This window comes from Corynebacterium meridianum (assembly GCF_016342265.1).
Classification (GTDB): Bacteria; Actinomycetota; Actinomycetes; order Mycobacteriales; family Mycobacteriaceae; genus Corynebacterium; species Corynebacterium meridianum.
Map to the genome: position 1 here is coordinate 288,357 of NZ_JAEIOS010000009.1, position 57,671 is coordinate 346,027.

Sequence of the window (57,671 nt, forward strand, 5' to 3'; positions counted from 1 at the left end):
AGGGAGTCGGTGTTATCTTCAGCTTCATGGGAGCGTTCCTTGTATCCGCGGTATTTGGACTAATTGCGCAGGCAACCGTAAAGTCTGATTCCCCCAAGTGATCTCCAACAGACACAATTTGAGCTCAACACATACTCCATAGAAAAGTCGATAGATACCGAAAGGACTTTTATCGGCGGTTACCCTGCCGCCCGCACACCATCGGCGCATACTTCCCGGCCTTGTCGACCCGATCAGACACGCGGGCCGCATCCATGACCGGCCCCTGGGCGGAGCGCCCGGTGGAGAATTATTCCAGTTCACACCGTGATCATGCACTCAACGTCGCAGTGGAATGTGTCCCGTATGATCGACGGCTGCTTCGTTCCGTCTGGGGTGATCCGCTCGACTACCCGACGCTGCCCGTTGCGCACCACATAGCCCACACCTGTAGTCAGCGACCGGTCATCACGGCAGGTCCGAGGCGCATCCCCTACAAACGCCCGGTCACCTCGACGCGCTCGTCCACCACCTTCTGCACCGCACGATTCAGAGCTCCGGTTCGAGGCCACCAGGGATTTCTTATCCTCGGAGGTACCACGCCTCCAGTCGTGGAGGGCGTGGTTCATCACGATGGTAACCGAGCCTGTGGCCTGGGCGGTCTTCAAGGTGCGCACCATCTCCGGGGAATACCACGCCTGCCTCGTCCACGACCACGACAGTATCGGCGTTCGAGCCCAACATCTGCCACTACAGCCCCCGGTTCCGCATCAGTCGTGCGGTCCAGAACTCCGGCTACATCTGCGCCGATACGGCTCCCCCTCCCCTTCCATCACGTCAGCCGCTTTGCCCGTCAGAACCAGCCCGGGAACGGTTTTTCCGGGGTTCTCCCACACACTCCGAGTCGTCTCGAGCGAGGATGTTCCGCCGGCGCAGGCTGGGGCAACGACAACGCAGACCCTCGAAGTCGGAGGGGGCTGCTCGTCGAATACCGTGAGCGAAGCATCCGGCGGCGACATGCCCGGATTCCTCGCTCTCGCCATCATCCTGCTCACCTACTCCGAGTTGTTCACGGTATACAGCCGGTCGGATCCTCCCGATACCCGGAACCGATTCACCGACCGGAAAAGGCCCGACCCCCGATTCTCATCGTGGGTCCGGGCCTTTCGTGCGGAACGAACTCGTCTAGATGGTCGCCCCGAGTTCGATCCCGAGACCGGGCACCGAGTCGATGAGATCCCGGGTGTAGGCCTCCTTCGCGCCGGCGAAGATTTCGTCGGCGGTGCCGGACTCGACGATCTGTCCCTGCTTCATGACGACGATCTCGTCGGCGGTCTGCCGGACGACCGCGAGATCGTGGGTGATGAACAGGTAGCTCAGATCGAGTTCATCCTGGAGGTCCGCCATCAGCTGGAGGATCTGGTTCTGCACCAGGACGTCCAGTGCGGAGACGGCCTCGTCGAGGACGATCACCTCCGGATTCAGCGCGAGTGCCCGGGCGACGGCGATGCGCTGCCGTTGGCCACCGGAGAGTTCGTTGGTGTACCGGCGCATCGTGGACCGGGGCATGGCGACCATGTCGAGCAACTCCGCGACGCGGTTCTCGCGTTCCTTCCGGTTGCCGACCTTGTGTACCTTCAGTGGCTCCTCGATGCACCGGTAGATGGAGTACATCGGGTCCAGGGATCCGTACGGGTTCTGGAAAACGACCTGCAGCTTGCGGCGCATCTCGAACAGTTCCCGACGGTTCAGCGTCGACAGGTCGGTGCCCTTGTAGTAGACCTTCCCGGACGTCGGGTCCAGCAGGTTGAGAATCATGTTCGCGACGGTCGACTTGCCCGAACCGGATTCGCCGACGAGCGCGAGTGTCGTGCCCTTCCGGAGTCCGAAGGTGACGTCGTCGACGGCCTTGAACTTCTTCTTCGAGCCCTTCGCGCCGCGGATGTCGAAGACCTTGGTCAGGTTCTCGACCCGGATGACCTCTTCGTCGGGGATCTTCTCCGCCGAGTGGCTGAGCAGCTCCGCGGTCTCGATGCCCTGTTCCTGGGCCGAGCGGATCCGGGCGCTGGCCAGTGACGGGGCCGCCTTGACCAGGCGCTGCGTGTAGGGGTGCTGCGGGTGCCGCAGGATGTCGAGCGAGGGGCCCGACTCGACGATGCGTCCCCGGTGCATGACTACGAGATGCTCCGCGCGCTCCGCAGCGAGCCCGAGGTCGTGGGTGATGAACAACACGGCGTTGCCGAGGTCGCTCGCCAGGGTCCCGAGATGATCGAGGATCTGCTTCTGCACCGTGACGTCGAGCGCGGAGGTCGGCTCATCGGCGATGAGCAGGTTCGGCCGGGCGGCGAGACCCATACCGATCAGGGCACGCTGACGCATGCCGCCCGAGAACTCGTGCGGGTACTGCTTCGCGCGGCGCTCAGCGTCCGGTAGTCCGGCCTCCTCCAGGAGCTCGGCGACCCGCTTGTCGGCCTCGGCGCCGGTGGCGATGTTGTTGGCCTTCAGCGACTCCTTGATCTGGGTGCCGATCCGCCACACGGGGTTGAGGTTACTCATCGGGTCCTGCGGCACGAGTCCGATCTCGGATCCCCGGTAGGCCTCCATCTCCCTGGACGAGAGCTTCGAGATGTCCTTTCCCTTGTACAGGATCTCCCCGCCGGTGACCTTGCCGGTTCCCGGGAGCAGACCGATCACCGCCATCGCCGTGGTGGATTTACCGGAGCCGGACTCGCCGACGATGGCGACGGACTGGCCCGGGTAGATCGTGAGGTTGACGTTCCGGACCGCCTCGACTGTACCGGTGGACGAGGTGAACGAGACGCAGAGGTCCTTCAGCTCGAGCAGCGGTTCGTCGCCGTGACGGTGCCCCATGGGGCGGGTGCCGTCAGCGTCCGGGGTGGTCGGATTCACTGGATCGCTCATCGCTTCCTCGCCTTCGGGTCGAGGGCGTCACGTACGGCGTCGCCCATCATGATGAAGCTCAGCACGGTCAGTGCCAGAGCCATGGCCGGGTAGAAGAGCACCATCGGCTGCGTGCGCAGCGAGCTCTGGGCCTTCGAGATGTCCCCGCCCCAGCTGACGATCGTCGTCGGCAGGCCGATACCGAGGAACGACAGCGTGGCCTCGGCCACGATGAACATTCCCAGGGCGACGGTCGCGTAGACGATGATCGGCGCCGCCGCGTTGGGCAGCACATGGCTGGTCAGGATCTTCGTGGGGGACGCACCGACGGCGCGGGCCGCCGTGACGTACTCCTCGTTCTTGACGCTCATCACGGCACCGCGGGTGATGCGGGCGATGGAGGTCCAGCCGAACAGTCCGAGCACGATCACGACCGTGGCGATGGTGCGCTGCTCCTTGAACATCTGCATGACCACGATCGCGGCGAGCACGAGCGGGACTGCGAAGAACGTGTCGGTGAGACGGGAGAGAACGGCGTCGATCCAGCCCCCGACGTACCCGGCTACGGAGCCGATCAGGGTGCCGATGAACACGACGAGTGCAGTGGTGAGGATACCGACGGTCACGGAGGCGCGGGCGCCGTAGATCGTCCGGGCGAAGATGTCGCAGCCCTGGCGGTCGAAGCCGAAGGGGTGCCCCTCACGGGGTCCCCCCAGCGAGTTCGACAACTCGCACAGGGTCGGGTCCGTGGAGGTGAACAGTCCCGGGAAGGCGGCCAGGAGCACCGCGATGAAGATCAGTGTGGCGGAGACCCAGAACAGCGGGCGACGGCGCAGGTAGCGCCACGACTCCCCCCACACACTGGTCGGTGCGGACTCGTCGGCCACCGCGTCGACGGCACCGAGCCCGGTTTCGTCGGTCTCCGCGATGAAGTGGTTCTGGCCGCGACGGTTCGAGGGGAAGAGCGTTCCCGCGGCGTCCTCGACGGTGGGGCTGGGCAGTGGCTTGTCGATGTTGTCATGCATAGCGGATCCTCGGGTCGAGAATGGCGTAGAACAGGTCCACGAGAAGGTTCGCCACGATGTAGACGATGACCAGGACGGTGGTGAAACTGACCACCGTGGTCGGCTCGCCCTTCAGGATGGCGTTGAACATGGTGCCGCCGACACCGTTGATGCCGAAGATGCCCTCGGTGACGATCGCGCCGCCCATCAGGGCACCGAGATCCGCGCCGAGGAAGGTGGTCACCGGGATCATCGAGTTACGCATCACGTGGCGGACCATGACGGAGTTGTTTCTCAGGCCCTTGGCCCGTGCGGTGCGGACGTAGTCCGCGGTGAGGTTCTCGGACACGGACTGACGGGTCAACCGGAGGACGTAGGCGAGGGATACCGCGCCGAGCACCATGGCCGGCATGAGCAGGTTCTTGATCGTGTCGTGGGGTCCCACCGTCGAGGGCAGCAGACTGAACTTCACCCCGATCACGTACTGGAACACGAAACCGATCACGAAGCTCGGAACCGCGATGACGATGAGCGAGATCACCAGGACGGTCGAGTCGAAGATGCCGCCGCGGCGGATGCCCGCGATGAAACCGAAACCGACTCCGATGACGGTCTCGAAGATCAGCGCCATCAACGCCAGCTTGATGGTCACCGGGAATGCGTTGGCCATGACGGAACTGACTGGCTGACCGGAGAAGGTGGTGCCGAAGTCAAGGGAGGCGATGCCCTTGAGATAGAGCAGGTACTGGACGATGAAGGGCTTGTCGAGGTTGTATTCGGCCCTGATCCGCTCGGCGGCGGCCTCGGTGAGTCCACGGTCACCTCCGAGCGCCTGAACCGGATCACCGGGCATGAGGAATACGAGTGCATAGATGAGGAACGTCGCACCGAAGAAGACCGGGATCATCTGGAGCAGACGGCGCCCTACGTAACGCAGCATGGGGGTTCCTTCTGTCGGAGGGGAGGTAGGGGGCGAAAACTGGAAATGGAGGGACCGGAATATGGGGACAGGCCCCGGGCCACCGAAGCGGGGATCCGGGGCCTGTCGTGGACCGGTACACCGGGGAGTGTCGGACACCCCGGCCGCCGGACCATGAGATCCCTCACCGGACGGGTCGCCCCGACGGTGGAGCGTTGACGCCGGGATCACCCGGCGTCAGGGCCCTACTTCTTGGTGATCCCGTAGTAGATCGGCTGCGAGTTCCAGCCGAACTCGACGTTGTCGACCTCAGAGGACCAGCCGGCCGTGACGTTCGAGTACCACAGCGGGATGACGGGCAGATCCTGCAGCAGGATCTCCTGCGCCTCGTTGTAGAGCTTGGTGGCCTCGTCGACGTCGGATGCGCCGGCGGCCTGGCTCAGCTTGTCGTCGAAGGCCTTCGACGAGTAGTCGCCGTCGTTGGAACCGGCACCGGTGGCGTATACCGGGGCGAGGAAGTTACCCACGGACGGGTAGTCGGCCTGCCAACCGGTCCGGAAAGCGCCGGAGATGGTGCGGTTGGTCACGTCGTCACGCAGGGACTTGAAGTCCGGGTACGGGTTGCCGACGGCGTCGATGCCGAGCGTGTTCTTGATGGAGTTCGCCACCGCATCGACCCAGGCCTGGTGCCCGCCGTCGGCGTTGTAGGAGATGGTGAACTGTCCGGTCCACGGGGAGATGGCGTCGGCCTTGTCCCACAGTTCCTTGGCCTTCTCCGGGTTGTACTCGAGAACCTCGGCGCCCTTCAGGGAGTCGCTGTGGCCGTCGATGACCGGGGAGGAGAAGTCCGTGGCGGGGGTACGCGTGCCGTCGAAGATCTTGTCCGTGATCTCCTCGCGGTTGACGGACATGGAGATCGCCTCGCGTCGCAGCTGGCCTTCCTCGCCGTTGAAGTGCTCGAGCTTCTGCGGGATGGTGAAGGACTGGAAGACGGCGGAGGGCTGGTTCGCCCAGCGACCGTCGAGTTCGTCCTTGTAGTTGGCGAAGGCGGAGTCCGGGATAGCGTCCAGGACGTCGAGGTTGCCGTCCAGCAGTGCGACGTAGGCCGCGTCCTGCTTCGGGTAGAAGATGAACTCGATGCCGTCGTTCTGCACCTTCCGGCCACCGTCGTAGTCCTCGTTCGGGACCATGGTCAGGGAATCGTTGTGGGCCCACTTCGCGACCTTGTAGGGGCCGTTGCCGATCGGCTCCTGGCCGAAGGCGTCCATGTCGTCGAACGCCACGTCCGGCAGCGGGTAGAAGGCGGAGTAGCCGAGGCGCAGCGGGAAGTCGGCTTCCGGCTGCGCCAGGGTGACCGTGAATGTGTGCTCGTCGTTGATCTCCAGGCCTGTCAGCGGCTTGCCCTCCTCGTAGCCCTCGATGGGCTCGAAGAAGTAGCTTGACAGGGTCTCGTTCTCGACGGCGTAGTTCCAGGCGTCGACGAAGCTCTTAGACGTGACCGGGGAACCGTCGGAGAAGGTCTCCCCCTCCTTGATCTTGATGACGAACTTCTTGTTGCCGTCCTCCGGGGTGATGGATTCGGCGAGCTCGTTGTGGACCTTGCCCTCCGCGTCGTAGTACGCGAGGCCCGCGAAGATGCTCTCGACGATGCGCCCGCCACCGGTCTCGTTGGTGTTCTGCGGCACCAGCGGGTTCTGCGGCTCGGAGCCCCAGGCCGTGATGTAGTTGCTGCCACCCGAACCGCCGCTCGCGCCGCTCCCACCCTCGGAATCGGACGAACAGGCGGACACGGACACGGCGAGTGCGGCCGCGGTCATCGCGGCGATGGTTTTCTTAAGAGTCATGCGGGGGACCTCCAGTAGGGTGAACGGGAACCCGACAGTTGTGTTGTCTCGTTGTCAACTGCGTGTTTCACTGTGGGTCATCTTAACTGTGACCCACCTCAATTATCGAGAGACCGACCCGCCTGTGTCATATCGGCAATCCGCTACAGTCGCACCATCCCCCCTGAAACTCGCTGTACCTGCACCTTTGACGATCGAAGGTCCGCCCGAAAGGTCTGACACGTTACCGAATCGTTACTGGAACTCAGGTGAAATTCAGGTGATGTGAACCTGACAGAAAACCCAGAGATTCAGTTAGCCCGCGGTTAAACGGAGGGCCGGGAACACGACATCCCGGCTCAGCGGAGCCAGCGAAGACGCCGTCGAATCGACCGGAAAGAAACGCGCCTCCTCGATCTCGGCCCGCACCTCGGGCAGCCCGTGCACAGGGTGAGGATGGACGAATACGTCACAGTCGACGCTGCATCCGGCCTCATTCGCCGCCGGCGCGCTGAATCTTCCTAGGAACGACAGCGTCGACCCGTCCAGGTCGAGACCGAGTTCCTCGGAGATCTCCCGGACCGCCGCCTGTCTACCGGTCTCCCCCGCTTCAAGCTTCCCGCCCGGCATCATGAACGCGCCGGTTCCCCGCTTGCGCACGCTGAGGATGCCTCCGTCAGTGTTGCGGAGTACGACGGCTGCGATCCGGATGACTGTCATGACGCCTGATCCTATCCGCCGGTGACGACGAGATCGACGGCTGACAGGACGTTGGCGGGATCCGCGGCATGGCGTTCCTCCTGGTTCGCCCAGTGGTCCCACCATGCGACGAACCCCGGGTCCCGGGCCAGGGCACGCTCCCTGCGTTCAGTCGCCCTGAGCTCGACTCGGGCGGTGACGCTGCGGCCCCGCCTTCGCGCAGCCCGGAGATTCTCCGGGGTCAGCGTTCCCACTCCCTCGACGATGAGAACCTCGGACGGATCGAGTGGGACCCACCCACCGGACCGGTTGTTTTCCCAGTCCCACCGGGTGAATCCGGGATTCACCGGTGCGAGCACATCGCGGGCCACCATCCGACTCCCCTCAGCCAGTCCACCCCAACCGGGATAGAAATCGTCGAGGTGCACCACCCTGTGGCCCGTCCGCTCCGCGACCGCCCGGGCGAGCGTCGTCTTTCCGGAGCCCGACCGTCCGCCGATGAGTATCGTGCGGGCGCCCCGGGCGCAGGCGTCGGCGAGCACATCCACCGCGACATCGAAGGACACGGTCCTGTCCATCAGACCCCCAGGAAACGGAAGTCACCGGTGGCGACCGCGACGCCCAACGACAGCAGGGAGACCGCGAGACAGCCGCCCATCAGGACCCAGTCCCGCGGGTGCAGACGGGTGGGTCTCGCCCAGGTGCGGGTGATCTCCGCGCCGAAGGCCCGGGCCTCCATGGCGGTGGCCAGCTTGGCTCCGCGTCGCAGTGCAAGGACGAGGAGACCGAAGAGCATGGTCACACCACGGGCGATGCGACCGTCGTCGGCCAACCCCCGGGACCGTCGGGCCCTCCCCATCGCCTGCCAGTCGCGTCTGAACAGGGTTGCCAGACGGACTCCGGCGACCGTGCCGATGACGAACTTCGCCGGCAGGTGCCAGATCTGCGCGAGACTGTCCCCGAGATCCGTCGGGTCGGTCCTCCCGATCATCACGATGGCGGGCAGGCCGATGGCGAAGATGCGGACCATGATCGCCAGCGCGAGCTGAATCGAATTGTCCGTCACGTGGATCCAACCGTAGGAGAGGTACTCCGTGCCCTCCGGTCGGCCGTACAGCACCATCGAGATCCCCGACAGCGGTGCCGCCAGAAACAGCGGCCACGCACGAATCGGCAGCCTCCGGATCTCCGTCCCGGTGAACGGAAGTGCGATGAGGATGGCACCGAGGCAGCAGGCGGCGGACACGACGTCGATCGACAGCAGCAACGGCGTGGTCAGAAGGGCGAGTCCCGCGATCCGGGCCACCGGGTTGGTGCGCGCGAGGAGATCAGGCATGTTTCCCCACCTCTATCCTGTGGTCCCCGAGAGCCCCCGCGAACAGCCGGTCGTGGGTGATCGACGCCAGAGTCACCCCTGAATCGACGAGCCCGCGCAGCAGCAGCACCAGCTCGGTGAATGTCCGGCGGTCCTGCCCGAAGGTCGGTTCGTCGAGGATGAGGACCGACGGGGTGGTGACGAGCGCGGTGGCCACGCTCAACCGGCGTTTTTGCCCGCCGGAGAGGGAGAACGGATTGGCCTCCGCGAGATGGTCGAGGCGCAGGCGTACGAGGAGCTCATCCACCCGCTCCCTGTCGGCGGCGGTGACCGCGTCCGCGGGTGCGCGTCCGGTGAGTCGACGCCACAGTCCGAGACGACCGCGCCCGCCTGCGGTGACGGCCGGACCGATCAACAGTTCCGAGCGGACCGTCCGGGCGACGAACTGGTGTTCCGGATCCTGGAACACGAATCCGATGCGGGTCGCCAGATCGCGGGACGGCCAGGAGTGCGGCCCACCCGACAGTCCCGCGGCGACGCGCTCGCCGGCGTGGACGGTTCCTCCGAGGGGGTCGAGCAGGCCCGCCAGCGTGAGCGCGAGGGTGGACTTTCCGGCACCGTTCGGTCCGGTGACCACAGTGGACCGACCTTCCGGGAGGATCAGGTCGTGGGACTCCCCCACAGGCCGGCCCTCCTCCCACCCGACGGTGAGTTTCTCCGCGCTGAGCGCGGGAACGAGGTCGATGCCGTCCACGGGATCCGCGGAAGAAAGGTCCAGGGGTATTCCGGGGACCCAGACCCCGTTCTCCGCAAGGTGGGCACCCTCTGCGGCGATCACGTCGTCGAGTGGTCCGGCGGCGATCAGACCGCGGTCGGCGGTGCCGAGTACGAGTGCGCGGTCGACGACACCGGACCAGATCTCCACCCGGTGTTCGACAACGATGAGGGTGGCTCCCGTCTCCCGCACGACGCGGTCGACTGCGTCCCGGACCTCGGCGACGCCGTCGGGGTCGAGGTTCGCGGTGGGCTCGTCGAGCAGGATCAGGCGCGCGCCCATGGCGATGACGCCGGCGAGGGCGAGGCGTTGCTTCTGGCCGCCGGACAATTCCGCGGTCGGGTGATCCAGTGGGAGATCGAGTCCGACCATCTCCAGCGCACGGGCGACGCGACGCCAGATCTCCTCGCGCCCGATGCCCAGGTTCTCACAGCCGAAGGCGACATCGTCGCCCACCCGGGATGAGATGACCTGGGAATCCGGGTCCTGCAGAACCATCCCGACGACTCCGCGGGCCCGTTCGGGCGGACACCCGTCGACCAGGAGTGTTCCCTGACGGTCCCCCTCATCATCACCGCCGAGGACGCCTGCGATCGCGGCGAGGAGAGTGGATTTCCCGGATCCGGACTCCCCGAGCAACAGAATGCGCTGGCCCGGTTCGATGTCCAGGTCGAGATCGGAGATGGTGGGGTGCAGACGCCCGGCGTGCCGCCAACCGAAACCGGTCGCGCGGACCTCCGCTCCCCGGGGACCGGCACCGGTCGAGGGGTCCGGTGCCACGGTCTAGACCTGCCGCTGGCGTTCACGCCCGGCGGCGAAGCGGTCCAGCGCACCGGTAGCAGCCAGTGCACGGACGAGGAGCCAGGAACAGATGCCGGCGATGACCGCGCCGGAGACAAGGAGTGTGGCGAGGTAGGTGACCTGGAATTCGGTCGACTTTCCGAAGTTGCCGGAGAGGAATCCCTCGAGAACCCATGCGCCGGCGCCCGCTCCGGCACCGGCGAGCGCGGCGACGACCGGTCCGAAGCGGTGGTAGAGGAAGACCGCGAGGATGATCTCCGCGCCGAGGCCCTGCGCGATACCGGAGTAGAGGGTGCTTATCCCCCACTGGTTGCCGAGTCCCGCGGAGACGGAGGCGGCGATGACCTCACACAGAAGCGCGGCTCCCGGCTTGCGGATCACCAGGCCACCGAGGACACCCGCGAACAGCCAGGGGCCGACGGCGAGGCCACCGAACCCCGGGGTGACGGCGCTGATCGATTCGTAGAAGGCGCCGCCGGGGCCGTTGTAGACCCAGAACACGAGGCCTGCGGCGACCCCCAGGACTGCGAGTGCGATGATGTCGATCACCCGCCAACTCTTCTTTGACGGTGCGGTGACCGTGATCGGTGTGCGGGTTTCGGGCACAGAAGTGCTCATTGTTTTCCTCATCTCCCTAGCGCCGGCATTACCCGGATCAGGTTGTTACGGTCATCGGTGCGCCGCGGGCTCGAACATCTCGCGGTCAACCGACGTCTCAGCCCGATTCACGCTCGGACACCCGTGGGACCGGGCCAATGATACAGACCGCCCCGGGTGGACGCGAGGCGGCGATGCCGCCGCCATTTTCGCGACTATCCCGGCGACCACCCCCGAAAGAATGCATCGGGGTACCGGAACCCGGTTGACTGTTCCATCCGGGACCGGTGAACGGGCTTCCCCGCGCCCGAGATTCCCGCACCGGGGGTTTGCGGCTATCCTGAAGTGATGATGAATCACAGCAGTCACAGCAGAACCAGTGGCCCCATGGGCGATCTGCTGCACGGACGGATGGCCCGCGCTGGCAGACCCACCGCGGCATTACTGGCATGCTTCGCCGCCGTCTCCGCCCTGAGCACCGGCTGCGCCGACCACAACCATTCCGAAGTGACGCTCGCGGGCACCTCGGGCATCGGAAGCAGCCCCGCGGATGCCACCGGAACCACGCCATCGCAACCGTTACCGAAGGACCCCTCACGCACCTGTCCCGCAGAACAGCTCGACGCGACCGTCGACTCCACCAGCGCCGGTGCAGGCCACACCTTCTACTCGATCCGACTGACCAACACCGGTGACCCGTGCTCCCTGTCCGGTTACCCCGGGGTATCCCTCATCGACGCCGCAGGGAACCAGGTGGGAGCGGCAGCTGACAGGGAAATCGGGGCGAAGGGGACCCCCGTCCGGCTGGAAAACGGCTCATCGGCGGTCTTCTCCACGAGATTCAGCCAGCCGTACGCCTACGAGGCCGAGGTCTGCCAGCCCACCGAACGCGCCCAGCAGATCAAGATCTATCCACCGAACGACACCGGTTGGCTGACGATCCCGGTGAGCCAACCAACCTGCGGTTCCGAACGGGTCCCCACGATAACCGTGACCGGGGTCAGCGCGGGCTGATCACTCCACCTTCGCCCCGCATCCCGCATCGGACATGGCCTGCCGCACCGCCTCCACCGACGTCCGCAACAGCGCCTCCTCCTCATCGGTGAGCTGGGGAGCCACACGACGTACGACGCCTCCTCTACCGATCACACACGGCAGCGAGACGGAGACGTCGCGAAGTCCGTACTCGCCGTCCAGGGGATACGTCGCGGGGTACACGGCGCGCTCGTCGAGCAGCACAGCCCGCGCCATCACGATCGCGGACTGCGCCACTCCGGCGTTCGTCCAGCCCTTGGCGTTGAAGACGTCGTAGGCCGCCCTGACGACATCATGGGCGAGTTCATCCAGCTCATAGGGATCACCGCCGAACGCGTCACCGAGTCCGGAATTCGGCACACCAGCCACGGAGACCAGGCTCAATGCCGGGACAGCGGACAGGCCGTGTTCCCCGAGCATCAGTCCGTGCACGGAACTCGGGTCGATACCGTGGCGATCCGCGATGAGCCGCCGCATCCGTGCCGAATCCAGCATCGTTCCGGTACCGAAGACCCGCCCGAGGGGAAATCCGAACTCCGTCGCCGCTATGTGGGCCATCGTGTCGCAGGGGTTGGTGATCACGATGACGACCGGATCGAGCGTCACCGCGGCGATGTCGCCCATCACCTGGCGGATCACCGCGGCGTTCGTCTTCGCGAGCTCGGCGCGATCCGGCACCCTGTTCTCCTCCGAGGGGACGATCGACGGGCCCGCCGCGACGATGATGACGTCGGCGTCCGCGCAGTCGCCGTAGTCACCGGCGTGGACATCGACGTTGACCCTCGTATTGAGCGCGGTCGCGTGATGCTGGTCCAGGGCCTCACCGAGCGCCACCCCGTCGGCGGTGTCGATCAGCGCGATCTCGCCGTAGAGTCCGGATGCGACCGCATCCGCGAGGACATAGGAGCCGACGTGCCCCAGTCCGACGATGACGAGTTTGTTCACGTGTGTGTTCATGTATCCAACCCCTCGGGTGTCAGGTCGTCAGAAGGAGATCCGGTGGACAGGGTGGCACCACAGCGCATCTCCATTTGTGCACCTCCGACGGTACCGCCAAACTCTCCGCGAGGGTAGGTTCTTCAGACATGGCCAGTGGACTTCTCGACGCAGCGGTACTCCTCGGTATCGGGTTGCTCGGAATCGCCGTCGCCGCAGGTCTCGTCTTCCGCCGCATCCGGCTGCGACGGAGCTGGTACCGCACCGAGGGCACCATCATCGATGCGGTACCGCGGCCCGGCACGCCCGCCGATGACCCGTTCCGGTGTGCGGTGATCACCTTCACGGGCCCCGACGGCGGCCTCCACCAGTGGACCGACCCGCACCACACCTCCTTCGCCCGGGAACAGGTCGGCCAACGGGTCGACCTGTTCATCACGAAGCACGGCACCGGTGACGTCCGCCGGCCCCCGACGGTCGACCCCTTCTTCTTCGTCGTCACGTTTCTCGCTGTCGGAGGACTGGCGCTCATCATGGCGGGTGTCGTGCTCGGCACCGAGGCCACACTGCGATAGCCGGGAAATCCGCCACGTACCATTGCGTGCCATGAAGGCAACCATGATCCACGCACCCGGCGACATCCGGCTGGAGACCCGCCCCGACCCGGTCATCTCGGAACCGACCGACGCAATCGTCCGCACGGTCGCCACCTGTGTCTGCGGGTCAGACCTCTGGCCGTACCGGGGAGACAACGACATCCCGGAGCCGAACCCCATCGGCCACGAGTACGTCGGGATCGTCGAGGAGGTCGGCTCAGCGGTGTCCACGGTCTCCCCCGGCGACTTCGTCGTGGGCGGGTTCCTCTACTCGTGCAACGACTGCCCGACCTGCCACGCCGGGATGCACGCGAACTGTCCACGGGGCGGCGGATACGACGGCTGCCAGGCCGAGCTGATCCGGGTACCGCTGGCGGACGGCACCCTCGTGGCGACACCGGGTGCTCCGGACCGCGACCTGATCCCCTCGCTGCTGACACTGTCCGACGTGATGTGCACCGGGTGGCACGCCGCGATCTCCGCGGGTGTCGGTGGCGGGGATTCGGTGGTGGTCGTCGGCGACGGCGCCGTGGGACTGTGCGGCGTCATCGCCGCGAAACAGCTCGGGGCGGAACGCATCATCGCGATGTCCCGGCACGCCGACCGGCAGGATCTCGCCCACCGCTTCGGCGCGACCGACATCATCGCCGAACGCGGTGACGAGGGCGTGGCGGCGGTCAGGGCCCTCACCGACGGCATCGGCTCCGACCGCGCCCTCGAGTGCGTCGGCTCCGAGGACGCACGCCGCCAGGCCGTCGACTCCGTACGGCCCGGCGGAATGGTCGGCCTGGTCGGGCTGCCGCACGGAGGGCTCGAGGCGGAGCGGCTCTTCTGGAGGAACAAGGGGATCCGTGGCGGGGTCGCACCTGTACGGGCCTACCTCGACGAGCTCCTGCCCCTCGTGTGGAACCGGGAGATCGACCCCGGCGCGGTGTTCACGGATCACTACCCGCTGGACCGGGTGTCCGACGCATACGCCGCGATGGATCAGCGGCGGACGGTCAAGGCACTGCTGTGGACCTGACGCATTCGCCGGTGGCGGCGTGCATCAGTAATACTGTGCCCATGCATGCACAGCTGACTGACCGACCGCGGGCCCTCTGATGGCCGGCGGACTGGCGGCCCTCCTCGACGATGTGGCCCTCATCGCCCGGACGGCCGCGGCCAGCGTCGACGATGTCGCGGCCGCGGCCGGTCGTACCAGCGCGAAAGCCGCCGGGGTCGTCGTCGACGATGCCGCGGTGACCCCGCGCTTCGTCCAGGGGGTGCGTCCGGCCAGGGAACTGCCAATCATCTGGCGGATCACCAAGGGCTCTCTGTTCAACAAACTCGTCATCATCCTTCCGCTGGCGCTGCTGCTCAGCGCGGTGGCGCCCTGGGTGCTCACCCCCATCCTGATGCTCGGCGGCACCTACCTCTGCTACGAGGGAGCGGAGAAGGTGTGGGAGAAGTTCTTCGGTTCCGGTGGGGGCCACGACACCCCGGTCCGCGAATCCGGTCCGGACGCGGAGGACCGGTTGGTGAAGGGCGCGATCACCACGGACCTCATTCTCAGCGCGGAGATCATGGTGATCTCCCTCAACGAGGTCGCGACCGAACCGTTCTGGACCCGGACCTCCGTGCTGATCATCGTCGCCCTGTTCATCACGGCCCTCGTCTACGGGGCGGTGGCCGTCCTCATCAAGATGGATGACGTCGGCCTGAAGCTGGCGAAACGCCCCAGCCGCCGTTCGAAGAGGTTCGGCCGGGCGCTGGTCTCCGCCATGCCGAAGGCCCTGGACCTCATCGCCGTGATCGGCACCTTCGCGATGCTGTGGGTCGGCGGGCACATCATCCTCGTCGGCATCGACGAGTTCGGGCTCCACGCACCCTATGGGTTCGTGCACCACCTGGAGGAGGCCGTGCGCGGCTGGTCGGGCGTCGGCGGCGCCGCGGCATGGATCGTCAACACGTTCTTCTCCATGGTTCTCGGCCTGGCCTGGGGCGCGATCGTGTTCGGGATCATCCACAATCTTCCGTTCCGTGGGAAGAAACACTGATCCACCGGCACGAGAAAGGCTCCGGACCCCGTTGTCCGGGATCGGAGCCTCCACTGTCGCGCGGGATCACCGCGCGGGAAATCTAGCCGGCTGAGCTGAGTCGGCGGTAGAGGATGTAGCAGCCTGCGAGGAGCAGCAGGATCGGCAGGATCTTGAAGAATCCGACGACCGCGCCGACGAACGCCAGGATCAGGGCGATCGAGGAAAGAATGACGGTCGCTCCGCCGAGCAGGAGGGACACCCCCTTGTTGCGCTCCCAGGTGAAGAACCCGGAGACGGCCGTGCAGATGGCGAGGACGGTGAAGGTGACGGTGGCACCGAACATGGTGTGTTTTTCTCCTGTGTTTTCAGTGGGCCCGTGACGGGCCGGTCAACGTGGCGGCCGGTTGACCTCCGGCCGCGGAACTCCGATGATACGTCACGTTCGCAGGGCGTTCCCGCACTGTATCGCCCGCTCGGTCTACTGGACGAACGTCAGGTAGATGAGCAGGAAGTTGAGGGCCACGATCGCCACCGAGATCGCGATCATCGCGGACCGCACCCACATGTTGTCCCGCCACTGCCCCATCAGCTCCCGCTTGGAGGTCATACGCGCCAGCGGGATGATCGCGAAGGGGATACCGAAGGACAGCGCGACCTGCGAGAGCACCAGTGCCCAGCTCGGGTCCGGGTAGAGCCAGAGGATCAGCAGTGCGGGAATCAGGGTGATCGCCCGGCGGAGGACCAGCGGAACCCGGATGTGCAGCAGACCGGCCATGATCTCCGAACCGGCGTAGGCGCCGACAGAGGTGGACGCCAGGCCGGAGGCGAGCAACCCGATGGCGAAGATGACACCGATCACCGGGCCCAGCGCCTGTTCAATGGCGTGGTGCGCGCCCTCGATGCTGTCGGTTCCGGGGACCCCACCGAGTGCCGACGCCGCCAGCAGCAGTAGGGCGATGTTGATGGTGCCGGCGAGAACCAGTGCCCACACGACATCGTGCTTCGTCGCCTTCAGCAGTCTCGGCAGATCACGCCCGAGTTTCGGGAACCGGTGGTTGACCAGGCTGGAATGCAGGTAGATGGCGTGCGGCATGACGGTCGCCCCCAGCATCGACGCCGCCAACAGCACCGAGTTGGTGTCCGCGAAACGAGGCACCAGACCACCGAGAACCCCGGGGGCGGACGGCGGACTGATGACCAGACCACTCAGAAACCCGACCGTGATGATGAGCAGCAGACCGATGATGATGAACTCGAAGTGCCGCTGGTGTTCAGGGTTCTGGAACAGCAGCAGCCCCATGGAGATGGCGCCGACGATGGCCCCGCCGACGACGAGTGGCAGATCGAACATGAGATTCAGCGCGATCGCCCCACCGACGACCTCCGCGAGATCGGTCGCGGCGGCGACGAGCTCCGCCTGTCCCCAGAACGCCAGCCGCTGCCGCTTTCCGAGCCGGTCCCCCAGCAGCTCAGGGAGGGATTTCCCCGTGACCAGACCGAGCTTGGCGCTCTGGTACTGGATCAGCACCGCCATCGCGTTGGACAACACGAGCACCCAGACGAGCAGATAGGCGTAGGTCGCCCCGGCGGAGATGTTCGCCGCGACATTGCCCGGATCGACGTAGGCGACCGCGGCGACGAACGCCGGCCCCAGAAGCGTTATGAGCGGACGCTTCACCACACCATCTGTCGGTGCACCGAATTCCGCAGTTTTGTTGGACGACATACCTGGATCATGCTCCCTTTGAGTCGCCCTCCGCAACTACGCATTGCCTTAGGCAACTGACGGAGTCACGACCGGACAGGCTCCGCCTACCGATGGCCCGGATGTCGGCGACGATCGCTCCTGCTCCTGTCCCATCAGGCGTACCCCCGGCAGCGCGTGGGCACGGAGCGCCGACCGGTATCGGAATATCGCGGTAGTTGCATGAAATGCTCCTGAGTCAGGTTCCGGTTCGACTCCAGAGGAGAATCCGACCACATCATCATCCCGTCGCCCCACACGGAGAGATCCCGTTCACTCAGCGGAACACGATCATCTCGCCGTGGGGCATCGTGAAACACGAATCCGGATGGTCCGCCCAGCTCCGCCAGTCCCTCACCATCTCGTCAACGTCCGCGTCAGTGACCCCCGGGATGTCGGTCGCCCGACCACGGAAGATCGCCCCCCGAGATGCGGTCGGCCTGGCTGTTGCCCCACCACCGGCAGCTGGCTGTGTCCGCGTACGTCCATGTGCTGGTCGTGATGACGGGATCGGCGAGTCCTGCGGCGTGAGCCCAGGTACGAAGGCGGCGCCCCGCATCCGGTTCCCCGCCGCTGCGCTTCGCGAGCTTCCGGTACGTGTTCCGCCACCGTTCCATCCCCGGGTAGTGCGGATACCAGGACAACGCCGCGCAATCGGCGTCCCGTACCGCGACAACCCCGCCCGGAGCGCAGACCCTGTGCATCTCCGTCAACGCCCTGACGGGGTCACCGACGTGCTGGAGCACCTGATGCGCGTGCACCACCTCGAACGATTCGTCCGAGAACGGAAGCTGAAGAACATCCCCCACCACGAAGCGGGTCCCCGAATCGCCTCGACCCTCAGCCATCTGCCGGGCGGCACCCAGTGGTTCGGCGGTGTTCTCGAGTCCGGTCACACGCCCCTCTGAGCCGACGATCTCCGCAAGGTCGAGAGTGATGCTTCCGGGGCCGCACCCGATGTCGAGAACACTCATTCCCGGTTTCAGGTGCGGCAGGAGATAGCCGCAGGAGTTCGCGGCAGTTCGTACCGCGTGCGAGGCGAGGGTCGCGGGGTCATGGCCGTGGACGTAGCGCACAGGTTCAGAGCCATCGCCGGAGGAACGTTGCATGGGTGAAGTCTATGCGTCTCGCCGCCCGACCAAACCACGCGACGTCGCCAGGAGCGATGGAGAGACGGGATACCCCCTGACCGCGATCCCCCGTGTCCGACGCCCAGTGCAGATCGGCTAACCCTTGACCGGGACTGTCTCTCACCCACAACCCGCCTCCGCGCCCCAGATCAGTGGAAGGACAGACCGTGGACCGAGGTCACCGTTGGAAGCGACCCGCCCCAAGCACCAGCTCCTTGAGTGGCCTGATCCCCTCAGGAGTCTCAAGTGCCCAAAACACGAGACCACCCATGTTGGTCACGCCCAGGAAATGGGAGGCTTCTTTCAGTGACTCGAACTGCTCCATACCGTCGATCACCAGAATCCCGTCATCATTGATGACGGCGTCGACGACCCAGTCCGGGGCCACAGGGTCGAGAAGATCGCCGGGAGCCAGGATCCCGGACTCTATCAACTCTGCCAGAGAAGGCTCATCGATCGTTTCGGCAACCTGCGGAACCCGCTCCGTCGTCTTTCCCACGGTTGATCCAGAAAGAAGCCGATAGGCGTCGCGGGTGACCCCGGCCATGAGGATTCGCCTCTCGTTGAGGAAGTCCTCGTAGTCCATGTTCTCCCAGTCCCGGGGAAGTGCGTGCCAGTACATCTGCTTCTCCAACCACTGAGCAGACACGGAACGTTCCTCGACGAGCTTCGGCCAATAGTCCGACGGCGGGCCATCCGCGATCCTGATGTTGGTGTTCCAGTCCGTCGGAGCGAAGTTGGCGGCCTGGTTGATCCGCTTGATGTCGGTGATTCCCAGAACCTTCTCCTGGTACGCCCGCGGGAACAGATGGTGCGCTTCGGTTCCCTTGACCGCAGGTTGGGAGGGGTCCATCCAATCGACCACGCGATCATCCAACATGAACATCTTCGCGTCGAGCACGTTGAGGGCCGCCAGGTAGCACTGATAGTGCGGGGACAGTCCCGGTCCTGAGGTGATGAGATTCTGCGGAAGGTTGTACTCCCAGAAATCCGGGGTCAGCTGTGAACCGATGATCTCGTCGAGCAACGCCACGAAGCCTCCGGCATCCCCCTCATCAACGGTGGAGATACGATCGAGATCCTTCTGAATCTGGGATTCCGAAGAACCCGTGTACCGGCCGGTCAGCTGGGCCATGAACAACCAGCGGGCAATCAGATTTCTCAGGACAGCCAGTTCCACACGGTACCGCGTTCGTCCCAGAAGGAAGACGACATAGGAGTAGATGATGTTCATGTTCGACGTCAGGTTCGCGGACTGACGGAAACCCGCCGTCCTGATCGCCCGCACATACTCCGTCCAACTGACCGGGTTCGTGACCACCGGAAGTGCGGACCTGAGTTTCTCGAGCTCGGCTTCCTGCCGGGATGAATCGACCTGGCCCGTGGTCTTGTCTTTCGCCTGCAGTGCAGCGTACGCATCCTGGAGTCGACCGCGCCCCTGCCCGACCGCGACCAGGGCGCGGACGACGTGACCGGTCTCTATCTCGATGTAGGGGTTCTGGGCCGTCCAGGTGACCGGAGCACCGGCGATCTCCGAGGCTCGTTGCGGGCTGATCCTCGAATTCCTCGCGAACGCCTCGATCTGTTCGCGCCCCTCCGGCCAGAAGACACTGAGCCAGGTCAGGATGTAGTCGTAGGCCTTCAGCCGAACTCCCTCAGAATTGATCCGGACGAACACATCCGCCACGAGCTTCTTGTCCACGTCCTTCTGGATGTACACCACTGTGAATTGGTAGTTCTTGAGCTCGGTGAGTCGTGCGAAGACGGACTCCACGCGCTCCTCCTCGTCCTCCGAGAGTTCGACCCCCGCACTCTCACAGCGTTTCAGGAAAGCTTTGCGGGCGGCGATGGGCGAGGTAAAGCAGGTCGAGATGTCCTCGACCCACTGCACTGACTTCGCCAGCGCGGGGGTACGGACCTCAAATCTCTCGCTGAACGGGTTGAAGGAGATGACGATTCTGCGCTTTCGGTACGCTTCGTCCCGGACAGGATGCCCCTGCATGGCCGCATAGAGACTGGTCAACCGCTGTTGACCGTCGATGATCTGATGGCTCGCGGACAGCTGCGCGGAAGAACTGATTCCTCGCGTCTCACCCTCCGCGGACACATCCCAGAACATCAATTCACCGACCGGGTATCCGCGGTACATCGAGTCAAAGAGATCCCGAACCTTGGTCGCGGGCCAGACGAAGGGCCGTTGGAGATCCGGAAGTTGAATCTGGCCCGTGCTGACACCATTGACGAGCTGCCCCACCTGCCAGGGGACGGTCTTGAAGATTGCGGTCATGTTCTACCTTCCACCCGGGCTTCCGTGCCCTCGGATATATCGGGGACAAACACATTCAACCATCAGTCCGTTGGCGGCCCATCTGACGGCCGCCGTGTGCGGGGAACACAGTTACCGTTCCATCGGCCAGAGACAGGTACCGAGACCCACGGATCGAGCTATTTTCCATCGTAGAACCGCTCCTCCCGTGAACGACCCCGATAGCGCCCCTGTTTTCCTGGTAGACACGGAAAAGCCCCTGTCACCACTTCAATCAGCTGCAGCGGCGACAGGGACTGTAGAGCGTGAATCAGACGTTGAACTTGAGGTCCACCGAGTTTAGGACAGAACTAACGTATACATCGACAGCCGTTCCGCCCGGCTCACGACACGGTGGGCTTACCTGCTGGCCGCTTGATCAATCTCCCCGTTGTCATTAATTGCACCGAACGGAATATGAACAGAGGGGACATAACGGGACGTTGAATCCAAATGCGTCCGCTGGTCATCGAAGTAAATATGGGGTTGCAGTTCGGAGACAATGAGTCCCTTGTCAACCCCTCCGAGAAAGAACGCATTATCCACACTCACGCCCCAATGGCGAAGACTATTCACCGCGCGCTCATGCGCTGGAGCATTTCTAGCGGTTATTAACGAGACTTCCAGTTTGGGAGTATAGGCATCAGATTGCTTCCGCTTGGTACGCTCTAATTTCTGGATGCGGTTAATATCTGCTAGAAAATGACTGAGAGGGCCGGAGCCGATAGCGTTTTCCTTCAGTTCGTCCTCGTGCTTTAGATAGTCAAATAAATTAGTCTGCTGATAATATTGTTCAGCCGAGTCATCCGACAAAACTCCGTCAAAATCAAAAGCAATCCTCAAATCATCATTTCCATCATCTTGCATCGTACTATCAAGAACAGTTCCAGCAGGAAGCCCCCGTCGGATCGCGCTCTTCACGTCTTTTTCATCGGCACTCAAGAAGAGAGACATTGAAAGTGCGTCCATATATCTGAAAGGACTGTTTCCTGAACTAAAGATGGCTCTCGAAATCGGAAGCCCGAGCGTTTTTATTGACCGCATAACCCGCAACCCAGACTCAGGCGAGTTCTTAGACATTACAAACACCTCGACCACAGGCTCTTTGCTTAGACCCTGTCGGTTGAGCCCGAGGAGTCTCTTGACGAATGGATAAGCCCTGCCGGGCGCCAGCGGGACATCCAGTCGCTCCTCTTGAAATGCACGATAGGCTTCTTCGCCTTGCTTCTCAAACACATCTGAGGACTCGCGCAGGTCAAAGAGGGCACTCGATGCGATACCCACACACAGCTTCGATTCCAGATCGTAGGGCACCCCAACTCCTTCACATTTAGGCGAGCCTTCGGAAACACGTGATCTACGTGATGATGATTGCGAGTGTTTAGGTGGTCGAACACCAGTGCGAGCAGTGGCAAGGCATGCTCATCGCCGTGACGCAGTCCAAAGAGCCCATCGACAATTTGGTTTGACACATCCAGCAACTTGCCGCGGGCTGTCATTGTCTGCTCGAGTTCCGTAGCCGGGAACCTGTTGCGCCCGGACTTTGCGATGACATCACGGATGGCCCTGAGCAGTCCGTCGAGGCCAGAACCCCAGACTGATCAGTGAACGCAAGACGCTACTCTTGATCGTACCACGATCGCAGGCATTCTTGGGTTCATCTCTGAAAGACCGATCGGCCTGACGATGGTAGAGGTAGTAAGCGACGGGGATCAGGATCCTGCTGGCGGACAGGGTCTGGGCAGACAGACCGAAGTCGTTGATCTGGCCGACGGCGACACAAAGCGACACCGCGATCTCGTCCCACTTGTTGGCGAGCCTCTCCATGCTGGCGGTGGTGAAGTTCTTATCCTTGAATCCGACGTGGGAACGTCGGCAAAGACGAAACCCGACTTTAAGATGAGGTCCTTGGAGAAATTGAACCAGCACCGGTAGAGTTGAGCTCGTTCACGAGAGTATGGCTCTCTTGACGGACACCGTAATCCTTCCCCTGCACGTTGGCGATGCTGAACAGCAGGTCGCTATAAAACAACACCGTTCCAACGGAGTTCACACGGATGAAAATATCGAGGACTCGCTCGATGTCTTGGTCCGTCTCCTCAAAGAATTGCACTGCGTTACGAGTGTGGATGTGCTCTCAGAGCTGACCAGCCGTCGCAGCGGCGTCATTGTCGTTGGCAATGCCACGGCGGCTGAGTTCCAAAAGAAGCTCCATAAGGCTGGCGGAGCCATAGTCCCTCGGAACTAGAAGCCAGTCGTAACTCTCAGTCTCCGGCATCAAACTCAGATGAGCAGGCTCCAACCAACGAAGTCGTACTCAAGTCCAGCCGCATTATCCGGCGCTTTGCCAGCAAGGTTAAGATAGAGGGTTCTCTCCGGAAAGTTGTTGCGGAACCGGGCAGGGGTCCAGTTCTTCTTCTAGGCGTAGGTACCGCGCAAGCCGATGTTCAGTGACGTGAGGCGTGCTGACCGTCATGAATGGCGGTAACCTCGCGAGTTGGCAGTAGGTCCAATTGCGGATTGTACCTGCTGTCAAACTCGCTGAAACGCTTGAGAAAGCCATATAACTTGAACTGTTTAGCGACTTCTGGCTTGACCTTCCAACTCAGGACGGAACCGATGGGGTATCCACACATGAACGAGTCGAAAAACCGGACGATCTGGTCCGGTCGCCATCCGCGCTCGCGCTGGATCGCCAGCAGAACAAGGTCCCTATCCTCTATCTGGCTCAGAGTTGTAGCAATCGTAGTCTCAGGCAAGTACAACATAAGTCCTCCAGCAGCGACTCAGTATTGGCTGAAACTAGCGCACCGACTCGGACGTCACGCGACAGTTGTGCCGAGTCGCTGGCTTCAAGGTGAGAACGAGTTCAGATTTTCTTCGGAGCTACAGGCGCAACCTTGAACTCCACCAAGGTGCGTCGTCAACAGGCAATTTCAAGCAGTACTGTGCCTCATAGCTCCTTGTCCTTGCTAAGCAGAACACCAACGCCACCATCGAACGAGACCCCAGCGAAGGTGGACCCGCGATTCAGCTCGATGAATTCCCGCTCCTCACGCAACGCGATGTATGCCCAATTACAGACATTGATGATGCTCATGATCCGCCCGCGTCCCTTCGTTCCCGTCAGGAGCTACTGCCTGATATGTCGGCGATGCGCCGCGGGCAACACCACTATTCTGGCCACCATCCACACCTGCGGTTGGGAATCATCTAGCGATGTACGCGACACACCGCACCAGCCGGCCAGATGGCGGTTATCAAGGTGCGCAACAATTGTGACCGGCATCGATTCGACTATCCGCTTCGCCCGCGTAACATGATCTTCCCACGATCCGCTACGCGCTGAAAGAACCTTTGCCAGCTCCTCGATGTCGGCAGGCTACGCAGCGTGTAGTGCGACGAACATGGAGTCGAACGTGCTTACGGCGCCCACTCGGCAAAGTCGTTCATGCCGTAACACTATAAAACCGCTGACATTCGTTCCCCCCAGACGAAGATCCGGCACCGTCTTAGACATTGAAACGGAACTTGCCCTCATCGTCAGCGCCCCAACAGGATAGGAGCTCATCAGCTCGATCTGCGAAGCGACGTATCGAGACCCATCCCAGTGATCTCGCGGCCACCTCCGCCAGAGAGCTGGGACGCGGTTGGGCGGTAACGATACCACTCTCTAAGAGAAGTACCTCCCGCCGAGCATAGGCCTTCTCCCACTCCGAGTGGGCATCCGTTCCTGCCCCGTTTGGAGAAGCAGGGTTATAGCCTGGCATCAGACGAGGATCCAGGTTGACTGCTGATCCATTGAGCAGTGCATCAACTACTGCCTGCGGGGATTGCAGGTCTACATCTTCCTCCTCATCACTATTGTCTGTGACCAAGATAGCCAGATGTAGAGAGTCTGAGTTGACCCAGGCCGCTTCCTCTAAGAGTTCCCTCACCGTCCGCGCTGCCGAAGTCGGTATACCGCTCGAAGAATTTGTGAAGGTAGTGAGGAGATTTACCTGCGCGGAGAGCTGCGCCAAGTGTGAACGTACGGTAGCCAAATCCTCCGAGCTAGGAGAGGCTGACAAAAGCTCCGAAACGCGAGGACTCAGTAGCTCCTCAATGGCGTTCGACGCAGCAAGAATCACACGACACTGCTCACGAAACTCGGCTTTGCGGTCGCCGTGATACGCGCGCACCTCACGAAGAGCCTGTTCGGAGGCAATGGCTTTCGTCTGCTTGTTGGTCTCTCGCGACACGCGCACTGCCACGACGACGGCGACTGCAGACAACAGGGTCGCAAAACTCCCTGCAACTGCACTGACCCAATCAGCACTGACACTAATCACTTCCTACCACCGGACTCAAGTGAACTACACATTAAACCTAAACTCGACCACGTTCCGTACAGTGCTAACGTCGCTAACCGCTCGATTGTTGCAGCTCGCGCTGAGATGCGCTACATTGACAGCGAGCTCAAGACCAATTACGCAGATCTCAGGTCACGAGCAGAATCCCTCGACCGGATGCCCGGTGGGCTAGCAACTTTTCAGCCGAGTAGCCCAAGACGCTTGATCAGCGATAGTCGAGACTTTTATGTGGTGCGGATGTAGCCAACCATGAATCCGCGTAACAGCCGGCAATGCACTCCACGCCGGAGGATAACTCTGTCTTGGAGGCCTCCCCGTGGGATCCCCCGCTGTTCACAACAAATCTGACCTTTACATCACCCTTCGCGAAGCCGCTGATCGTGGGTACGCAGGCTATTCAACGCTGCGAAAGTACGTCGCCGAGGGCCGTTTGCCCACCTATCGGGCAGGCCGTCGAGTCCGGCTGCGTCTGACTGATCTTGAAGCCCTGCTGACATCGACGGACTCCAATGCTATCGACGTTGTCATCGACAATTTGGTAACCGCTGCCCCACCGCTCACGACGGAGCAGACCCACCGCCTGCGCGACCTCCTCGGAGGTGCGTGATGAGTGCGCAAGATACCCATGACGTTGCCCACAAGGTCCTCAAGGAAAATGATCCAGCCAATGACGTTTCTGCCGCTGTTTCTACCCGCGAGGCCGGGCTCGAACAAGAGGTGGAGAAGACTTTAGAGGACCAGCTGTTAGGTCGCTTGAGTCCTCAGCATCTACAGGAGCTCCGCGATGCCTCGTTGAGTGACGAGTACATCTTGAAGATGGCCTGTCGCACGGTTCGTCGGTGTGTAGATGCGCTGCCGAGCTCGTTGGAGTACTTGGAGGGTAACGCAACATGGGATACAGGCCTGCTGTACGACCTCGAGCTCTGCGATGGCGTACAGACCGCCATAATCAAGGTGCCTCCTGGGTTTGAGACATCGAGTGGCGACACCGAAGCCAAATACATCTCACCTGGCAAGTTTCATGACCCGGACAAGGTCGTGAGCTTCGCATGGCGTCGGAAAATTAACGAAGACACCGAGCGAGTCCTGCTGGTAGAGGGTGTGAAGCAGTCCGCGGCTGCCGAAGAGCATCTTAAGGACGAAAAGACGGCTGTCGTCTTTTTCAACGGCGTCAATGCCGCCGACATTGGTGGTAAAGGCGGAGACTCCGAGCCGTTTAAGGCCTTGTATCGCTCGATCAAGGGCCTCGATGTCGTAATCGCGCCAGATGCTGACGCCGGAACGAACGCACGTGTGTATGACGGTGTCCGGGGTCTCGGCGAGCTGTGTGAGTCTTCGGCGAAGAGCGTGAAGTATCTCGTACTGCCGAACTTCCCTGGAGCAGCCAAGTCGGCTGGACTCGACGATTACCTCGCGTTCCAGGAGCCCCGCGATCGTGCTGAGGCTATGTCGGTGCTGTTAGAGAAGCACGTATTAGGCAAGCCTGCAAAGAAGAAGCCCCGTTATAAGAAGGAGGCTCCTTCCGAGGAGGAGCTTGCCAAGAAGGCTGGCACTCGCAAGGTGGTCTCAGCACCCGTGTCCGACGGGATGCTGCGATACCGGGGATTGCTTGATGTCTATGAGAAGACCCTGTTCGGTGTGACTCTGTTTAGCCAGGACGGCGTGCTTTATGAAGCGGTAAAACGTGGCGGGACGGTATCACTCAGCCTGGTGAGTCGCACCCGCGCTCACGCACTAGCCAAGGACTCCGTCCTGTTCGTCGATACTGAGTCTGAGAAAGCAAAGACGTACACGCCGAGCATGTCGGACTCTGACTCCGCGTTGGATGGGGCAGGACGCAGTGCACCCGAAATTAAGGGCGTAGTGCATACACCGCTGATCCGCGAGGATTTTAGTTTCCGCACCGAGCCTGGCTTCGACGAGGCGTCTGGTGTTTTTGTGCATCTTGACAGCAGTCTCGAAGGACTGACTGTGAAGGAGAACGTCAGCAAAGAGCGTGTAGATGAGTGCCGGGAGCTAATTCTCGATGCACTGGCGGATTTTCCTTTCAAGAGCGGACTAGATCGAGCACGCGCGGTTGGCATGGTGTTGACATTGCTCCTGCGTCCACTGCTGCCAACATCACCGGGTCAGGTGGCTTTTGCCGCGCTCCCTGGCACGGGTAAGAACCTCCTGGTCAATGTGGCATGCATTATTGCGACCGGAGAGCCCTGCCCGGTTCTACCGCGCGTAAAAAACAACGACGAGCTTCAGAAGGACCTGTACGCACGTGTAGCTGCCAAGGATGCTGCCGTGTGCTTCGACGAGGTTGAACGGCTGGATAGTCCTCCCCTCCGAGCGGTGCTGACGACGCCGAAGTTAACGGGGCGCATCCTGGGTAGTAGCGAGACACCCACCGTTGAGAATCGGTTGAGTCTGTTCTTTACGGGAAACAATATCGACATCTCGAACGACATGGGGCGCCGAGTAAGCACTGTGCATCTTGCGCTCGAGGATGCGACGGTGGCTCCTGAAGAGCGTGGGGGCTTTAAGCACCCTGAGCTACTTGAGTATGTGAAAAAGAACCGCAAAGAGCTGCTACAGGCGTTTTATGACGTCATTGTCGCCTGGGTGGAGGCGGATCAACCTGCTTGTCCGACATACGAGAAAGCTCCGATGGGCTCGTTTGAGCGCTGGCACCGTGTGGTTGGCGGCATCCTGTACTTCTTGGGTCTCGGTGACATTCGTGAGGACTATCGCGCGTTGAAGGAGTCGCTCGACTTCGACGGTGCGGCCAACGAGGAATACTTGTGCTGGTTGTTTGAGGTATTCGGAGACGAGAACTTCTCCGCAGCTCAGGTTGTCAGTGAGGTTGCGAAAGACGGTACAGCGTTTGTGCCTTCACCACGCACGCTTCCTGAGGGTGTTCGTAGCATCAGCGAAGCCAAACCCACGGAGGTTGGTACTGCGCACCGTCAGTTGCTGGGCAAACCCTACGGCGGGTTGGTTCTGCGCCGTCGGCCCAAATCTCACCGGAACAAAGCGGCGTGGCGTTACTTCATCGAGGACCTCGACGGCAGCGGAGGCGACGGCGGAGGTGGAGGTCGTGGTGGCGAAGCCCCGGTACCGACTCCACCATCACCGACGGGAGCTGGAGTCAGCGCTACCTCTGATGAGAGCACGACGGTCGTTTTTGACCTCGAGACGGGTTCAGCTGAGGATGCCGTCATCGCTACGGATAGAAGCTTCGTGAAGATCGCCGCATATAGCGTTAATGGTGCCGAGCCAGTGGTTACAGACGACATTGAGGCTCTCGTTGAGGTGCTGCGGGGCGCGGATCGTGTCGTCGGGCAAAACGTAGTTCAGTATGACCTGCCTCTTCTCAAGCGCTTGTACGACCTCGAGCTCGACCCGGGTGTTGCCCACGACACCCTGATTCTGGCGCGAATTGTCGACCCTCCCGTATCTGGCTCGGGGAAGACAAAGAGCTACGCACTTGATGCTGTCGCTGAGCGGCTCGGTCACGATGGCAAGCTGCTCGACGATGGCGTGTCCGCGCTGAAGAATCTGGCTAACCAGTATGGCGGATTTGACGCTATCCCGAACGACAACGAGACGTATCGCAAGTACGCAGCCCAGGATGTTAAGGCCACTGCCGAGTTGTATGCGGACCTGCTCCCGCAGGCACTCGAAGCTGTCGGTGAGGACGTCATCGCTGAGGAGCACGAGCTCGCCGCTGTGTTAGCTCTTACCGAGTTTGCCGGTGTGCGCGTTGATGTTGATGCCGTTGAGGAATTCCTTGCACGCGAGGCTGCTGTCAAAGCGGATGCCTATCCGTGGCTTGTCGAGCACGTAGGTGTGCCTGATGAAGGGAAGAAGCCGCATACGTCTAGGGCAGGTAAGGCGGCACTGTCGGAGTACTTAGAGAAGGCCGGTATCACGCCGCCCGTAAACGCTAAAGGGAACTTTTGCTTTGACAAGGACACCCGGAGGCAGCTTGTCCGCCAGCACCCTGATAACGAGGCGCTGCTGGCGCTTGTGAAGCGTCTGGATGCCGTTAGCGATGCTGAGACACCGGCGTCGACTGTGAAGGCTGCGCTGCGTGAAGACGGTCGCGTCTACCCCAGCATCCGTGTAGCACAGGCGACTGGGCGACTGTCCACGAGGACACCAGCTATGACCGTTTTCGGCTCGCGAGGTGATCTCGTGGAGCAGCGCACGATGATCTTGCCTGATGAGGGCGAAGTGCTTCTGTCGGCTGACCTGTCGCAGATTGATCAGCGTTGCTTGGCGGCCGGTGCTGGTGATGAAAATTACGCAGCGATGTTCCAGCCAGGCCGAGATTCTCACACTGAACTAGCCATCCGTGTTTTCGACGATGAATGCCGTCGACAGGATGCGAAGGCGCTGGGGCACGCGGTGAATTACGGAAAGGGTGCTCGCAAGTTTGCCGAGGACTCTGGTCTATCCCTAGAGGAAGCAGAGAAGCTGCTTCGGGGGTTTAAGGCGGAGTTCACACAGCTGGAGCTGCTGAAGGAGAAGCTGCGTAACCAGGCTAAGAAGACGGGGTTCATCAGCACAGCTTTTGGTCGCCGTGTGGCCGTCAACCCGGAACGCGCTTACACAGCTGCTCCCGCAGCTTATGGGCAAGGCACTGCCCGCGATGTGTTCGTCAAAGGCATCCTCGCGCTGCCGAAGGACGTCCAGCAGATGATCCGCATTTACGTCCACGACGAGGTCGTTCTCAGCGTGCCAAAAGACCGTGTGGACGAGGTCCGAGAAGCGGTCTTGAGCGCTTTCTGCGGGGTGGAGCTGCCGTCTGTGGAGGGGGCACGCATCCCAGTCCTGGCTGAGGCTGGCGATCCAGGAAAGAACTGGGCGGAGGCGGGTCACTGATGTACGTAAACCAGCTCGCTCGGGCTTCGCCCGATGCGGCGCAATGGAACTGAAAGAACAAGTGAGAGGAAAAGAGATGGAACACCGGGAAGAACAAAGCTTTGGCGATTTCTCCCGCGATCTGCGTCGCGACTCCGAGGAAGCTCTCCGCATCGTTGAGCGCGGTTTCGGCCGCGATGTCGGGTTAGAAGACAACGGCATCACAGTCGCCGAGGACGAGGATCTCGGCGGCGCTATTGCGGATCTTCAGGACACGCTGCGGCGGAAGCAGGCCGAGCGACGTGCGCAGCAGCAAGCACAGCAGGAAGCGTCGCGTAGGCGGGTGGCACAACAGCGAGTTCACCGGCCGGTGCAGACATATTCACCTGGCATTGGCGCCGAAAAGCAACAGACAACGGATGAAGGAATGGAGTTTTAACCAATGGGAATGAGTGAGAAGCAACGTAAGGCACTGGCAGCGGTGCGCAAGGCACAAGCCGCTATGGAACGTGCTGAGAAAGATGCCGCGAAGGCTCATGCTGAGCACATCGAAGCGCTCGGCGAGGCCCTGTTTGCCGCAGCTTATAAGAAGCGCTCTAAGTGGTTTTCGTATCGCAATAAGCCACTGCTCGATCTGTTGATCGAGTTGGGTCTGGTCGAGGCGGAGGAGGCCGAGGATGCTGCCGAGGCAGCACCCGTAGGCGACGAAGCATCGGCAGGTACAGGTTCGGAATCCGTCGTCGAGGAAGCCACTGAGGACGTGCCCACAGGCACGCCCGCAAGTGGCGAGTCTGGGTGGATGACCGAACCGTCTCGGGGGTTTTAGGGGGCGCTAGCCCCCTAACCAGCACCCAAGAGACCGACCGCAAGGGAGGTGCTCTTGGGTTTGCTGGCCCCCTGAAACGAGGGGTGCAGCTGATGCGAGCCAGTGCTGTTGGACCCACGCGGTGATCCAACAGACGGCGAGGCTGAAGCGGAAGCCCTCGTTTCCTACCCCACGAGGAGGCCACCGCCAGCAGTGCCAGTGCTGTTGGACTCGCCCTGGGCGATCCAACAGACGGCAGTGCCAGGTGGTCACCGAGAGGGGTACATCAACGGACCAGGATCACACAAGGCAGATGAATTGGAAGGTGTGGAGATGAAGACTGTAAGGCGCTTCACCGTTCGCTTAGATCAGGAGCAGGCTGAGCTTATGGAGGTGTTACAGGAGCGGACAGAGCTGAGTGCGGCTGAGGTGGTTCGCCTGGCATTAACCGTGTTAGACGGGCGCCTACCGCCACGCGCTATTGCACCGAGTATGAGTGCTCAGGACCGTGCGGTGTTGGCAGCACACACGGGACAGCTACAGCGCGCGGGGAACCTGTTCAACCAGGCTGTGAAGTCGGCGCATATCGCCGGCTGGGATAGCGACTGTGTAGAGCAGGTCATGGCTGGCGCGCGGGCAGTTGAGGAGGCGTTGGCACATGGTCGCGGTGAGTAAGGTTCAGCGCACCCGAGACGTTGCGGCTGCTGCGATTTATGTGGTTTACGAGACTCGCAAGAACAAACGCGAGGGTCTCGTTCGTGCCGATGCTGTCAGCTTCAACGCTCGTGGGGTTAGCGACGTTGACGCCTTCGTCGCGCAGGTTCGTGGCGATGTAGGGCGTTTTTCTCGTCGCCAGAACGAGGCGCTTGTTGTCACCCAGGCATTTGAACCTGGAACGCTCGATAGGAATAACGAGCTGCATGTCCAGTGGGCACATTCGATGGGTGTGGAGCTGGCGGAGAAATTGGCTCCTGGCAGTGATGTTTTGGTTGCCACCCATACAGATGGCAAGAACGGGAACTGTCATAACCACATCGTGATTGCCAACCACGACTATGTGACGGGACGAACGCCAAAGACAGTGAAAAACGCCTGGCGTCTCAAGGCCGTCAACGATGAAGTTCTGACCTCGAATGGCTTTACTCCACTTGGTCAGGATGAGATCACGTACAGCCAAGCTGAGCGCCTGGCTGAGGCGGAGGGTCGCAGTGTCGACGCGGACGGGTTGGAACTACATGAACTAGATGGCGTCACCTGGCGAAGCGGCCTTCGACTACGCATAGACCAGCTCGTAGAAGACGAGGCTGTCGTGGCTGCGTCGCCGGATCAGCGTTTGAAGGTCATGAGGAAACGCGCCAAAGAGTACGACCTGAATGTGCGCGTCCGCACCATTAGGAAGGGGCCAGATGCAGGTAAACCAGCCGCCACTTTTGCTCTGATTGATGAGAGTGGCGAACGCTTGAAGATCAAGACTGCCAAGAGCACATGTAAAGCCAGCGCGGCCGGAAGTGATCTTGGAGCCGATTATAAGCTCGACCGACTCATCGATCGGATCGAGTTGGCACAGCAACTACAGCGGCAGCTACAGCAGCAGCAGGTACGGATTAAACAGCTTGGACTATTCGAAGATGGAGAAGAGGAAAATAATGGCAAAACGCACACCGAGTGGCTTGGAGATCGACGCGAAGATCGCGGAGCAGGTGAGTCCGATCATGGAACTCATCGAGCAGTCGAAGAGTCACACAGCGAACCACCAGAAGCAGCTGGACTTACTGCAACAAGGGCAGCGGTTGGTGGAACAGTCAGTAGAGAAGAATTCCACGGAGCTCAAGGAGGCACAGAAGGAGTTAGAGCAGCTGCCGCCCTTAGACAAGAAGCTGAAGAAGCTAGCCGCAACCTCGGTTGGGGACACGGAGTTCAAACAAGCGATGAAGGACTTGCATCTGGCGATAGGCCTGACGATGCATATGCTTCAGAAGCTACCCGGAAGCCTGAAACAGATGGACACTCAGCTGACGGGGATGGCGGCACTGCTAAAAGCCGTCCTGGAGGTAAGCCGCGCGCCTATACAGCTGAGCAACGACGCCAGCGCGCAATTGTCCAACAGCATCAAGAAGCAACTAGTGGAGTCGATAACAAAGGAGATAGGCAGCCAGGCGACTAAGGCACGCGGCGAGCTGGTGAAGGAGGTGAGCGAAAACATCCAGCTGCCCATCAACCATGCAGTGCGAGACATGAATCAGACGCTGGAGTCGATGAAACTGGAAACTGAGAAGCAGGAGAACATACGAAAACAGAACCAGGCTTTGCTTGAACGTAACGAGGAGTTGGCCAAGCGCGGTGCCCAGTTCACTGTGAGCGCCCTCGCCTGGGTCGCAGTCATCGCCGTCGGTTTTATAGCAACGGGATTCCTCGGCTACGGCCTAATGGAAGCCCTCGGCCTCACGGTGAGCTTGCCCGCGATGTGGGAGCGCGTCTGGGGAGCACAGACGTGGTACGGAGGGCTTGGTTGGTTCGCTGCGACCGTTGGGCTGACCGGCTCGCTCATCGCACTTGTAGGATGGGCAGCGTATCGCCTGGTCAAGCCGGTAAGTGATCTACTGAAGCACAGCGACTAGCGATTGCTGGGTTAGACAGGCTTCACCTGACAGTGCGGTTGGGTGGAGCCCCGAGCCCCGCTGACTGATCCCCGATCTCAAAAAGTAACCCCGCTACCGGCAAACATGCTGGTAGCGGGGTCTTTTCAGCTGTCGCGGAAAATGAACACGCCGTGCTGTCCACAGTATGGCTCGACCAGCTGGGTGCTGTAGTCGTACTTGAGGTCACGAGCGAACGCCTCGTAGTCGAAGTAGCGCTGTGCCAGGTCGTCCCAGCTGCTCATGTCGATGGTGTCCTCGATGAGCGCGTATGCGAAGTCGTTGAAGCTGTCCCAGTGGCCGCAGAAACGCTCCAGGAAGTCGCTGACGACGGGTAGGCCGTAGGCGTCCTGTGTGTAGCTGCCTGAGGCCACCCAGGCGCACAGCGCAGACCACAGGTGCTCGGCATCCAGCTCGGCGTAGCACTCGCCCCAGCGGGTGGCTTCGAGAAGGTCGAACTCGCAGATGCTCGGTACGTTGTCGGTGTCGAAGCACCACAACTCCTCGCAGGATGTGGTGGCCGGGTAGCCACCGTCGTCGTGGATGCGGCCAACGTCGAAGGCGCTGGGGTCGTCGGCAATGTCCGCGCACTCGTACCACGCGCCGACCAGTCGGCCGCTGTTGTAGCAATGCAGACAGCCGACCCACACTCGTGGTCGCGTGGATGTGGTAGCAGTGGATGCAAACAGGGTTGGTACAGCCATGATGGGCGAGACCTTTCTCCTCGGGGCAATTCGTCGGCTCCCCCGGAGGCGGCTGTGCCGCATCACTGACAGAATGATGTCGTCTTAAGCGAGTTCTAAAGCGAAAATCGCATTTTTCAGAGAGAAAAGGAAATAGCCGCTACCAGCGTTTCTGCTGGTAGCGGCTATAAAATTGGTAGCGGAGGCAGGATTCGAACCTACGACCTCTGGGTTAGACAGGCTCCACCTGACAGCGCGGTTGGGTGGAGCTTACTGTTTTCATCTGTTGGGCGGCGCGGGTAGCGCTAGGTTTCCGCTTGAGAGGGATGTTTCGATATTTGCGCGGTTTTCTGTGAGTTGGCTGTGGGTCGTAAGCGGTGTGACGGAAGGGGGTAAGGGGTGCTAGAAGGGGTGCCAGAAGGGGTCGTATTTACCCTCTGAACTGCGACGGAAGGGGGTAAGGGTGTATTTATGATCTAAGCGCGGTAAAAAAATAAAAGTTGCGGCCACGGCCCCCTCCCCATACGTTTTTTCGTCACGTTCCTGGATTTTGCCCCCCCCACACCCCTTACCCCCTTCCGTCGCAGGTCAGGTCATGTTTTTGACGAAGGGGGAGCCCCCCCCCCTTACCCCCTCCCCCTGCGCCACAGGTCAAGGTAAGTTTTGCGGTAGGGGTTAGAGGTGGCGCGGGGCGCACCTACCGCCACTCAATGACAACACTGTCGGGATTGAACCCCTTTTTGCCTCGCGGTTGAGGCAGAAGCTTCACCGTCACTAAGGCATCGATGACCCGCCGCTGAACAGCGAGCGAGGCGTTGAGGAACGCCTCGGACGGATCATCCGCGCCGAGAACGGGAGCAAGTTCAGCAGCTTGGCCACTGAGGCGGCGTTCAGCCTCCAGTTGGGCAATGCGATCCTCGGCAGCGTCACGGATACGTTTGAGGTCACGCCCCTCGATAATCTCCTCGTCGTAATCGTGCTGAGCTCTCAAGATGCGTGCGCGCTGTTCAGAGATGGCTGCGGCGACGCCTGAAGTCGCTGTATTTTGGTCCGTCAACGATTCTTTGCGCAAGGCATCGGGCCGCCTGAGGCGCTCAGCAATGAGGCCGATAACGAAGGAGTCAATCTGAGCACCGCTTCGCATGAGGCTCGGAACGACGACTGTCCCATCGTCATCACGTTCAACGTGCTGTGCACAACGGTATCCGCGCGGTGCGCCGGTTACTTTTGCGCCGCAGATACCACAGCGATAGAGCCCTGAGCCAAGATGTTTGCGCTTCGTCGATCCTGAAGTATTAGTTATGCGCTCGGTGTCGTCGAGTATGCTCTGTGCACGCCACCAGGTCTCGTCGTCGACGATGGCATCCCACTGCCCTCGGATGGGTTCCCCGGCATCATCACGGAGAATCTGTGCCCGCCACGTGCGGCGACGTCCGCCGTCAGGCTGGGCCTTCTTGGGGGTGTAGGTCGACATCTGGGCGTAGCGAGGGTTACGCAGGATGCCGAGCACGGTCGAGGGACTCCACTCGCCGTTAGGCTTGGTCGGCCGTGGGTCCTTGCCCTCGGCCAGCCGTCGATTGGCACGCTCGACAGAGACAACGTAGGAATGCTTGGGGCGGGGTTTTAGGCCGTCGATAAGCTCGGTTCCACTGAGGCCACGCGCAAGTGAGCGGAGCGACTCGCGGCGGTCGGTGCCCGTAAACAAGCGGTAGATGGCGCGGACGGCTTCGGCCTCGTCTGGGATGACATCTCCGTTTACGGTGTAGCCGAAGGGGCGCATACCCTTCGGTGCTCGTCCCTGCTTGGCGCGCTGGAGCTGCGCTGCCGACTGGCGGGCACCCTTGCGCTCCATCTCGCCACGGGCGATTGCGGCCTTGATGCGGGCATATACGCGCCCACCGTCGGTAGAGAGGTCGGCATCGCCATTGGCGGTGACGAGAGCTAGTCCGCGAAAAACAGATGCGTCGATCCAGTCTTCGAGCTGGCGAGGTTGGCGAGTGAGTCGGTCTAGGTCGTAGCAGATGATAGCGTCGAACGCTCCGGCCTTGTAGTCAGCAACCATCTGGTCGTAAGCCGGTCGTACTTTGGTACGATCCGTGGCGCTCTTCGACTGATCGACGTACGTCTCGACGACTTCCCACTGGCGATACGCAGCGAGTGTCTCGCACTGCTCTCGCTGGCGTTCGATAGCTAGACCATCCATCTCGCGGTCGAGGGAGATGCGCAGGTAAATAGCCGCCTTGCGGGGCGTCGTGGAGGACATATTCATGCATCCAAGTCTACCACTTAGACGTTAGTCCTGTACGGAACTCGAAGCGACTCGTAGTCCGTCAGGCCCAGCGAGGCAGTGAGTCCCCGGGCAGGCAAACGGAGTATATTTCGCGAGAGTGAGGGTGAGACACCCCGGTGAACTGAACGCATTCCCGACGGGCAGACCACCGTCGAGACTTTCATCTTGATGTCACCGAGGGCGAGGACTCTCGGAACCCCGAAGAACAAACTTCGGGAGTTCATGGTGTCCACGACGGCTCCTCTTGACCGTCCTGTACGCGCCCCGCTGACTCACACCGCCAAGATCGGCACCTACGCCTTCGTCGAGCTGTTGCAGTGCAACGCCCTCATCGCTTCTTCTTCGCCTTCCTGTCGTTTCTAGCGTTGTATTCCACGACCGCAGCGTCGACGTCTAACCCGTCGTCTAAGGCCTTCCGTGCGCGTTCCAGGGCCAGATTACTCAGTCCCTGCCATGTGATGTTCCCTTTTGGTGTTGTCTTGGACCTGTAGCACGCCGGATCTGATTTGAGATCGAGGTGGTGAACCACGGCATATCCCTGGCTCTGCGTCAGTCCGAGCTTCTCCCCTAGTTTGCTCAACTTGAGCGAGTACCGATCGAAGGTGTCGACCTCACGGTATGCGGCAGCTTCTTCGCCCTCACGCGCCGGCCGAACAGGCACCTTACCTCTCTTCGGGTCGACCCTGAGGCTGATCTCCTGGACCTGATCCGAAGGGCGTGTTGAACCGACGAGCCGCAAGCTGACCACGCCAGGGAACGCCGACGTCCAGTCAGAGCCCTCCTTCAGTCCCCGCAAGGTGCGATTGATCTCCTCCTCTGTCAGCGGTTCCGTCTCTCCGCGGGCTGCACGGTCGAGGGACATGAGGGGCAACAGGCGCGCTCTGGCCTCGGCACTGCGCCGTTTGCCGGGCCCCAGGAGCTCCGCGATCTGCTCGGCTTCCTTACCGACTACGAGGCCGACGTCAGTGGGTGGGGTTGCCGATACCGGAAGCACGCGCCCAGGCATCACGTCGGTGAGGTCCTGACCAGTGAGGCCGAGGAGCACTTTGCGGAAGATCGTCACTGCTGACCGCAGGTGCAGCCACAGCACATCCTCGCTCATCACGATGACATCGTGGGTCGCGGTGTCCCGATCATCTTTGAGAGCGTGAAGCACGACTCTGTCGCCATCGTCAATGACGCCCAAGGAGGTCTCTGCGACGGTGACGCATTTGCCAAGGTCGAAAGAACGATCACTACCGGAGAACTTGACCTTCTTGCGCTGTTCATAGATCGCGGCCTTCAACAGCATCTCGAAAGCGTGAGCAGCCATCATGACCGTCGCGTGCTCGCGCCCTATCGGACTCGGCCGGTTGAACAGCTCGATAGCAAGTGTCAGCGACTCGACGGCTGTCTCGACGTACTGCTTCGTCTTTCGCGCGACCATCCCAGCATTACCAATCAGTCTGCCAGGACCTGTTTGATCAGCGCCGCGATGTCATCACGCTGCACCTGATCGCGGAACGTCACCTCGATGTCCTCCGAGCTCATCGACTCGAAGAACCGTCGTGCTGCCGTCATCCTGAGCTTCTCGCTCTCTCGCAGGTCGGAGCGCTTCTTGACGTCCTTGGTCTCAATGATGAAGTTGAGCGAGAGCCTGCCATCGTCGCGCTTCAGCACGTACATGAAGTCCGGGCTCGTCGTGCCGCCGAAGTACAGGGGCACCTTGATCGACCGCCGCGGTATCTTCCCGAAGACGACGACCTCGTCCAGCTTGGAGTCACGGATCGTGTCGGACTCCTTCGGGGAGTCGTACACGAACGCGTCGTACAGGAACTTGTCCGGCACGATGGCCTTGTCGTCGCGGAAGACTCCGATGTTGCCCTGCGTGATGCTCTCGAGCGGGGCGCCGTCGGCATCGGTGAGCTCGGTGCCGAGCACGAGCCCCTCGATCTTGGAGTACGTGAACCGTTCGAGGTAGTTGCTCTCCATCCACTCCGTGAACCCGGCAACGAACTCGTGCAGGGTCGCCTTGTTGAAAAAATCTGCTGGGAGGCTCTTCTTTGCGTGGAGTCGGACGAGCCCCGCGTGGATACGATCGATCGGTAGTCCCGTTTGAGCGCGGACACGCTTCAACCAATCGCCGTACGGCATCGTCTCGGTCACTTCGAAGCGGACTTTCGTCTCCGTTCGGACTTCCAGGGACGAGTTCTCCTCGTCCCTCACTACGACGTCCTGCGCGAAACGGCCGAACTCCTTCCGATAGATATCGGCGCCCAACACCTCGTCGATGCACTCATCGATCTCGTCCGGCGAGAGCTCTTCGAGACGGAGATAGTACTTTGCGTTCAACGTCTCCCAGAGGTCCTTGAGCTCGGAGTACCGCTTGGGGCGGATGCCAACCTTGACCTTCTGATTGTCCTTCACGACCTTGTCAGGCTTCAGACCGTTCTTGTTGAACGCCGGATAGGCGGCGAACAGGTCTTCCTCGCGCCCCGCCACGACGTTCTTGTCCGAATCGACGAGCCCCTGCTGCAACAGCTCGATGAAGAGGTCCGTCTCCGACTTCCCAAGCACCTCAGCGACCTTCGGAAGCAGCTCCTTCACCTTGGCAGGGCCAACGGCGACGTCAGAGTTGATCTCATCGACGAGGGACTCGGCGAACTTCTGCTCCGTGTAGTCGATGAGGTATGTGAGATAGAACTGTTCGCCAGCGAGACGGGTGCCCTTCGTATCCACGGGCAAGCGGAGGCCACGGCCCACCTCCTGCAGCTTCGAGATTTCCGATCCTGATGACCGGAGCTTGACGATCTGGAACACGTTCGGGTTGTCCCAGCCCTCACGAAGCGTCCACTTCGAGAAGAGGAATCGGCGAGTGTTCGACGCACCGCTCGCCGTCTCGAAGGACAGCATCGCTTCCTTGTTGCGGAGGATGTCGTTGACCTCGCGCTGGATGGCCTCATCGGAGGTCGAGTTGTCGGCCGAGAAGTATCCGCCGTTCGTCGCCTCGACGTCAGCGAGCGACGCACGCAGGTAGGCGACGTACTCCTTCGCGACGGGCGAGGAGTCGCCCTCGCGCTTCTCGATCTCCGCGGTGAGCCGTGCGGTGAGGAGCTCCTCGAAGCGCTGCCTGAGGTGGCCCTTCGAACCGTCGCTGCCGCGATAGGACTCGATAGAGTCGATGAAGAACAGCGTGAGCGTCTTGACCCTGGACGAGCGGCGAAAGTTTTCCCACTCGGTCTCGAAGTGGTTGTCGAGTGCCTGCCGCATCATCAGGCTCTGATAGGTGTCCGAGTAAACCCGGGCCGAGAGGATGTCGCCCGTCCCCAGAACCTGACCGTTGGACAGAGTGAGGCCGGATTTGATCGTCGGGTTGTCGGTCTTACCGATCCCCTCGATTGTAATACCCGTGAATGCGCCGTCCGCGATGCCGAGTGACTCCCCTATATCGAAGGTGAGCGACTTCCCCGTGCCGATGTTCTGGAACGTGGCCTGCTTCGGCTTGCGCGCTGAGAGACTCGTGAGCTTGAGGCGCGTTGTATCGCTGCTGCTGTCCCGCGGGTACTGGACCTGGACACCCTTGACCAACTGCTCGTTAAACGCCTCGACGGCGCCGAGGTTGAAGACCAGGTTGTTGTAGTCGGTCTTCCCCGTCTTGCCGAGCTCCGGGAAGGTCGCACCGAAGCGGAAGACCGCCAAGGGCTGGATCTCGTCGATGAGCGTCTGATACGCCTTGTTGTCGCGGCGGAAGCGGTGCGGCTCGTCCATGATGACGATGGGGCGAGTCTCACGAATCGCCTCATAGGGGACGCTGGCTGTGCCGAGCACCGTCTGGTCGTAGTCGAACGCCATCGTTTTCCTCGACTGCAGCATGCCGTCGGTCATGAGCAAGGCGGAGATGCGGCCAGGCGACAGTCGGGAGCCCTGTGCGAAGTTGACGACGGAGTTCGGCATCATCTTTCGCCCCTTCGACCGTTTCTGCGGGTCGAGGACGTCGAGGCGCAGCTCTACCTGCGGGCCGTACGAATCGGCGAAGTACTTGCGTGCGTAGTCTGACCGGATGAACGCCTTCGTACCCTCCTTGATTGGTGTCGAGGGCACGAGAAGGATGAACTTCGTGAAGCCGTAGAGCCGGTTCAACTCGTACATGAGCTGCGTGTAGGCCAGTGTCTTGCCGGTGCCGGTCTCCATCTTGGCGTCAACGCCGAGAACGCCGTCGTCGACATGGCTCCGCCAGGGACGAGGGATCGCAGCGATCCCGTCCACGACGCCCGACTGGATCGCATTGATGTTCTCGCGAATCTGCGGATCAGCGGGATCGAACACGATGTTCGCCTCGGGCGGTGTGCTGGCGTCGAGCTGCACGTCCTTGAAGATGCGAGTCAGCGCATTCAGTGCACGCTGCTGGTGCTCCAGTGTTTGAAGTCGGATCTGCATCAGTACCGCTCAATCACGGAGACTGACTGGCCCGAACGGAGCGACTTAAGGTTCTGCTTCAACTCGTGCATGACCGAGAACGGCACAGAGTACCCGAAGACGACGAGACGCTTCAGATCGAGCTCGCCAGCTTCGAGCTTGGCCACGAGTGCCATTACGCCATCGCTATCAAGTCCAGGCTTGATGACGTAGCCGGAGTCCTCACAGACCTGCAGCTTGTAGTCATCGAGCTCCACGTCACTCACCTCAGGCGTCAGACCGAAACCGTCCTGAACGAGCCAAGTAGAAAGCGCGACCTGATCTCCCGGCGCCCCACTTGAAGCGAACTTGGACACGAAATCACCAGCAAGCATTACGCCGTCCTCATTTGGATCGAAGGACTGAAGCTGATCGAGCGTCCGCGCGCTCGGCCTCTCCACCCGGAAGAGCCGAAAGCCATCGTCGATCGCAGCGTTAGTCTGCTGCCGAACCTGTTGCGCCGACGCCTGAATCCGCGTCCGGCCCAGTTGGTCGATGGTGCTGAATCCAGCCGACGCTGCCTTGCTGCCGGGCCTTACCTTCTCCGGCCACTGGACGGCGATGTAACGACGCGTGCCCGTATCCTCGGCGTTCAACTCCATCACCGCGTGGGCGGTCGTCGCCGATCCTGAGAAGAAGTCGAGAACGAGCGCGTCATTGGGTGCAAACGACACCAAGTACTTGATCAGCGGGACGGGCTTCGGGTACGGAAAGGGACACCCCATCTCGGCGAGCGCATTTCCTGCCGTCTCGACAGTTCCGAGATTCATGAGCACGGTCAGGATGTGCTGTTGGTCCGCGCGCCGAATCTTGACGTTGTCGATGGCGCCAGTGGTCGTGAGTTCGAAGGTCGTGTCCTGCCCCTTGGAGTCGACGACCGAGGCGTACTCGCCAGCAATGAAGCTCCGCAGCAAGGCACCGTTGGCCCAGCCGGTCCGCGCGACCACGCGGTTCATGAGCTTCCCTCCCTCGACAACCAAGTCCACGTCGTAGTTCGGGAACTTGTCCGTCCTCGCGGGGATTATCCCAGCCTCGAAGCCTGCGGGGAAACCAGGTTCTAGGACGATCTCGGAGACAGGATTCTTGGGCCCATTCTTGACGACCGAGTTGCGAATCTCGGCGTTGAACAGCTTGCTTTCGTCGGGGAGGTTCAGGTCCTTGACCCCGGCGATAATCATGTCCGATGCCCGCTTCGCGTACATGTGCACGTACTCGTGGTTAATCTTGACCGTCGCCTGATTGTCCAGGTTCCCATCGGTCCTCCACGCAAAGGTCGCGACGAAGTTCTGTTCGCCGAACACCTCGTCGCACAGCGCCTTGAGGTTCGCCTGCTCGTTGTCGTCAATACTGACAAAGATGACGCCGTCGTCGGCGAGGAGTTCCTTCGCAAGTTGGAGCCGCGGATACATGAAGGTAAGCCACGCCGAGTGCGACGACTTGCCTTGAAGGGCCATCACTCTCTCGGCCTCGTCCTCGCCAAGACCCACCTTTCCGACCAGGTCCTTCACCGTGAAGCCGAAGTCGTCGACGTAGACGAACCCATCGGAACCCGTATTGTACGGCGGATCGATGTAGATGCAGTTGACCTGGCCCGCGTAGGACCCCGACAGATGCTTGAGCGCATCGAGATTGTCCCCGACAATGTACAGGTTCTCCGACTCAGCGTTCGCCGCCTCCGAATTGTGCTTGAGGTCAGGGACCATGACCGTCTCGGTCCGCGTCGAGGTCAGGTACTTGGCGTACGACTTCCCGAGGAACTTCAGCTCGTAGCCTTCGCGCGTCATCGACACGTCGGCATCGCTCAACGCGTCCTGCAGGCGGTCGAGCATGAAGTCGCCGTCCTTGTCGAAGTACTCGGGCAACGCTGTCCGGAGCCGCGCCAGCTCGAAGTCGTTCGGCCTCGTCGTCTCATTGGCCTCATGGGACTCCCTGATCACTTCTTACCTCCAGACGTAAGTCCTGTGCGGAACTCGACCACGTCGCCGTCGGCCATGACGTAGTCCTTGCCCTCCTGGCGGACCTTGCCGCGGGCCTTGGCTTCCGCCATGGAGCCGGCTTCGTCGAGGTCGGTGAAGGCGACGATCTCGGCCTTGATGAAGCCGCGTTCGAAGTCGGAGTGGATCACACCGGCGGCCTGGGGGGCGGTGTCGCCCTTGTGGATCGTCCAGGCGCGGGATTCCTTGGGGCCTGCGGTGAGGTAGGTCTGCAGGCCGAGGGTGTCGAAGCCGGCGCGGGCGAGGGAGTGCAGGCCCGGCTCGTGCTGGCCGACGGATTCAAGAAGCTCGGCGGCTTCCTCCTCGTCGAGCTCGAGGAGCTCGGTCTCGGTCTTGGCGTCGAGGAACACGCAGTCGGCGGGTGCGACGAGGTCGCGGAGTTCCTGCTTGCGGTCATCGTCGGTGAGGACGGTCTCGTCGGCGTTGAAGACGTAGAGGAACGGCTTCGCGGTCAACAGGTGGAGTTCGCGCAGCGTTCCGAGGTCGATCTCGTCCTTGGCCTTGAACAGGGTGCGGTCGTCCTCGAGGATCGTCTGCGCCTTCTTGACAGCCTCGACCTCGGCGGCCTTGGACTTGTCCTTGCGGGCCTCCTTCTCCAGGCGCGGTATGGCCTTCTCTATGGTCTCCAGGTCCGCGAGGATGAGTTCGGACTCGATGACCGCCATGTCGCTGACGGGGTCGACGCGTCCGTCGACGTGGATGACGTCATCGTCGCTGAATACGCGGACGACCTGGCAGATGGCGTCGGATTCGCGGATGTTGGCCAGGAACTTGTTGCCCATGCCCTCACCCTGGGACGCACCCTTGACGATGCCCGCGATGTCGACGAAGGACACGGTCGCGGGCAGGATGCGCTCGGATCCGAAGATCTCCGCGAGACGCTTCAGGCGCGCGTCCGGCAGTTCGACCAGCCCGACGTTGGGCTCGATGGTGGCGAACGGGTAGTTCGCCGCCAGCACATCGTTGCGGGTCAGTGCGTTGAACAGGGTTGACTTGCCGACGTTGGGCAGTCCGACGATTCCAAGAGTAAGGCTCACAGTCGCACATCCTATCAATCCCCGTCCTCCGGGCCGGACACCGGCGGAACGACCGCCGCGCACACTGGTGGCGATGTGTCGCGATGCGCTCCCCAGGGAACCACCCACGTTCCCACCCGCCGGGCATCTTGTTCCATGCAGTGAAATGAGCTGCTAGAGTCATGCGAGGTTAAGAAAACCCGTAGAACGCGCTGAAGGTAGTTGGCGTGGCGCCACCCCTGCCACCGACACCTGCGCCGGACACCTGACCGCGGCCGTGATCCCAGTCACCACCCCGACGCCCACCGATCGCCGCGGCATCTCCTCATCCGACTTGATTCGAAAGGCCGGCAATGGCTGCTGACACTTCTCAAGGTCGCGAAGTATTCTCCACCCGCATAGCGTTCCTGCTGGCGGCGATCGGTTCCGCCGTGGGCCTGGGTAATATTTGGCGCTTCCCCTACGTCGCCTATGAAAATGGCGGCGGCGCATTCCTGATCCCCTACATGGTGGCTCTGATCACCGCGGGTATCCCCCTCCTCTTCCTCGATTACGCCATGGGACACCGGTTCCGTGGCTCCGCTCCCCTCGCCTACCGTCGCCTGCGGACGTGGGCCGAGCCGGTCGGTTGGGTGCAGGTCGGCGTCTGTTTCATCATCACGATCTACTACGCGGCCATCATCGGCTGGGCGGCGCTCTACACCCTGAAGTCCTTCAACACGGCGTGGGGCAGCGATCCCAACACCTACTTCTTCGAGGACTTCCTCAAGTTCGACAGCACCCAGATGATCTCGATGGACATCGTCCCGCAGATCGCCCTCGCGCTGGCGTTCGTGTGGGTCCTGGCGATCATCGTTCTCGCGATGGGCGTGGACGAGGGCATCGGACGCATCTCCAAGGTGTTCATGCCGATCCTGACGGTGCTGTTCATCCTCGTGGTCGGTTACTCCGTCACCCTGGAGGGGGCGGCTGAGGGCCTCGACGCCTTCTTCACCCCGAACTGGGCCGCGCTGAGCGATCCGGGCGTGTGGGTCGCCGCGTACGGCCAGATCTTCTTCTCCCTGTCGATCTGCTTCGGCATCATGCTGACGTACTCCTCCTACCTCAAGCCGCGCACCAACCTGACCGGCACCGGCCTGGTGACCGCGTTCGCGAACTCCTCCTTCGAAGTGCTCGCCGGCATCGGTGTCTTCTCCGCCCTCGGCTACATGGCCGTGCAGCAGAACGTCGCCGTGGACGAGGTCGCCACCTCCGGCATCGGTCTGGCGTTCATCGCCTTCCCGACGATCATCAACCAGATGCCCCTGGGACCGGTCTTCGGTGTCATGTTCTTCGGCTGCCTGACGGTCGCCGGCTTCACTTCACTGTTCTCCCTCCTCGAGGTCGTCGTCTCCGCGGTCAAGGACAAGCTCAACCTGCCGCGCAAGGCCACGGCTCTCGGTGTCGGTGTCGTCATGACCCTGATCTCCCTGACACTGTTCGCCACGACCTCCGGTCTCGCGACGCTCGACATCATGGACAAGTTCGTCAACAACATCGGCATCGTCGGCATCGCGCTGATCGCCATCATCATCCTCGACTGGGTTCTGCGTCGCGCGGACGAGATGGCGCTGCACCTCAACGCGGTGTCCAGCTTCCGGGTCGGCAACCTGTGGCGGATCTGCGTCGTGAACATCACCACGATCGTTCTCGGTTACACCCTCCTCCAGGAGCTCATCAGCCTCGTCCAGGAGAACTACGGCGGGTACACCGACCTCCAGATCAACATCTGGGGCTGGGGCGTCGTCGGGTTGATCCTCGTCGCAGCGGTCGTCATGAGCCTCGTCCCGTGGCGCGGCAACATCGCCCTGGTCGGTCCCCCCGGCTCCGACTTCGGCGTCGACCCCGACCTGCAGCTCGAGATCACCACCCCGCAGAAATACGATCCGCAGCGCCCGCGGCACGCCGGCTTCGCGGTCGAACAGTTAGGAGCCCGCAAATGAGTGGCATCGCAATCATGATGATGATCCTGTTCATGGTGGTCATCTGGGGCGGCCTCCTGGTCAGCATCCTCGCCCTGCGCAAGCACCCCGATGATTCCTCCGGGATCCTCGGCGACTCGCACCTCGCGACGGACGACGTCCTGATCGAGCAGGAGAAGGCCGGTCCCCCGGCCCGCAACACCGACTAGACGGTCCGACCCCGGACCGAAACCCCGCCCCGGGCCGTGCTTCACGGCCCGGGGCGGGGTTTTCCGTTCGCCCACTCGAGCCACGGATACACCCGGTCAGCACCTCCGCGACCCACCATCGGGGCACCGTGTTCAGGCTCACGGTGATTTAGGGCAGTATGGGGACTGTGACCGACGCCCGCGATTCATCCGACCGCGTCTCCGGCAGCAGGCTCGGAGACAGCTCGACGCTGCCCGGGTCCTTCGACTCGGCAGCATCGCCGCACCCGACGACAGCCAACGAACCCCTACGCGGGCCGGAAATCCTGGCCGACGAGGCCTCCCGGACGTTCGAGGAATTCCAGCCCGACGCCCCCATCGACCGGTCGGTGATCATCGCCGAAGGGCTGCGCGAGTTCGCGGCGTGGTGTCTCCGTCTGCTGATCGTCTCCGCCGCGACCTACATGGTCGGGTTCGTTCTGCTGAAGGTCTGGCAGGGTGTTCTGCCGGTCGTCCTCGCACTGATCGTCTCCTCCGTTCTCTACCAGCCCGCCCACTGGCTCCGACGACACGGCGTGCCCGGTGCGCTCGCCGCGATCGTCACGATTCTCGGGACCCTCGCACTGTTCAGCGGGGTGATCGCACTCATGGCCCCGAGCGTCGCACGGCAGTCGCAGGCCCTCTACTACCAGGCGTTCGAGGGGGTCCAGCGCGTCCAGCTGTGGCTGCAGGATCCACCGGTCCAGTTCCGGGGCAACGATCTGGGTGACTGGCTCGCCGAGGGGGCGACGTGGATGCAGAAGCAGGCCTCGACGATCGCCGGCGAGATCTTCGCCGGACTCGGGGTGGCCTCGACGATCCTCATCATGCTCGGTATCGTCCTCGTGCTGACGTTCTTCTTCCTCAAGGATGGGGACCGTTTCCTGCCCTGGCTGCGGGAGGTCACGGGCCCGAGGATCGGCTGGCACCTGACCGAACTTCTGACCCGTTCCTGGAACACTCTGTCGGGCTTCATCCGTGCACAGGCGGTCGTGGCGATGATGGACGCCCTGTTCATCGGTCTCGGGCTCGTGCTGATCGGGGTCCCGATGGCGCTCGTGCTCGCGGTGCTCACCTTCATCGCCGGATTCATCCCCATCGTCGGTGCCGTCGTCGCGGGCGCACTGGCGGTGCTCATCGCGTTCGTGTCCCTGGGAATGACCGAAGCGGTCCTGGTGCTGATACTCGTGATCGCGGTCCAGCAGTTCGAGGGCTACGTCCTCTCCCCCTGGCTCCAGTCGAAGGCGATGAACCTGCACCCGGTGATCGTGCTGGTCTCCGTGACCGTCGGCGGTGGCCTGTTCGGCATCATCGGGGCGTTCCTCGCGGTGCCGACGGCCGCCATGGTCGCCGTGCTCTTCCGGTACCTCTCGGACATGGTCGCGTTGCGCGCGGGCGAGAAGACCGCGGACCAGATCGTCTTCGCCACCGTCGCCGGGTCGCTGACAGCCCGCCACGGCGAGGAGGCGGGACGCCGGATGCGGGCGGCGCGACGCTCTGCCGGTGACGGGCACGGTGGCCTCCGCACCGCTGGCGGGGAGACCGACGTCAGCGCCTCCCCTGCCCCCGCAACCTCCCGAACCCGTTTCCAGGACCTCACCTCGAGATTCGTACACCTTTTCGACACGCCGCGTCACTGACGCCTCCGTGTCCGGGGCGGATGGCACAGTGGTGGCCATGAGTCCGACCACCACCTTCTTCCTCGCCCTCGCTCTGGGCATCGCCCTCGGAGCGGCACTCGGTTGGCTCGCCCGCGGGCAGAGTTCCAGGGCGACCGCGACCGACATCGAGCGACTGGCGGAGCTCGCCTCCGCACAACTCCGGGCGGACACCGCCGAGCGCACCTCTGCAGCAGCCGAACAGCTCACCGGCAGGGTCAGCACATCCCTCGCACCACTGCAGCAGGCGGTGGTGCAGCTGAGTCAGCAGGTCCGTGCCCTGGAGCAGGAGCGGGTCGAGGCCTACGCCGCACTGAGCAGTCAGGTGCAGTCGATGACGAGGACATCGACGATGCTGTCGGACCGGACGGGCAAACTCGTCACGGCGCTGCGCGCACCCCAGGTCCGGGGCCGGTGGGGCGAGATGCAACTGGAGCGGGTCGTGGAGATGGCCGGCATGGTGCGGTACTGCGACTTCGACACCCAGGTATCCGCACGCGGCACGGAGGGCACGCTGCGGCCCGATCTCGTGGTGCGCCTGTCCGGGGGCCGGACGATCATCGTGGACTCCAAGGTCCCCTTCTCCGCGTATCTGGATGCGCTGGACACCGAGGACCCGGAGGAACACGCGGCCCACCTCCGCCGCCACGCGCACCAGCTGCGCAGCCACGTCAATCAGTTGTCCTCCAAGAACTACTCCGCGGCGTTCGACCGGACACCCGAGTTCACCGTGCTCTTCGTCCCGGCGGACCCCTTCCTCGACGCCGCGTTGACCACGGACCCCGAACTCCTCGAGCACGCCTTCTCCCGGAACATCATTCTCGCGACCCCGACGACGCTGGTGGCGCTCCTGCGCACGGTGGGACTCGGCTGGCAGCAGGAAGCGGTGAATGAGCAGGCGGCCACGATCCACCGGCTCGGGCGGCAGCTGTACTCCCGGCTGAACACCATGGCGGAGCACTACAACAAGGTGGGTGCGGCGCTGGACCGCGCCGTGGACGCCTACAACTCGACGCTGGGTTCACTGGAATCCCGGGTGATGGTCACCGCCCGCACACTGAGCGAGATGGACGCCGGTCCCACGGGGAACACCCGTCCCACGCCACCACGTCCCGCGACGGGCAGGGGCCGGAGGATCATTCCGATGGAGGATTCCGGTGTCCCGGAGAGCGAAACAGGAGGGGCCTGACGGACCAGATACGGCCTCGCCACGGGGTGACGGTACCGAAATTCAGCGCCGGAGTCGGTAACATAGCGTCCCGTGCCCCAGCAGCCCCAGAATCGGTCGAGTTCCCGACGCCCCGGCCCCCCGGTCCGGCGCGCCGGAATTCCGACGTGGTGCTGCCCCGTCATCATGATCCTGGCGCTGGCGCTGGGTACGTTCATCAGCATCAATCAGCAGCAGATCGGCGGTGCCTATCTCGGCATCTTCTCCGCGGCGGCCCTCGGATGCACCCTGTTCGTGGTTCCACGGGGTCTCTGGCTGACCACCGCCGCCATGCCGTTGATGTTCGGAATCGCCACGCCCGTCGCCGCCTGGACGATAGCCCGCTCCACCGCCGCGGAGGGCAGTGACGCGTTTTCCGCGACAGGTATCGCCACGGCCATATATCCGCTGGCCCAGCATTTCCCGATCCTCGCGGCGACCACCGTCGGTTGCATCCTGATCGCCGTGCTGCGCTTCACCCGGGTGCGTCAGCTGCAGATCATCGCCGAACGCACCCACCGACAGGCCCGCAGGCAGATCACCGACGCGGAACACCGCAACATCGCGACCACATCCAGGGCGCGCAGTGTCAGTTCCCGGGCCCGCCGGGAGAAGGTCGAGGGGGACACTCGCCCGACCGTCGCGGAGCTCCGTCGGAAGACCATGGAGGAGGAGTCCGCGCGGCGCCGTCGGGTGCGTCCGGATTCCGGGGACTCCCGCCGCAGTGGTGGACAGCGCCCGACCCAGCGGCCCGGCGAGGGTTCCCGCAGACCGGCCCAACCGCGGGTGCCCGCGGACGACCGGGGCAATACACCACGTCCACGACGTGTCGTTAGTCCCGGGCAGCACGAGGCCGGCAGCGGCAGGCCCGGCACGCGCAAGGACCCGGGCCATGAAGCCCGCCGGGCACGTCCGGATGAACGCTATTCCGTCGGGGAACCGGCCCGTCGCCGGGTACAGGATCCCCGGGAGCAGCGGCAGCGGGAGGACTACTCGGAGTTCCCGCGTGGCCCCCGCCAGCGCCCTGTGGCACGACCGCAGCGCCCCCGTAGGGATCATCATCTCATCGGAAACGACCGGGGCCCTGAAGCTCCCGCAGCCCGCCACACCCGTCCGGACCAGGCTGCGAGCCGCTCCCCGGAACCGGATGAGAAGTCCCGGGCGCCGCAGACACCACCGAAGCGGCGTCCGCGATGGTTGGACGACGATCTCTACAGCTGAGTCGCACTGGACCGATCAGCGACCATTCAGCCCCTCACCCTGTTGCCACCGGGGAACCGCGACCGCTCGACCGCAGCAGTCCGGCCAGCCGACTTCAATCCCCTCTCCCCGTCGCCTTCGGAGTCCAGGCAGTTCGGGGGGTTCAGTGGATCGGCCAACTCGAAATCGGCGTCCGGGACCACCACGTCGGCCGGTGCAACCCGAAACGAATTCCTGCCGGAGGGAATCCGGGGTCTCCGTTGTCGCCGTTGAACCGGTGGGTCTGCGACGGTGTGCGGAGACGCGGTGCGTTCCCGCATTCCCCTTCGCTACGGCAACCACAGGACGGGCGAGAGCACCATCATCATCCGGAGACCGGGACAGACCCCGTCGATGCGGCGCTTGACCGACCTGCGCGCAGGCCCCGACGGGGACGGTGTATCCGACTGACCGGGCGAGTTTTTCTAGCTGGGTTCCCTGATCCGGGTTTCACGCTGACCGCCGTACCCCGCATCGCTACCCGTGTGACGACGCCCGCGATACCGGGCAAACGACCCGGTCGGTGCCTATGCCGGTCAGCGACGCCCGACGGAGTCCTTCGGACGCAGGTCACGGGGAAGGGCGAAGACCAGTTTCTCCGCGGCGGTGGTGACCTCCTCGACTTTCGAGTAGCCGTGCTCTGCGAGGAGCTCGAGGACATCGCGGACGAGGATCTCCGGCACGGAGGCGCCGGAGGTCACGCCGACGCAGCTGACCCCCTCGAACCACGCGGTGTCCACCTGCGAGGCGTAGTCGACGAGATAGCTCGCGTCGGTACCGGCCTGGAGGGCGACCTCGACGAGGCGCTTGGAGTTCGAGGAATTCTGGGACCCGACGACGATCATCAGCTGGCACTGCTCGGCGATGGCCTTGACCGCCACCTGGCGGTTCTGGGTCGCGTAGCAGATGTCGTCGGAGGGCGGATCCTGGAGCTGGGGGTACTTCTGCTTCAGCAGGTTGACGATGGTCATGGTCTCGTCGACGGAGAGCGTGGTCTGGGACAGCCAGATGAGTTTCTCGCTGCCGTCGAAGTCGAGCTTCTCCACTCCCTCGACGCCGTCGACGAGGTGGACGACCTCCGGGGCCTCGCCGGCGGTACCCTCGACCTCCTCGTGTCCCTCGTGCCCGATGAGCAGGATCTGGTATCCCTGCTTCGCGAACCGCTTCACCTCGTTGTGGACCTTGGTGACGAGCGGACAGGTGGCGTCCAGCGTCTTGAGGTCGAGTGTCCTGGCCTCCGCGTGCACGGCGGGGCTGACGCCGTGTGCGGAGAATACGAGATGCGCGCCCTCCGGCACCTGAAAGGTCTCGTCGACGAAGATCGCCCCACGTTCGGCGAGGGTGTCCACGACATATCGGTTGTGCACGATCTCCTTACGCACGTACACCGGGGCGCCGTACTTCTCCAGGGCCCGCTCGACGGTCTCGACCGCGCGGTCGACTCCGGCACAGTAGCCGCGCGGGGCGGCGAGCAGGACCTTTTTTTCAGTGGCAACGGGTGACGTCATGGGCTACAGCGTAACCAAAGGTCCGGTTAAACGCCTACAATCAGGGTTTCGGAACCGGCCGAGGGCACGGTTCCCCGCCGCCCACGATCCCGAGTTCCCGATAGGAGAAGCGCGCCTGTGAGTCCCGCAGCTCCCTCCGCCGACAACCCCTGGCCCGTCCGGGAGGTGAACGCCAAGGTTAAGGCGTGGATCGAACGGTTGGGACACATCTGGGTGGAGGGCCAACTCACGCAGATCAACGCCAAACCGACCTGGAAGCTGTCCTACCTCACCCTCCGCGACACGGAAGCGGACGCCAGCGTGCAGCTCACGTGTTACACGTCGCTGCTCCGCAACTCACCGGCTCCCCTGCGCGACGGGGAGCGCGTGATCGTCCACGGCAAGCCCGCGTTCTACCCGGGGCGGGGCAGTTTCTCGTTGTGGGTGACCGAGATCCGCCCGGTGGGGATCGGTGAATTGCTCGCCCGGATCGAGATGCTGCGCCGGACCCTGGCCGCCGAGGGACTCTTCGACCCGGACCGGAAGAAGCACCTCCCGTATCTGCCGAACTGCGTCGGGCTGATCACCGGCCGGGGTTCCGCCGCCGAGCGAGACGTGCTCTCGGTCGCGAGGGACCGGTGGCCGGAGGTTCGTTTCCGGGTCATCAACACACCGGTCCAGGGTGCGACGGCCGCCCCCGAGATCATCCGGGCGCTGGAGACCCTCGACGCCGATCCGGAGGTCGACGTCATCATCATCGCCCGCGGGGGCGGCTCAGTGGAGGATCTCCTGCCGTTCTCGGAGGAATCCCTGCAGCGGGCCGTCGCCGCCGCCGCTACGCCGGTGGTCAGCGCGATCGGGCATGAACCGGACACCCCGGTGCTGGACAACGTGGCGGATCTGCGCGCGGCCACCCCCACGGACGCCGCGAAGCGGGTCGTCCCCGATGTCGCCGAACAGCGGGCACTGATCCAGGAACTGCGCGCACGGAGCGCCCAGGCGCTGCGCGGCTGGGTGCAGCGCCAGTGGGAGGGACTGCGGGACCTGCGCAGCCGCCCCGTCCTCGCCGACCCGATGCTGCCGATCACCCGGCGTTCGGACGAGCTCGCGCAGTTCGTCCGGCATCTCCGCGTCCAGGTGACCCATGATCTGGACCGGCAGGAGACCCGTATCCAGGCGCTCCGGTCGAGGGTGTCCACCCTGGGGCCGTCTGCGACGCTCGCCCGAGGCTACGCTGTCGTGCAGGTGGGACCGGCAGGAGCCGAACCCGAGGTGGTCACCTCGATCGACCAGACCCCGCCCGGGAGCCAGCTGCGGATCCGGGTCGCCGACGGCGCGATCACCGCGGCGACCATGGCGACCCGCCCGGCTGACTGACCGGAACAACCACCAGAGACCGATACAGGAGAGAGACGACGTGAACAGTGACGCAGTAGGTACGGGGCGGCCGAAGGAGAACGCCTTTCCCCCGGTCTCGGAGCTCAGCTACGAGGCCGCGCGGGATGAGCTGGTCGAGATCGTCAAGATCCTGGAACACGGACAGATGCCGCTCGACGAGTCCCTTAAGTTCTGGGAGCGGGGTGAGGCACTCGCCAAACGCTGCGAGGAGCATCTCGACGGTGCCCGGAACCGGGTCGAGGCCATCCTGCGATCCGACGACGGGGACCTGCCGGCGGAGGACGTCCCGGACTCCGATTGACACCGACTTCCGGTTCGCTCCGGGTCAGTTCCGGATCGGCTCGGCGGCCAGGGTGTTGTGGATCAGCTGATTGAATTCCTGTTCATCGGCGGTTCCCGCGAACACGAGGGTGACATCGCTCAGGGTGGTCGTCCAGACGGTGTCGGCGGTGTCCTCGAAGGGCGTCCAGACAGTGAACTCCCGACCGTCCACCTCACGGGTTCCGTTGACTTCGCGGGGATGGGCGTCCATCTGCTCCACGGCGTCTTCCGCAGGCTGATCCGTCTGCAGGAGCTGGAGATACCCCCGCTCCGCGGTGACCCAGCCGATGAGGGGGGCGGGCGTGTTGTTGACCGGGTGTCGGCGGGCGGAGTTGGCCACCCAGCCCTCCGGACTGTCGGGCAGTCTGACCGGGAAGGTCACGGCGCGGGCCTGGAGGTCGAGGAAACTCTGCGCGTCAACCTCGCGGACAGGTCCGTTCTCCACGGGATCCTTGCGGAGGGAACACATGCCGGTGAACGTGACGACGAGCGCCATGATGACGACGATGACCAGCAGAGACATGACCATGTCCCTGCTGTCCTGGAAGATACGGGGTTTGTTTTCGGCCACGGACACCAGTATGTCAGAACCTTCCCCGCGGGTTCCCGACCGGTTGACGGTGGGATCAGGCGGGGCCGGATACCTCGGTACGGGGGTGAAACAGACATCGGGACCGCACAGGTTGCCCCCCACGGTGCCCAGAAAGTGCAAGAATGGGAGACAGCGGACGCACGGACAGACCCGGCCGCAGTACCGCACACGTGGCTCGTGCGGGGATGCGCCGGGTGCGCCTCCTGGAGGAACATGGCTGCGCGCCCGCAGCTGACAGACACATGACCTACGACTACAAAACAAGCGGTCATATTCCGTCCCGCCTGCTGTGCCGGGTGTCTCCCGGGGCACGGTTGAGGGGCGGGGCCGCACATGAGCGCCTTACAGGAGGCACTGACATCATGAGCATCGAGAAACCCGAGCGTCCCGACCGCAACCTCGCGATGGAACTCGTCCGCGTCACCGAGGCAGGCGCACTGGCATCCGGCAGGTGGGTTGGACGAGGAAAGAAGAACGAGGGCGACGGCGCTGCAGTCGATGCGATGCGAAAGCTCATCAACTCCGTCAACATGCGTGGTGTCATCGTCATCGGTGAGGGTGAGAAGGACGAAGCCCCCATGCTGTTCAACGGCGAGGAGGTCGGTACCGGTGAAGGCGCCGACGTCGACATCGCCGTCGACCCGGTCGATGGTACGACGCTGATGGCGGAAGGCCGGCCGAACGCCATCTCCGTGCTCGCCGCAGCGGAGCGTGGTTCGATGTACGACCCGTCCGCGGTCTTCTACATGGACAAGATCGCGTGCGGCCCGGAGTCGGCAGGCAAGATCGACATCCTCGCCCCCGTCGAGTACAACATCAAGGCCGTCGCGAAGGGCAAGGGAATCCCGGTGCACGACGTGACCGTCGTCGTACTGGACCGTCCGCGTCACCGTTCGCTGATCGCGGACATCCGCGAGGCCGGCGCGAAGATCCGCCTCATCCGCGACGGTGACGTCGCAGGCGCGGTCGCGGCCGCACAGACCACCAACTCGGTGGACCTGATGATGGGTATCGGCGGCACCCCGGAGGGCATCATCACCGCGTGCGCGATGAAGTGCATGGGCGGCGAGATCCAGGGCAAGCTCCACCCCACCAGCGACGAGGAGCGCCAGCGTGCACTCGACGCCGGCCATGATCTCGACCGGGTGCTGTTCACCGACGATCTCGTCCGCTCGGACAACTGCTACTTCGTCGCGACCGGTGTGACCAAGGGCGACATGCTGCGGGGCGTTACCTACCGCGCGTCCTCCGCGACGACGCGTTCCCTGGTCATGCGCTCCCGTTCCGGCACGGTTCGCCACATCGAGTCGGTGCACCAGCTCGCGAAGCTCCAGGAGTACTCGGTCGTCGACTACGGCTCCTAGATCGTTCCGGTGCCCGGGGCCGCATGACCCGGGCCGCCTGAGGGCGTCAGTCCCGGTCACCGGGGCGGGCGCCCTCACCGCATTTCGGGAGGAACACAAACACGATCGAGGGGAAGCCACCTCCCGACTGTCACCCCCGAATGTGTGCACACGCAACCGCCGACCGCCGCCCTGCCCTGCGATCTGCTTCACACGACACCGTTCAGGGTGACGGGGACCTGACGGACCCGGGGGTTTTCCGCCATACTTGGACCAGCTGCACCGCACTACGTCCGGGTCGCCCTTCCGCGTCTCCCGGACACCTCCGCGGTGCGACATCCACACACACAATGAAGAGGTTGGTTATTCATGACTGAGCAGGAATTCCGCATCGAACATGACACCATGGGCGAGGTCAAGGTACCGGCGAAGGCCCTGTGGCGTGCCCAGACCCAGCGTGCGGTCGAGAACTTCCCGATCTCCGGCCGCGGCCTGGAGTCCGCGCAGATCCGCGCGATGGGTCTGCTTAAGGCGGCCTGCGCCCGCGTGAATCTCGACCGTGGCCTGCTCGACGAGGAGAAGGCCAACGCCATCATCGCCGCCGCGAAGGAGATCGCCGACGGCAAGCACGACGACGAGTTCCCCATCGACGTCTTCCAGACCGGTTCGGGCACCTCGTCCAACATGAACACCAATGAGGTCATCGCCTCCATCGCCGGGCGAAACGGGGTCGAGGTCCACCCGAACGACCACGTCAACATGGGCCAGTCCTCGAACGACACCTTCCCCACCGCGACGCATGTCGCCGCCACCGAGGCCGCGGTCAAGGACCTCATCCCGGGTCTGAAGGTCCTGCAGGAGTCCCTGGCGAAGAAGGCCGCTGAGTGGGAGAACGTCGTCAAGTCCGGCCGCACCCACCTGATGGACGCCGTCCCGGTCACCCTCGGCCAGGAGTTCTCGGGCTACGCCCGCCAGATCGAGGCCGGTATCGAGCGGGTCGAGGCCACCCTCCCCCGCCTGGGTGAGCTGCCGATCGGCGGTACCGCCGTCGGCACCGGCCTGAACACCCCGGCCGACTTCGGCGCCAAGGTTACCGTGGAGCTCAAGGACCTGACCGGTGTCGAGGAACTGCGCGAGTGCGTGAACCACTTCGAGGCTCAGGCCAACCGCGACGCGCTGGTCGAGTTCTCCGGTGCCATGCGCACCATCGCCGTATCCCTGAACAAGATCGCCAACGACATCCGCTGGATGGGCTCCGGCCCGCTCACCGGCCTGGGTGAGATCCACCTGCCCGACCTGCAGCCCGGCTCCTCCATCATGCCCGGCAAGGTCAACCCGGTCCTGTGTGAGACCGCGACCCAGGTTGCCGCACAGGTCATCGGCAACGATGCCGCGGTCGCCTTCGGCGGCTCGCAGGGCGCGTTCGAGCTGAACGTGTTCATCCCGGTCATGGCCCGTAACGTCCTTGAGTCCGCACGCCTGCTGGCCAACACCTCGCGTGTGTTCGCGGAGCGGCTCGTCGACGGCATCGAGCCGAACGAGGAGCGCATGAAGACGCTGGCAGAGTCCTCCCCGTCCATCGTGACCCCCCTCAACTCGGCCATCGGCTACGAGAACGCCGCGAAGGTCGCGAAGACGGCACTGAAGGAAGGCAAGACCATCCGCCAGACGGTGATCGATCTCGGCTTCGTCGACGGCGACAAGCTCACCGAGGAAGAGCTGGACAAGCGCCTCGACGTGCTCGCGATGTGCAACACGGACCGCGACGCGAAGTAGTTTCCCGCAGCTCCATCCCATCCGTCCGTGTGGGATCCCGACCCCCGCAGCCGTTCTCGCGCTGCGGGGGTTTCGCGTGTTTCCGCGGGACTCTCCGCCGGATAGTGGTCGGTGTCACGAACCCGCCGCGCGCGACCTGATTTCACTCAGTGTATTTTTACACCCGGTGCACTTTTTGGGCGTATGGTCAGATGTATGACCAACGACAATCTCCCGCTGCGCGAGGCGAAGCGGCTGGCGACACGAGCGGCGATAGACGATCACGCGACGCGGCTCGTCCTCGAGCACGGATTCGACGCTGTCACCGTCGAGGACATCTGTTCGGCCGCGGGTATCTCAAGACGCACGTTCTTCAACTACGTCGACTCCAAGGAAACCGCCGTCATCGGGGAACACCCCCGACCCCTGACCGAGGATGAGATAGCCGATTTCGTCTGGGACCGTCATCCGGATCTCTTCCACGCGGTGATGCGGTGCGCGTTCCGGATGAGCAACCTCTTCCGGCCCTGTGCCGGCGACCTGGCCACACCGTGCACGGTCGACACCGGCGAGCTGCTGCGCCGACGGAGGCAGATCTGCCGGGCGGAACCCAAGCTCTCCCTCCAACGGACCGCCAGATATCCGGACATCCACGAGAGCCTGATCGACACCGTCACCGCCTACCTCGAGGCATGGCCCGCCGAACGAAGGCTCCCGGCGACCGAACCCCGAACCGAGGCGATGACCGTCGTCGCCGTCGCCACCACCGCGATCCGACTCGGATTCCACCTGTGGATGGAGGGATCCGATCCGTCGGCGGACGGCCTGCGAACCCGGTG

At 63.0% G+C, this 57,671-nt stretch carries 47 protein-coding genes and 1 pseudogene (2 of these 48 cut by a window edge); 21 read left to right on the forward strand and 27 right to left on the reverse strand.

All coding sequences use genetic code 11. The features are described 5' to 3' along the window. Positions 1–101: the 3' portion of a hypothetical protein gene (locus tag JDV75_RS01325; RefSeq protein ID WP_198737451.1), read on the forward strand. The gene continues 355 nt to the left of window position 1, outside the view; only the last 101 of its 456 coding nucleotides appear in the window; its start codon lies off the left edge, out of view; its stop codon occupies positions 99–101. Positions 102–749: 648 nt separating this feature from the next. On the opposite strand, the gene JDV75_RS12280 is transcribed toward JDV75_RS01325, so the two are convergent. The 10 genes from JDV75_RS12280 to JDV75_RS01370 form a co-directional block, all read right to left on the reverse strand. After that, a complete protein-coding gene (locus tag JDV75_RS12280; RefSeq protein WP_418884368.1) occupies positions 750–1,025 on the reverse strand; it encodes an AAA family ATPase in 276 nt (91 codons plus the stop codon). Between the two features lie 139 nt (positions 1,026–1,164). Continuing rightward, complete coding sequence (locus JDV75_RS01330) at positions 1,165–2,850, reverse strand: dipeptide ABC transporter ATP-binding protein (RefSeq protein WP_198737658.1); 1,686 nt, start codon at positions 2,848–2,850, stop codon at positions 1,165–1,167. Positions 2,851–2,897: 47 nt separating this feature from the next. After that, complete coding sequence (locus JDV75_RS01335; protein WP_198737452.1) at positions 2,898–3,905, reverse strand: ABC transporter permease; 1,008 nt, start codon at positions 3,903–3,905, stop codon at positions 2,898–2,900. Next, the gene (locus tag JDV75_RS01340) at positions 3,898–4,824 is read right to left on the reverse strand and encodes an ABC transporter permease (RefSeq protein ID WP_198737453.1); all 927 of its coding nucleotides are present in this window, start codon (positions 4,822–4,824) and stop codon (positions 3,898–3,900) included. Before JDV75_RS01340 ends, JDV75_RS01335 begins: the two co-directional genes overlap by 8 nt. A gap of 224 nt (positions 4,825–5,048) precedes the next feature. Then, entirely contained in the window at positions 5,049–6,647 is a 1,599-nt protein-coding gene (locus JDV75_RS01345) for a peptide ABC transporter substrate-binding protein (RefSeq protein WP_198737454.1), read from the reverse strand. 294 nt (positions 6,648–6,941) lie between these two features. Next, the gene (locus tag JDV75_RS01350) at positions 6,942–7,346 is read right to left on the reverse strand and encodes an NUDIX hydrolase (protein ID WP_198737455.1); all 405 of its coding nucleotides are present in this window, start codon (positions 7,344–7,346) and stop codon (positions 6,942–6,944) included. 11 nt (positions 7,347–7,357) lie between these two features. Next, positions 7,358–7,903 (reverse strand): nucleoside/nucleotide kinase family protein, encoded by a 546-nt coding sequence (locus JDV75_RS01355; protein ID WP_198737456.1) that lies wholly within the window; start codon positions 7,901–7,903, stop codon positions 7,358–7,360. Next, entirely contained in the window at positions 7,903–8,661 is a 759-nt protein-coding gene (locus JDV75_RS01360; protein ID WP_198737457.1) for an energy-coupling factor transporter transmembrane component T family protein, read from the reverse strand. Before JDV75_RS01360 ends, JDV75_RS01355 begins: the two co-directional genes overlap by 1 nt. Beyond that, entirely contained in the window at positions 8,654–10,195 is a 1,542-nt protein-coding gene (locus JDV75_RS01365; protein ID WP_198737458.1) for an ATP-binding cassette domain-containing protein, read from the reverse strand. Before JDV75_RS01365 ends, JDV75_RS01360 begins: the two co-directional genes overlap by 8 nt. 3 nt (positions 10,196–10,198) lie before the next feature. Further along, on the reverse strand, positions 10,199–10,834 hold the full coding sequence (locus JDV75_RS01370; protein WP_198737459.1) for an ECF transporter S component: 636 nt from the start codon (positions 10,832–10,834) through the stop codon (positions 10,199–10,201). Between the two features lie 366 nt (positions 10,835–11,200). On the opposite strand from JDV75_RS01370, the gene JDV75_RS01375 reads away from it, so the two are divergent. Continuing rightward, a complete protein-coding gene (locus tag JDV75_RS01375) occupies positions 11,201–11,827 on the forward strand; it encodes a DUF4232 domain-containing protein (protein WP_198737460.1) in 627 nt (208 codons plus the stop codon). Here the strand turns inward: JDV75_RS01375 and JDV75_RS01380 are convergent, their stop codons facing one another. Then, complete coding sequence (locus tag JDV75_RS01380; protein WP_232958051.1) at positions 11,828–12,805, reverse strand: lactate/malate family dehydrogenase; 978 nt, start codon at positions 12,803–12,805, stop codon at positions 11,828–11,830. 128 nt (positions 12,806–12,933) lie between these two features. On the opposite strand from JDV75_RS01380, the gene JDV75_RS01385 reads away from it, so the two are divergent. The 3 genes from JDV75_RS01385 (at position 12,934) to JDV75_RS01395 (ending at position 15,419) form a co-directional block, all read left to right on the forward strand. Then, entirely contained in the window at positions 12,934–13,359 is a 426-nt protein-coding gene (locus tag JDV75_RS01385; protein WP_198737461.1) for a DUF3592 domain-containing protein, read from the forward strand. Between the two features lie 31 nt (positions 13,360–13,390). Further along, the gene (locus JDV75_RS01390; RefSeq protein ID WP_198737462.1) at positions 13,391–14,404 is read left to right on the forward strand and encodes a zinc-dependent alcohol dehydrogenase family protein; all 1,014 of its coding nucleotides are present in this window, start codon (positions 13,391–13,393) and stop codon (positions 14,402–14,404) included. Between the two features lie 79 nt (positions 14,405–14,483). Continuing rightward, on the forward strand, positions 14,484–15,419 hold the full coding sequence (locus tag JDV75_RS01395) for a DUF808 domain-containing protein (protein ID WP_198737463.1): 936 nt from the start codon (positions 14,484–14,486) through the stop codon (positions 15,417–15,419). A gap of 82 nt (positions 15,420–15,501) precedes the next feature. On the opposite strand, the gene JDV75_RS01400 is transcribed toward JDV75_RS01395, so the two are convergent. From JDV75_RS01400 to JDV75_RS01435, 7 genes are all read right to left on the reverse strand, one after another. Then, complete coding sequence (locus tag JDV75_RS01400; protein ID WP_198737464.1) at positions 15,502–15,744, reverse strand: hypothetical protein; 243 nt, start codon at positions 15,742–15,744, stop codon at positions 15,502–15,504. Positions 15,745–15,879: 135 nt separating this feature from the next. Then, positions 15,880–17,127: an Nramp family divalent metal transporter gene (locus tag JDV75_RS01405; protein WP_198737465.1), complete on the reverse strand. Its 1,248-nt coding sequence runs from the start codon at positions 17,125–17,127 to the stop codon at positions 15,880–15,882. 395 nt (positions 17,128–17,522) lie between these two features. Then, on the reverse strand, positions 17,523–18,254 hold the full coding sequence (locus tag JDV75_RS01410) for a methyltransferase domain-containing protein (RefSeq protein WP_232958052.1): 732 nt from the start codon (positions 18,252–18,254) through the stop codon (positions 17,523–17,525). 199 nt (positions 18,255–18,453) lie between these two features. After that, positions 18,454–20,562, reverse strand: coding sequence for a GmrSD restriction endonuclease domain-containing protein (locus JDV75_RS01415; RefSeq protein WP_198737466.1), 2,109 nt, complete (start codon positions 20,560–20,562; stop codon positions 18,454–18,456). Between the two features lie 378 nt (positions 20,563–20,940). After that, on the reverse strand, positions 20,941–21,894 hold the full coding sequence (locus tag JDV75_RS01420; protein ID WP_198737467.1) for a 5'-nucleotidase: 954 nt from the start codon (positions 21,892–21,894) through the stop codon (positions 20,941–20,943). 240 nt (positions 21,895–22,134) lie between these two features. Further along, the gene (locus JDV75_RS01425) at positions 22,135–22,509 is read right to left on the reverse strand and encodes a hypothetical protein (RefSeq protein WP_198737468.1); all 375 of its coding nucleotides are present in this window, start codon (positions 22,507–22,509) and stop codon (positions 22,135–22,137) included. Between the two features lie 1,024 nt (positions 22,510–23,533). After that, positions 23,534–23,680 carry a hypothetical protein gene (locus tag JDV75_RS01435; RefSeq protein WP_198737470.1) on the reverse strand — a complete coding sequence of 49 codons (147 nt, stop codon included), beginning with the start codon at positions 23,678–23,680 and terminating at the stop codon, positions 23,534–23,536. A 1,568-nt stretch (positions 23,681–25,248) separates the two neighbouring features. Here JDV75_RS01435 and JDV75_RS01440 point away from each other — a divergent pair. The 5 genes and pseudogenes from JDV75_RS01440 to JDV75_RS12285 form a co-directional block, all read left to right on the forward strand. After that, positions 25,249–25,539 carry an excisionase family DNA-binding protein gene (locus tag JDV75_RS01440; RefSeq protein ID WP_198737471.1) on the forward strand — a complete coding sequence of 97 codons (291 nt, stop codon included), beginning with the start codon at positions 25,249–25,251 and terminating at the stop codon, positions 25,537–25,539. Next, complete coding sequence (locus JDV75_RS01445; RefSeq protein ID WP_198737472.1) at positions 25,539–29,807, forward strand: DNA polymerase; 4,269 nt, start codon at positions 25,539–25,541, stop codon at positions 29,805–29,807. The genes JDV75_RS01440 and JDV75_RS01445 overlap by 1 nt, the downstream gene beginning before the upstream one ends. A 43-nt stretch (positions 29,808–29,850) precedes the next feature. After that, complete coding sequence (locus JDV75_RS01450) at positions 29,851–30,225, forward strand: hypothetical protein (RefSeq protein WP_198737473.1); 375 nt, start codon at positions 29,851–29,853, stop codon at positions 30,223–30,225. 9 nt (positions 30,226–30,234) lie between these two features. After that, positions 30,235–30,612: a hypothetical protein gene (locus JDV75_RS01455; RefSeq protein WP_198737474.1), complete on the forward strand. Its 378-nt coding sequence runs from the start codon at positions 30,235–30,237 to the stop codon at positions 30,610–30,612. Positions 30,613–31,249: 637 nt separating this feature from the next. Further along, positions 31,250–31,669 (forward strand): annotated as a pseudogene (locus tag JDV75_RS12285) (relaxase/mobilization nuclease domain-containing protein); the annotation flags it as partial. A 195-nt stretch (positions 31,670–31,864) separates the two neighbouring features. On the opposite strand, the gene JDV75_RS11860 reads toward JDV75_RS12285, so the two are convergent. Further along, complete coding sequence (locus JDV75_RS11860) at positions 31,865–32,161, reverse strand: hypothetical protein (RefSeq protein WP_232958054.1); 297 nt, start codon at positions 32,159–32,161, stop codon at positions 31,865–31,867. Between the two features lie 58 nt (positions 32,162–32,219). On the opposite strand from JDV75_RS11860, the gene JDV75_RS11865 reads away from it, so the two are divergent. Beyond that, positions 32,220–33,209 (forward strand): hypothetical protein, encoded by a 990-nt coding sequence (locus tag JDV75_RS11865; RefSeq protein WP_232958055.1) that lies wholly within the window; start codon positions 32,220–32,222, stop codon positions 33,207–33,209. A gap of 125 nt (positions 33,210–33,334) precedes the next feature. Here JDV75_RS11865 and JDV75_RS01470 read toward each other — a convergent pair whose 3' ends face one another. The 6 genes from JDV75_RS01470 to ychF all read right to left on the reverse strand — a co-directional run bounded on the left by JDV75_RS01470 (position 33,335) and on the right by ychF (position 43,665). Further along, positions 33,335–33,877: an antirestriction protein ArdA gene (locus JDV75_RS01470; RefSeq protein ID WP_336244266.1), complete on the reverse strand. Its 543-nt coding sequence runs from the start codon at positions 33,875–33,877 to the stop codon at positions 33,335–33,337. Positions 33,878–34,607: 730 nt separating this feature from the next. Further along, positions 34,608–36,179 carry a recombinase family protein gene (locus JDV75_RS01475; RefSeq protein ID WP_198737478.1) on the reverse strand — a complete coding sequence of 524 codons (1,572 nt, stop codon included), beginning with the start codon at positions 36,177–36,179 and terminating at the stop codon, positions 34,608–34,610. 349 nt (positions 36,180–36,528) lie between these two features. After that, positions 36,529–37,626, reverse strand: coding sequence for a DUF3644 domain-containing protein (locus JDV75_RS01480; RefSeq protein WP_198737479.1), 1,098 nt, complete (start codon positions 37,624–37,626; stop codon positions 36,529–36,531). A 14-nt stretch (positions 37,627–37,640) separates the two neighbouring features. Then, positions 37,641–40,616 (reverse strand): type III restriction-modification system endonuclease, encoded by a 2,976-nt coding sequence (locus JDV75_RS01485; RefSeq protein WP_198737480.1) that lies wholly within the window; start codon positions 40,614–40,616, stop codon positions 37,641–37,643. Then, positions 40,616–42,571 carry a DNA methyltransferase gene (locus tag JDV75_RS01490; protein WP_198737481.1) on the reverse strand — a complete coding sequence of 652 codons (1,956 nt, stop codon included), beginning with the start codon at positions 42,569–42,571 and terminating at the stop codon, positions 40,616–40,618. Before JDV75_RS01490 ends, JDV75_RS01485 begins: the two co-directional genes overlap by 1 nt. Further along, complete coding sequence (gene ychF / locus JDV75_RS01495; protein ID WP_198737482.1) at positions 42,568–43,665, reverse strand: redox-regulated ATPase YchF; 1,098 nt, start codon at positions 43,663–43,665, stop codon at positions 42,568–42,570. The genes JDV75_RS01490 and ychF overlap by 4 nt, the downstream gene beginning before the upstream one ends. Before the next feature lie 332 nt (positions 43,666–43,997). On the opposite strand from ychF, the gene JDV75_RS01500 reads away from it, so the two are divergent. The 5 genes from JDV75_RS01500 (at position 43,998) to JDV75_RS01520 (ending at position 49,918) form a co-directional block, all read left to right on the forward strand. Beyond that, positions 43,998–45,626 carry a sodium-dependent transporter gene (locus JDV75_RS01500; protein ID WP_198737483.1) on the forward strand — a complete coding sequence of 543 codons (1,629 nt, stop codon included), beginning with the start codon at positions 43,998–44,000 and terminating at the stop codon, positions 45,624–45,626. Next, positions 45,623–45,814, forward strand: coding sequence for a methionine/alanine import NSS transporter subunit MetS (metS, locus tag JDV75_RS01505; RefSeq protein WP_198735548.1), 192 nt, complete (start codon positions 45,623–45,625; stop codon positions 45,812–45,814). Before JDV75_RS01500 ends, metS begins: the two co-directional genes overlap by 4 nt. Positions 45,815–45,981: 167 nt before the next feature. Continuing rightward, positions 45,982–47,472 carry an AI-2E family transporter gene (locus tag JDV75_RS01510; protein ID WP_472843700.1) on the forward strand — a complete coding sequence of 497 codons (1,491 nt, stop codon included), beginning with the start codon at positions 45,982–45,984 and terminating at the stop codon, positions 47,470–47,472. A gap of 37 nt (positions 47,473–47,509) precedes the next feature. Further along, positions 47,510–48,679, forward strand: coding sequence for a DNA recombination protein RmuC (locus tag JDV75_RS01515; protein WP_198737485.1), 1,170 nt, complete (start codon positions 47,510–47,512; stop codon positions 48,677–48,679). Positions 48,680–48,751: 72 nt separating this feature from the next. Further along, positions 48,752–49,918, forward strand: a complete 1,167-nt coding sequence (locus tag JDV75_RS01520; RefSeq protein WP_198737486.1) for a DUF6542 domain-containing protein — start codon at positions 48,752–48,754, stop codon at positions 49,916–49,918. Positions 49,919–50,472: 554 nt separating this feature from the next. On the opposite strand, the gene JDV75_RS01525 is transcribed toward JDV75_RS01520, so the two are convergent. Next, positions 50,473–51,444 carry a 4-hydroxy-3-methylbut-2-enyl diphosphate reductase gene (locus JDV75_RS01525; RefSeq protein WP_198737487.1) on the reverse strand — a complete coding sequence of 324 codons (972 nt, stop codon included), beginning with the start codon at positions 51,442–51,444 and terminating at the stop codon, positions 50,473–50,475. A 117-nt stretch (positions 51,445–51,561) separates the two neighbouring features. Here JDV75_RS01525 and xseA point away from each other — a divergent pair, with 117 nt between their 5' ends. Together xseA and JDV75_RS01535 are read left to right on the forward strand one after the other, a co-directional pair. Then, on the forward strand, positions 51,562–52,800 hold the full coding sequence (gene xseA / locus JDV75_RS01530) for an exodeoxyribonuclease VII large subunit (protein ID WP_198737488.1): 1,239 nt from the start codon (positions 51,562–51,564) through the stop codon (positions 52,798–52,800). A 40-nt stretch (positions 52,801–52,840) separates the two neighbouring features. After that, on the forward strand, positions 52,841–53,122 hold the full coding sequence (locus tag JDV75_RS01535) for an exodeoxyribonuclease VII small subunit (RefSeq protein WP_198737489.1): 282 nt from the start codon (positions 52,841–52,843) through the stop codon (positions 53,120–53,122). Positions 53,123–53,146: 24 nt separating this feature from the next. Here JDV75_RS01535 and JDV75_RS01540 read toward each other — a convergent pair whose 3' ends face one another. Next, positions 53,147–53,713 carry a DUF4245 family protein gene (locus JDV75_RS01540; protein ID WP_198737490.1) on the reverse strand — a complete coding sequence of 189 codons (567 nt, stop codon included), beginning with the start codon at positions 53,711–53,713 and terminating at the stop codon, positions 53,147–53,149. 383 nt (positions 53,714–54,096) lie between these two features. Here JDV75_RS01540 and glpX point away from each other — a divergent pair, with 383 nt between their 5' ends. The 3 genes from glpX to JDV75_RS01555 all read left to right on the forward strand — a co-directional run. Continuing rightward, positions 54,097–55,098 (forward strand): class II fructose-bisphosphatase, encoded by a 1,002-nt coding sequence (glpX, locus tag JDV75_RS01545; RefSeq protein WP_198737491.1) that lies wholly within the window; start codon positions 54,097–54,099, stop codon positions 55,096–55,098. A 348-nt stretch (positions 55,099–55,446) separates the two neighbouring features. Further along, on the forward strand, positions 55,447–56,853 hold the full coding sequence (locus tag JDV75_RS01550; protein ID WP_198737492.1) for a class II fumarate hydratase: 1,407 nt from the start codon (positions 55,447–55,449) through the stop codon (positions 56,851–56,853). Positions 56,854–57,048: 195 nt separating this feature from the next. Beyond that, positions 57,049–57,671, forward strand: partial view of a TetR family transcriptional regulator gene (locus JDV75_RS01555; RefSeq protein WP_198737493.1) — the 5' portion only. It continues 58 nt past the right edge of the window; only the first 623 of its 681 coding nucleotides appear in the window; the start codon lies at positions 57,049–57,051; the stop codon falls past the right edge of the window.

Bases quoted from the DNA above. Each gene is read 5' to 3' on its own strand.
- JDV75_RS11865 (WP_232958055.1), top strand. From the start codon at position 32,220: ATGGAGAAGAGGAAAATAATGGCAAAACGCACACCGAGTGGCTTGGAG.
- JDV75_RS01375 (WP_198737460.1), top strand. From the start codon at position 11,201: ATGGGCGATCTGCTGCACGGACGGATGGCCCGCGCTGGCAGACCCACC.
- JDV75_RS01330 (WP_198737658.1), bottom strand. From the start codon at position 2,850: ATGGGGCACCGTCACGGCGACGAACCGCTGCTCGAGCTGAAGGACCTC.
- JDV75_RS01525 (WP_198737487.1), bottom strand. From the start codon at position 51,444: ATGACGTCACCCGTTGCCACTGAAAAAAAGGTCCTGCTCGCCGCCCCG.
- JDV75_RS01455 (WP_198737474.1), top strand. From the start codon at position 30,235: ATGAGTGAGAAGCAACGTAAGGCACTGGCAGCGGTGCGCAAGGCACAA.
- JDV75_RS01410 (WP_232958052.1), bottom strand. From the start codon at position 18,254: ATGCAACGTTCCTCCGGCGATGGCTCTGAACCTGTGCGCTACGTCCAC.
- JDV75_RS01415 (WP_198737466.1), bottom strand. From the start codon at position 20,562: ATGACCGCAATCTTCAAGACCGTCCCCTGGCAGGTGGGGCAGCTCGTC.
- metS (WP_198735548.1), top strand. From the start codon at position 45,623: ATGAGTGGCATCGCAATCATGATGATGATCCTGTTCATGGTGGTCATC.
- JDV75_RS01350 (WP_198737455.1), bottom strand. From the start codon at position 7,346: ATGACAGTCATCCGGATCGCAGCCGTCGTACTCCGCAACACTGACGGA.
- glpX (WP_198737491.1), top strand. From the start codon at position 54,097: ATGAGCATCGAGAAACCCGAGCGTCCCGACCGCAACCTCGCGATGGAA.
- JDV75_RS01445 (WP_198737472.1), top strand. From the start codon at position 25,539: ATGAGTGCGCAAGATACCCATGACGTTGCCCACAAGGTCCTCAAGGAA.
- JDV75_RS01450 (WP_198737473.1), top strand. From the start codon at position 29,851: ATGGAACTGAAAGAACAAGTGAGAGGAAAAGAGATGGAACACCGGGAA.
- JDV75_RS12280 (WP_418884368.1), bottom strand. From the start codon at position 1,025: ATGATGGCGAGAGCGAGGAATCCGGGCATGTCGCCGCCGGATGCTTCG.
- JDV75_RS01360 (WP_198737457.1), bottom strand. From the start codon at position 8,661: ATGCCTGATCTCCTCGCGCGCACCAACCCGGTGGCCCGGATCGCGGGA.
- JDV75_RS01345 (WP_198737454.1), bottom strand. From the start codon at position 6,647: ATGACTCTTAAGAAAACCATCGCCGCGATGACCGCGGCCGCACTCGCC.
- JDV75_RS01500 (WP_198737483.1), top strand. From the start codon at position 43,998: ATGGCTGCTGACACTTCTCAAGGTCGCGAAGTATTCTCCACCCGCATA.
- JDV75_RS01435 (WP_198737470.1), bottom strand. From the start codon at position 23,680: ATGAGCATCATCAATGTCTGTAATTGGGCATACATCGCGTTGCGTGAG.
- JDV75_RS01405 (WP_198737465.1), bottom strand. From the start codon at position 17,127: ATGTCGTCCAACAAAACTGCGGAATTCGGTGCACCGACAGATGGTGTG.
- JDV75_RS01475 (WP_198737478.1), bottom strand. From the start codon at position 36,179: ATGAATATGTCCTCCACGACGCCCCGCAAGGCGGCTATTTACCTGCGC.
- JDV75_RS01340 (WP_198737453.1), bottom strand. From the start codon at position 4,824: ATGCTGCGTTACGTAGGGCGCCGTCTGCTCCAGATGATCCCGGTCTTC.
- JDV75_RS01385 (WP_198737461.1), top strand. From the start codon at position 12,934: ATGGCCAGTGGACTTCTCGACGCAGCGGTACTCCTCGGTATCGGGTTG.
- JDV75_RS01400 (WP_198737464.1), bottom strand. From the start codon at position 15,744: ATGTTCGGTGCCACCGTCACCTTCACCGTCCTCGCCATCTGCACGGCC.
- JDV75_RS01480 (WP_198737479.1), bottom strand. From the start codon at position 37,626: ATGGTCGCGCGAAAGACGAAGCAGTACGTCGAGACAGCCGTCGAGTCG.
- JDV75_RS01395 (WP_198737463.1), top strand. From the start codon at position 14,484: ATGGCCGGCGGACTGGCGGCCCTCCTCGACGATGTGGCCCTCATCGCC.
- JDV75_RS01355 (WP_198737456.1), bottom strand. From the start codon at position 7,903: ATGGACAGGACCGTGTCCTTCGATGTCGCGGTGGATGTGCTCGCCGAC.
- JDV75_RS01370 (WP_198737459.1), bottom strand. From the start codon at position 10,834: ATGAGCACTTCTGTGCCCGAAACCCGCACACCGATCACGGTCACCGCA.
- JDV75_RS01380 (WP_232958051.1), bottom strand. From the start codon at position 12,805: ATGAACACACACGTGAACAAACTCGTCATCGTCGGACTGGGGCACGTC.
- JDV75_RS01550 (WP_198737492.1), top strand. From the start codon at position 55,447: ATGACTGAGCAGGAATTCCGCATCGAACATGACACCATGGGCGAGGTC.
- JDV75_RS01390 (WP_198737462.1), top strand. From the start codon at position 13,391: ATGAAGGCAACCATGATCCACGCACCCGGCGACATCCGGCTGGAGACC.
- JDV75_RS01485 (WP_198737480.1), bottom strand. From the start codon at position 40,616: ATGCAGATCCGACTTCAAACACTGGAGCACCAGCAGCGTGCACTGAAT.
- JDV75_RS01515 (WP_198737485.1), top strand. From the start codon at position 47,510: ATGAGTCCGACCACCACCTTCTTCCTCGCCCTCGCTCTGGGCATCGCC.
- JDV75_RS01335 (WP_198737452.1), bottom strand. From the start codon at position 3,905: ATGCATGACAACATCGACAAGCCACTGCCCAGCCCCACCGTCGAGGAC.